The sequence below is a fragment of the Streptomyces specialis genome (assembly GCF_001493375.1).
GTDB lineage: Bacteria > Actinomycetota > Actinomycetes > Streptomycetales > Streptomycetaceae > Streptomyces > Streptomyces specialis.
Genome location: NZ_LN929763.1, coordinates 107164 through 163740 on the forward strand (window position 1 = coordinate 107164; position 56577 = coordinate 163740).

Consider the following 56577-nt stretch of genomic DNA (forward strand, 5'->3'; position numbering starts at 1 on the left):
CAGCCCGGGTCGGGGATCGGCACGGTCTCCTCGGGCGCCGAGGCCGTGGGCCCGGTCGCGTCGAAGCTGACCAGGCTACGGGTGAGCAGGTTCACCGCGTACAGGGTCGAGCCGTCCTCCGACAGGGCCAGGCCGCCGATGCTCTCCTTGCCCGGCGCGTCGGTGAACCCGGCGTCCTTGATCAGGTTGCCGGTGTCGTGCGGTGTCTCCGTGGCGTCCGGCACCGTCGCGAACAGCGTCGGGGTACCGCCGTCGGCCGGCTGGACGTAGATCGCGCCACCGCCCTCCGGCCCGTACTCGGTGTACCGCCGGGCGAACGCGGCCTGGAACAGTTGGTCGCGGTACCGGTCGTACGCCAGCCCGTAGGTCGTGCCCACCTGGTCCTGCGTGTTGAGGACCTCCGGGCACGCCTCCTGCTCGGGACAGATGCCCCGGGCGTCCGTTCCGAACGCCACCAGTGCCCGGGTGTCCGTCCCGCCCGCGCCGCTCTGGACCGGCACGAAGTAACGGGAGTCGGGCAGTGCGTAGTCGGCCGGGTTCCAGACCCCGGTGGTCACCGAGTCGTCCTTGCCGTCGGAGACGTCCACGAACGTGGTGAAGCTGTCGAAGTGATCCGGCGCGGTCGAGGCGGGCGCCGCCCGCAGATAGTCCCCGTACGGTTCCGGGATGGTGACGTCGACCCGGTACCGGCCGCCGGTCAGCTCGCTCGACGGCGGCACGACGACCCTTCCCGTGGCATCCGTGACACCGGTGACACGGTTGCCCGCGAGGTCGGTGACATCGACCTGGATTCCCCGCTGGGGCACATCCATGGTCGCGTTGATCACGCCGGTGCCGAAGAAGTCCCGCAGTACCTCGACGGTCAGGGTGCCGTCAGGCGCCGCGGCTCCGGCCTGCCCGGCGCCGGTCAGGATCATGCCGGCGCCGCTCCCCGCCAGGAGCACGCCGGTCACCCCCATCCGTAGCAGTAAACCTAATCGCACAGCTCTCCCTTCGCCCCTGAGCCAACGCAAACCCAGCAACTTCCGCGCGTAGCGTAGTGGTTGACGAGCCGTCATGTCCGGCCGACCGCAAAGTTCGGAAGTTCCCCGGTGAGAACTGTTATGCTCGCGCCGCGTGCGGCGCATATGGAGCAGTGGAGTCCGGGACGTCAGGGCACGGGCCGTCACGTCGCGGAGCGGCAGCGCGCGGGGCACCGACAGCGAGCGGCGTCGCCGGTGGCCACGATTACGTTGGGCAGCGGCAGCCGTCGTCTGCGTCGCGGTCGCCGCGACGAGCGCCGTGGTCCTCCTCGGCGGCGATGGCCCCGCCGCCCCGCGGGCGTTGACCTCGGACGAAGTGAACCGGCTGGCGGTCACGCGATTCCTCAACTACCAGGCCGGCGGCCGGGCGGTGACCATCAACGTGCCGAACGTCGACGGTGGGCTGGTCATCACCGCGTCAGTGGACTACCGCACCCACACCGGTTACGGGGTGGTGCGGGGGACCGGGCGCGACGCGTCCAGCGACGGGTTGATCTGGTGGACGGCCACCACCGTCCTCGTTCACCCCATGGCGGACCCCCCGGCCGTCGCCCCGGCGTCGCCGCCCGCGTCCGGCTGGCACAGCCGTCCGCTGCTGACGTCCGGCATGACCCTGGACACCGCGCTGGCCATCGTGCTCGACCTCGGCAGCGACCGGCCGGACAACGCCGCGCTGCTGCCGCAGAACGGCGCCACCTGGGCCGGGCGGGAGGAGGTGCGCGGCCATTCGACGGACATCATGAACGGGCCGCGTGCCGACACCGGTACGTCGCAGACCGTGCGGTACTGGATCGGCTCGGACGGCACCATGTACCGGGTCGAGGTCGCTGTCGCCTCGGCGCCCGAGCCGGTGGTGCTCGACTTCGACACCCAGACGTATGTCCCCGTCCAGCCGCTGCCCGGAGCCACCCCGACGCCGTAGCCGCCGCTCAGGAAACCTGTACCCGCGCGCCGTCGGCGAGCAGTGACGGCGACGGCAGCGCGATGTCCGCGATGACCGGCAGCTCGGGAACGTCCGGCACGACGGTGGCGCCGGTCGTGGCGGCCCCGGGGAACTCCGGCTGCGGGCCGGGCGCGGCCACGTCGGTGAAGGGGATGCCCGCGGGCGCCGCCGGGCCGCTCCAACTGCCGGAGGGCGTGGGGGAGGTGTCAGCGATGGGGCAGGACGCGGTGGACGCGAGATCCGCGGGCACGGTCGTCCGCAGCTCGTTCCCCTCCAGGCAGTTGCCCTGTCCCCGGGTGGCGGTGGGGAACGTCCAGCCGATGTCGACGCCGTTGTCGGTGAAGGTGTTGTCCGTGATCCGGTTGCGGTCCGCCGTCAGGTCGGCGGTCGCGGTGATCACGAGCCCGGCGTTGGTGTTGCCGGTGACCCGGTTGCGGAGGAACTGGTTGTCGCTGCCGCCGTCGACGCCGATGCCGATGCCCCAGCCGCCTTCGGCCTGTTCGGGGGTCTGCGGCTGCTGGTTGTCCGCGATCAGGTTGCCCGCGATGACGGCGTCGCGCTGCGGGAGCAGCTTCTCCTGGTGGTCGGAGTTGATGGTCAGTCCGACACGGTTGCCGACCAGACGGTTGCCGACCACATACATGTCACCACTGGCGTTGGTGGCCTCGAAACCGACCGCGTTGAGTTCCGAGACGTTGTCCCGCACCACGATCCGGCACGGCCCGCACTGGCCGACGTAGATCCCCGAGTCCGCCCCGCCCGAGGCGTAGGAGTGCTCGATGACACCGTTCTGCGCGGAGAACGCGTAGATGCCGTACAGGCCGTTACGGGTCGCGGTCACATGCGACACCAGGAACGAGTCCAGGAGGCTGACAGGTTCGTCGCCGGTGTCGTAGCCACCGCTCCCCGGCAGTCCGGCGACCGCCGCCGCCGAACCGGTGACCAGCACCCCGTTGTGCGTGTTGTTCCGCACGGTCAGGTTCTCCACGGCCACCCCCGGCGCCGTGACGACCACACCGTTCGGCTGCCGCACCTGCCCGTCGATGACCACCTCCGCCCGGGACTCTCCCCGCAGGGTGACGCGCTCCGTGTCGATCAGCACCGACTCGTGGTACACGCCCGGCGCCACCAGGACCAGGTCACCGGGCCGGGCCAGGGACACCGCGTCCGAGATCGTCGGCGCGTCGGCGGGCACCCGGATCGTCACCTCCGCGCCGTCCGGCCGCCGCCCCTCGACCGAGCCGTCGTCGCCACCGCCGCCACAGCCGGTCACCAGCGCCGATGCGCCCAGGGCAGCCGCCATCACGCGAAGAGCCAATCGAGACATGATCCCAGTCTCGCACGGCGTCATCCCGCCGGAACGTCGAACTCCCGTGCCCCGTAAACTGGTTGAGCGGCAGCCTCAAGGCCGGGTGTGGCATTGTACGCAGCATGCGCCGCGCCGACCGTCCCCCGTCACGCCGGGCGTTCCTCGATGTCACAGGTGCCACGGTGGCCACCGGTCTCCTCGCCGTGTGCTCAGGGGACTCCGTCCGGTCCGACGGGTCCGGCGATCCCGCCCCTTCCGCGCCGGCCGCGCCCACGCAGGTCGCGGTGACGGGCCGGCATCAGGCGGGCGTGACGCTTCCCCGGTCGGCCCAGCCGCACCTGCTGGCCCTGGTGGCCGACCTCGGCGCCACGGTGACGCCCGGCCCGTTACTGGCCGAACTCGGCGAGACCATCCAGACCCTCACCGCCGGGTCCGACCCACGCCTGCTGGGCCTGTCCCCGGGCGATCTGACCGTGACGGTCGGCGTGGGTCCACGCCTGGTACGGACGGCCGGTGCCACCCTGCCCGGCGCGGCCGACCTCCCGCGGTTCTCCCGCGAGCGTGTCGCCTCGCGGGAACGCGGCGGTGATCTGCTGATCCAGATCTGCGCCGGCGACGCCCTGCTCCTGCCGGTCGTCGCCGCCGCGCTCCTGGACCAGGCCGGCGACCGTATCCAGGAGCGCTGGCGCCAGTCCGGACGCCGCGGCACGGAGGTGCCCGTGACCGAGGACCGCTCCGCACCGCGCAACCTGCTCGGTTTCATCGACGGCATCGTGGGCCCGCACACCACCGCCGAGCAGGAACGTGACCTGTGGCTGGCCGGCCCCGCCGCGGTCGTCGGCGGCACCCTGGCCGTGCTGCGGCGGATGGAGATCGACCTGACACGCTTCGCCGCCCTATCCGTCGCCGAGCAGGAGGCGGTCTTCGGGCGGCGCCGGGCCAGCGGCGTACCCCTCTCCGGCGGCAGCGTCGACTCGGCCCCCGGACTCAGCGCCAAGACACCCGACGGGCGCTATCTCGTCCCCGTGGACGCCCACGTACGCAGGGCGAACCCCACCGTGGTCGGCGTCGGCCATATGCTCCGCCGCTCCTACAGCATCGACGCCCCCGCCCCCGGCCTGCTCTTCATCAGCTTCCAGAACGCCCTGCGGCCCTTCACGGCCACGCTCACCCGCATGGACACCTCCGACGCGCTGCTGCCCTTCACCACCACGACCGCCAGCGCGACCTTCCTGATCCTCCCCGGCTACGACCCGCGACGCCCGCTCGGTTCCACCCTGTTCGGCTGACCCACGATCACCGACCAGCGCCCCGCGCGGACACGAACCGACCGCGCCGCCTGACCGCCCGACCCCGGGACTCCGCCCGAGCGCCTGGCCCCCATGCTGGTCGCCGGCCCGGCCCTCCGACCACCTGATCGGCGCGAACGACCCCTGGGTGGACGCCCCGCCGTGGTTACGCCTGGTCCAGGCGGGGGATCCCGATCGCCGGGGAACTGAGGATATTGACCGCGGTTCCCGGGCGGGCGAAGTCGCTTCTCGTGCGGAGGACGCGGAACGACGGTGCCTGTGGCTGTCAACCCCGACGATCGTCGAGGTCCGGTGCTGCCGTTCGGCTCGGGCTCCCGGGTGTTCCCTGCTTCTACGTTCGGGCTTCATGGAACGAGAACCGCGAATGAAAGTCCGAGCCGGTCGGCCGCTCGGCGCGTTGGCCGTCCTGGGCGTGGGAGCAGGAGTTGTCACTTGGCTGTCCCCAGGTGGGCTGGGCGAGGCCGGTGCTGTCGAGGTCACGGGTGGAGCTTCGGCGTCCGCGTACCGGTCGGTGACTGGGGCGGTGGCGGATGCGCCATCGTGGCTGGGCCCTCTTCTGGAAGTGGCCACCGAGGGCGCTTTGGTGATCCTCGGAGCGTTGCTGATCTGGATGTGGTGGACGGCGATCCGCAGCAAAGACACACGGGAGGTCGCCGGATCCGTCCTGACCGGTCTGGGCACCGTCGCGGCCTATGCGGTGAGCGAAGCGCTGAAGCTCGTCGTGGACGAGGAGCGTCCTTGCCGTGCGTTACGCGCAGGCGCCGAAACCGTCGCGGAATGCCCCGGAGCGGGGGACTGGTCGTTCCCGAGCAACCACGCCACCCTGGCCGCCGGCCTGGCCGTCGGTCTCGCCGTGCTGCGGCCCCGCCTCGCCGCGATCACGCTGCCGTTGGCCGGAGCTGCCGCGCTGCTGCGTGTGCTGGTGGGCGTTCATTACCCGCACGATGTGCTCGCCGGCGCGACGCTCGGCGGCACTGTCGTGGCCGCGGTGCTGCTCGCGTTCATGCCCCTTGCCCAAAGGGCGGCATCACGGCTGGGAAGGCTGAGGCGGAATGATTCCGGCCTCGTGGGCCACCACCGCGGCAGCGGCCCGGTTGTCGACGCCGAGCCTCGCCAGAATGGAACTGACATGGGCTTTGACCGTTCCCTCCACCACATGGAGCCGCCGGGCGATCTGCCCGTTGGACAGGCCGCTCCCGAGAAAAGCCAGTACCTCTCTTTCCCGGGCGGTGAGGGCGGCGACCCGGTGGCGGGCGGTGGAGCGCCGACCGGCCAGGGTGCCCGCGCCCGTAGCGGCGAGGTGCGCGACGACCCGGGCAGCGACTTTCGGTGACAGGTAGGCGGCGCCTTCGGCCACCGCACGGATTCCGGTGATCAGTTCCTCGGGTTCCCCCGACTTGATCAGGAAGCCTGCCGCACCACCGCCGAGTGCCTTGAGGATGTAGTCGTCCTCGCCGAAGGTCGTCAGCATGATGATGTTCGTGGCCGGCACTGTGCTGCGGATTTCCGCGGCGGCGTCGATGCCGTTGATTCCCGGCATGCGGATATCGAGTACGGCCACCGAGGGACGATGCCGTTGGACCAGTTCCACGGCGTCGTGCCCGTCGACGGCCTCGGCGATGACGTCGATGTCCGGATCCGTGGCGAGAACGGCGCGTACCCCTGCGCGGATCATCGGCTCGTCGTCGGCGATCAGTACCCGGATCATCGAGCGCTCACGGGGTGATCGTGTCCAGGGATACCAGGATGTCGTTCCGGAAACAGAGCTGGTAGGCGTCGCCGGACCGGTCGTCGAACCGGTCGGCCGTCATCGCGTAGTACTCGCACGTTGTGCCGTCTCCCGTCGGCTCGGCAGTCAGCGGTCGATAGTGCGTCTGCCGGTCCGGCAGGAAACGCTCCACCTCGGAACGATCTTGCCCCACATGCAGGCGCGCATAGTCGCGTGGGTCCAGGACCGACCGTGACGCCGACATCATTTCCCAGCCCGTGAGAGCTGCGCTCAGCAAAGCTCCCGTCACGAGGGGCACCATGACCGCGGCGACCAGGGCCCGGCCGACCCGGCGCCGAGCGCGGCGATGTTCCCGCGGCAACTCATCCCCGCGAGAGGCTGAGGGCGGAAGCAGTGGTGGCGGCGGCGAGGGTGTGTGCGGGATACGCGCGACGACCGCGTAGCCTCCGTCGCGCGGGCCATGGCCGAACGAACCGCCGGTCAACCGCATATGTTCTTCGAGACCGACAAGGCCACGCCCTCCGCCAAGAGGCCGGGACTGCTGGTCGGCCGCGGACGACGGCGGGCCGTTCTCCACGACGACCTGTGTCTCCGTCGGCCCATGTCTCACATGGACAGTCGTGGCGGCGCCGAACGCGTGCTTGGCGACGTTGGTCAAAGCTTCCTGCACGACCCGGTGTGCCGCCCGTTCGACCACGGGCGGCACGTCGTCCGCCTCGCCGTCGATGCGCAACTCCACCGTGAGACCGGCCGCGGAAGCCTCGGAGGTCAGACTCGTGAGGCTGGAGATCTCGGCGGCCACTGGCGTTGTGTCGGTCTCCTCCCGCAGGACACCGATCACCTCGCCGAGACGCTCCACCGCGGCCGCGGCCCTGGCCCGGATGTCCCCCGCGGCCTTCCGATGGTGGTCTGCGAGGTCCGGCGCGAGTTTGAGCGCGCCCGCCGACAGCGCGATCAGGCTGAGGTCATGGCCGAGTACGTCGTGCATGTCCTGGGCGATACGTGCCCGCTCGCGCAGCCGGGCTTGATCAGCGATCAATCGCTGCTCGCGTTGCAGCTGCTCGGCGCGCTCCCACCCGGCCCGGACAAGCTGCTGGTACTGGCACCAGAACCGGCCCGCGAACCAGGGCAGCATCGTGGCGGCGACCACCACCGCCACGAACCGGCCGGCCAGAGGGAGCCAAGAGGGAACGACGGAAAAGGCCACCACACCGGCCGCGAGAATCGCGACCAGGGCGAGCGCGGTCTGCGCCGTCCGTCCAGGCCGTCGTCCCGCCAGGAACGCGGCGATGGCAGTAGGGACAGCCCACCACAGGTTCATCACGCTCAGACCGGCGGCCACCGTGGTCACCGCCGTGAGAATGGTTCCAGGAGCAAGCGCCCGCCGTGAGACAGCGGCTCCGGTCGCGGTCACACGGTTGATCATTGTGCTGTCCACGGAGGTGACGGTACGGACACCGGGCGCCGTCCGGCCACTGCCGAAAGTCCAATCCGCGCCGGTGACCAGCGAGCACCGGGCGCCGAAGCGTCCCGCTTCGTGCAAGGCCTGTCAGCTCAACGACCGCCCCAGGCACGCGGATTCAGCGGGTGCGTACGCGGGACGGCTCCCGGTCCGGTCGTACTCTCCGTCGTCCGCGTCCTCGGCCGCGTCCGGGTCACGCAGTGGGCGCAGGCCACTGCCTGCCCCGCTGGCCACGATGTCGAACGGACAGCGGCCCGGAAAGTTGACATGCCGCTCCTTGAGCGGAGAGAGCCGGGCCACGGCCTCATCCTTGAGATCGTGGCCCTCAGTCGTCGTCGAGCTGTCACCGCACACGCCGACATCGCCGAAGACAGGCTCCGCGCGGAGCTGAGCCGGGACGACTTCGTGCTGGCAGGGCCCGAGAAGTGCAGTTGTGGATGCGGGCGATCTGGTTGATGTTGTTGCCGACCCGCGAGGATGGAGCGTCTGGCCGCGCTCGCCGGGACCCCCTCGTGACTGCCGCCGAGCGGGCGGACAGGCTGCTGGTCGCGGAAATGGTGGGCCTGCTCAACGACGCCGAGCACTACACCGGCCCCGGCTCGGATGGCGACAGCCGTCTCACCTCCCTCGACCGTCGGCCGCCCTGCTGCACCGGCTCGTCGACGCCCGAGCTCCGGCACGACGTCTCGGTGTCGTGCCGCGGTCCGGAGCGTGGGGCCGTGCCTTCACGGCCGGCCGCGTGCCGTGACTCGCGCCGCCGTGGTGCGGAACGTGCTGGGGCTGAGGCCCTTGTGGCGTTTGAAGGCGGTGCTGAAGCCGAAGGCGTCGGCGTAGCCGACGGCCTTGGCGATCTGGGCGATGCTGAGGTCGGTGTCGGCCAGGAGTGCCTCGGCGTCGTCCATGCGGCACTCGGTGAGGTAGGTGAGGGGCGGACGGCCCATCAGCTCGGTAAAGCGCCGGGCGAACAGTGCCCGGGAGACGCCGGCGTGAGCGGCCAGCGACGCGACCGTCCAGTTCTCGGCGGGCCGCCCGTGGAAGGCGTGCAGGGCGGGGGCGAGGACCGGGTCGGCGAGGCCGCGGTACCAGCCGGGCGCGTCGGCGCCCGCCCGGTCGAACCAGGTGCGCAGCGTGCAGACCAGAGCCCAGTCGAGGAGCCGGTCCATCAGCGCCTGCGAACCGGCGGAGAGCCGGGCGGCGTCGGCGGCGGAGTTCTCCAGCCAGGCGCAGACCTCGGCGTCCTCGGCGATGACCAGGACGGGCGGCAGGGCGCGCAGGAGCCGTTCGTGGCGGTGCCCCGAAGCGCGGTAGGCGCCCACGATCAGCGCGGTCGCTCCCTCCGGGCCGGTGCCCCAGTGGATGCCGTCGAGTTCCTGGCCGGTGCACGCGGCGTCCGCGGTGAAGCAGTTGATCTCGTAAGCGGTGTGGGGGCGGTGGACAGTGGCAGGCTCGTCCACGAGGCGGAACCGTGCGGGGCCCCGGACGACAGCCGTGTCGCCCGCGCCGATCGCCCGCTCGGTGCCGTCGGACAGCAGCAGCATGCCGCCACCGCGCAGCACGCTGACCATGGTGAGCGGAGCGGCGTCGGCGAAGGTGATGCTCCAGGGCGCCGTCAGGACGGCGTGGCTGACGACCGAGCCCTCGGCCCGGATGCCACTCAGCAGTGAACTCAGAGGATCCACAGCGCAATCGTAGACGATCTCCTATGTCCTGGAGCGTTTCTCCCATGGATCATCTACGGTGCGGCGGTTGTACTGGACTCACTGCACAGATCGAGCCCTCGGGAGACACCGTGCCGAAGCACAGCAGTGACACCAGGACAGCCCTCGTGGTCGTCGCGCACCACCGCAGCGATTCCCTCACCGCCCACACCGCCCGCCGCGCGGCTGCCCAGCTCGAGGCCGCCGGTTACCGCATCGACCTGCTCGACCTGCACGCCGAGGGGTTCGACCCGCGGATGAACGTGGAGGACCAGCCGGACTGGGGCAACCGGGAAAAGCGGTACTCGGACGAGACGCACGCCCACATGCGGCGGATCCTCGACGCCGATGTCATCGTCGCCGTCTTCCCGGTGTACTGGCAGAGCGTGCCCGCCGTCCTCAAGGGATGGATCGACCGCGTATGGAACTACGGGTTCGCCTACGGCCGCAGCAAGCCCCGCCTGGCGGGCAAGCGCATGCTGTGGCTGGCCCTGGCCGGCGCCACCGCCGACGACCCCATCACGGAGTCGATGCAATCCGTCCTCGAGGCCAACCTGAGCGACGGCATCGCGTACTACTGCGGCTTCTCCCGCTCCACCGTAGGTCTGCTCCTGGACGCGGAGGAGCGACCGCAGCGCATCGACGCCGAGGGCAATCTGCTGGTCGGCGAAGCGGTCGCCGGCGCCGAGCGGGAGGCGCAGTACACCGATTTCGACCGTCGGGCACGGAAGTTCGTGGAGGAGTTCCTCGCGGACGAACTCATCGCGGCCTGACGGCCTCCGGATCCCGCGGGCCGACACCGCGGCAGTACGTGCGGGCCCCGGCAGCCCGGCGCGCACCGGCGGACGCCTGGGCACAATTCCGCCGCCTGCCGGTCGAGCGCCGCGCCGCCGGGATGCCGCCGTACACGGCCACCAGCGTCATGACCAGCTCGTCGCCCTGCACTCGCTGTTCAGCTGGGCTAAGCGGAACGGACTGATCCTCCGCAACCCTGCCAGCCGGATCAAGGTCGGGCAATACGAGTACGCCGTGCTGCAACCGCTGGTCTCCGAGCAGGTCGATCGCTCCGTCGCGGTGGCTACCACCCCGGCGACGCGGCTCATCCTCGCCTTCGCGGCGGTCCACGCCGCCCGGGCTGCCCAGATCGCCAACCTCATGCTCGACGACATCGACCTCGGAAACCGCCGGTGACCATCGCCGGACGCGTCCGCCCGCTCGACGACCTCACCCTGAGGCTGCTGCCGGACTGGCTGGAGCACCGGCGAAACCGGTGGCCGAACATTGCGAACCTCCACCTACTGATCAACAACCAGACCGCCACGAAGACCAGCCGCGCCAGCGACCATCGGATCAGCGCCGCGATGCGCGGCCAGGACGCGACGCGGAACGGCTCCGCGTCGACCGCCAACTCGAGGAGGCCCTGACCCACGGGCCCGACCCGCTTCACGTCGCTGAAGTGTTCGGGCTCGACGAGAAGACCGCGATGCGCTAAGCGGACTCCGCACGGGCTCTGCTGCACCAGGCCGCCGAACAGCCACTTGCTGAGGATGAACACGCGAGGCAGAGTCAGCATCCGGGGCCGATCGGCGGAGATGACGTCAGGGCGAGGGCGGCGTTCCGCAATTGGACCGCCCACGTCTGCTGGTCAAGGCCCAAGGTGTACTCGATGCAGCAATCGCACTGCGGGATCAGGGCCACGAACGATTGCTCCGCCGCGGTCTCGACCTCCGTCTCCCACCAATCGTCCGTCGCCACCTCAACGGGAGTCATCTCTCCATCGATGAGCCTCGCCGCCATCCGGCGCAGAGCGTGGCGCCGTGCCAGGCCCCGATCAGGCAACCCGATCCCGGACTCGGCAAGTGCTTGCTCGAACGCGTCGCGAATGTCGCGGGCATCCGCGTTGCGAGGCCAGCCGGCGAGCTCGCACAATGTCGGGGTGTCCAGTCCGGCTGCGAGCGCCTCAGCAGCGATCATCGGCAGATCCTCCGGGCGTATCTCATCCGCCTGATAACGGCATGCCATCTCACCCAGAGATGTGAGCCCACTCCTGTCTCTTATCTCCATCTCCGAGCCCACGAGACAGGCAGCATCTCGTATGCCGTCTTCTGCTTGAAAAAAAAACAAAAAGTACCGTCCATCCAACACCTACCTACAACACGTCCTATCGATCACAGTAATACTTATCCAGACCAGCGCCGCAATCATGGTGGCGAGGCTAACACAGCTCGCCTCTCCGTCGGCGGCGGCAGAGGTGTAAAGGAGCCAGGGCCTAACCCACCCGAACACGCCCCTCCATCCTCGGGTCCCGCGAGAAGTGAACTCGCGAGCCTCTTCGGCCTCGGGACTGGTAAGACCGCATGTTGAGGTATCGCATATTCCTCGATGCTGGCGGGCGTCTTGTGCCGTGTGTGGTCTCCAAGTGTGTATCTGCTCCAGGTTCCGCTGGCCTCGCTGACGAGCCGGGCGGCGGTCTTGTCGTCGCGCCGGACACAGCCCAGGTGCGGTAGCGGTCGAGCAAAGAGTGGGTGTGCTGCCGGTCCGGGCTCGACAGCGCATCGCGACTGGACGAGCGTCGGCACCACGCCCGTACAGCTGCCCCGAAAGCCTGTTAGGCGAATCGGGCTCTTGTGGCGCTTGCACAACCCGGGTGTCAGTTCTGATCGGTACGGTCGCCGTATGGAGATACGCATCCCGTTCGACGAGGTACGAGTTGCGGTGGCCCGGCTGCACCAGGAGGCCGCCACACTGTTGGCCGCTTTGGACTCGTCGAGCGTCAGGGACGTCGAGGTTGCTCGGTTGTGTCGGGCGATGAAGGCCGCCGAGTCCGTGCTGCGGACCGGCACGGTCTACGCGCTGAGAGAGCCCGTGAAGCCATGGGCGGTGCGGTACATCGGCGAGACCAGGACGCCGATGAGCACGCGCCTCGCGGGCCACCGGGCGCGGAAGGACCGGCCAGTCGGGAAGTGGATCGCCCAACTCGGCCGTGATCCTGTCGTCGAGCCGATGGAGTTGCCCTGGAACGTCACCGCCGCGCTACTCAAGAAAGTCGAGAAGAACTACGTCTTCCACTACACATGGCAGGGTGCCGACCTGCTGAACGTCTCCTACCCGGACGATGACGCGAATGCGTACGCTTGGTACCAGGAGTGCGTACGGCGCGCGGTGCCGCTGGATGAGGGTCCCTGGTGGAACGAGATGGACGAGGAGTGGGAGTGGGACGAGCGGGAAGACCCGAAGTGGCCGCCGCTCCACCACTGGCGGTACAAGGTACGCGGTGCCCACTGTCCTGAGTGCTCGGCCCGGCCAGGGAATCCTTGCGCGCTCTCGCCGGGGCGGGAGCCGCTGGTCAACGGGCACTCTAACCACCTGCGGCGGATCGCTGCGCGCGTGCGTTACGACATGAGCGTCTAGGCGGGGTTGCCATCCGGGCCGTCATCATTGCCGCTGTCGATTTCCTCGATGCTGGCGGGCGTCTTGTCACCGTGTGTGGTCTCCAAGTGCGTATCTTCTCCAGGCTCCGCCGACCTCGCTGATGAGCCGGGTGGCGGTCTTGTCGTGTAGCCGAGGGCCTTCGCGATGACGGGTGCTGGGGCTCGGAGGACGAGGTGCCCTTCTCGCACGAGCGCCGCATCGCTGAGGGGACGCCTCATCGATGAAGTCCGCACCGGCTGCACGGGGCCGACGGTGTCGGCGCTGCGGTCGTTTGGGCAGGTCGAGAAGGGGCGTACAGCTTCGGCCGCCCTTACCGGATCCACCGGTATGCGCACGCGCGAGCGCCACATGCGCCTGGCCCCTGCCGCGTGGAAGGCCCAGTGCCGGGCGCCGGTGTCCCGGTAGCCCTCCACGGCGCGCGGAACGCCGCCCAACAGCGGACGGTCGACCTCCCCGAGCGGCGCACACTTCGCCGCAGACCGAAGGCCACCTTCTGATGGGCGACCAGCTCCTCGAACATGTACCCGCCGCGCGAACTCAGGCCGCTGGGCAGCTCAGGCCGAGAACATCCGTGGCGTGCGGGAGGGCCGCCGCTGCCGTCCGTCGTGGTTCAGGGCGTGGCGTCGAAGGCGCCGGTTCGGATACCGGAGAGGAACGTGCGCATCTCGGCCGGTGTGTAGACCTGCGGCGGCAGTTCGGGGTTCTTGGAGTCGCTGATCAGGACGAAGCCGTTCGTCGCTCCGATCCGTACGCAATCGCCTCCGCCGCCGCTGTACGAGGACGTCCGCCACGTGATGCCCGACAGGTCGAGGGCGGACGGGTTCGGCTTGGCGGTGGTCACTGGGACGGCTCCTTGATCAGCTTCTTGAGGTGTGCCCGCGTATCGTCGGGCTCCAGGGCCCGGTTCCACAAGTCGCGGAACACCTGGGCGTAGCGGTCCACTTCGGCCGGTTCCTCGAAGTAGACCGATCTGTCCATGATCTCCACCCACACCACTTCGCGGGTGACCGTGGGGAAGCTCATCAGCACGAACGGGCCGGCGAGGCCCGGGTGGCAGCCGACGGTCTCCGGCAGGATCCGGATGGTGTTCCGAGGCTGTTCGGAGGCGGCGAGCAAGTGCTCGAGCTGAGCGCGCATCACGGCTTCACCGCCGATGACGCGTCGCAGGGAGCTCCCGTCGATCAGGGCCCGGAACTCGGTGAGGGCGCCGTCCTCGACCTTGCGTTGTCTGTCTATCCGCACGTCAACCAGACCGCGCACGTCGGCGGGTGACAGATCCGGCCGCATGCGCTCGATGACATGGCGGGCGTAGTCCGGGGTCTGGAGCAGCCCCTGGATGAGCGCCGGCTGGTAATTGCGCAGACGTGAGGCGCGTGGTTCGAGCGTGAGGTAGCCCTCGAACTGCATCGGGCTGAGGACCGCCGCGTGCCGGCGCCACAGGGACGGTCGGCGGCGTCGTGTTGCGTCGACCGTCAACAGGGCGAGGATCTCCTGCCGTTCTTCCGCTCTGGCCTCGTAGCTGTCCAGAAGGGCGTCGACGGTCTCGCGCGAGATGCTGCGCCTTCCGTTCTCGAGACGACTCAGGGCGGTGGCATCGAGCTTGACCCCTCGCTCGCGAAGAAGAGGGTGCCGTGCCACCTGGCTGAGAGTCAGGCCCGTCCGGGTACGCAACTCCTGGAGGCGGCCACCGACTTCCATGCGCTCCAGCGACCAGCGCGTCTCGTTCGACTCCGGCATAGGGACAGTGTGAACGGCTCCCATGGCTCGCACAACCAAATCAAACGCGCAAATTGCGCCTTCATCTTGCGCGGCTTGCGGGAGAGGGGCATGCTGTCGAGGGTCACGAAACGTGCGCGAGTGATTGCCGTTCGTGCTGAGCGCTGCTGGTTCGCGCTGGCTGACATCCGTGCCTAGCCTAGCCCAGGAGGGTGTTGCGATGGCTCGCCCCACCTTGTTTCGAGTCCTGCTGCAAGAGCGGTGCTGGGACGACTGGGCAATCTTCTGCGAGCACTTCGAGGTCAAGGCCCGGGAGCTGGCCGAACAGGCGAGGAATCCTCGCCTCGCCGATGTCACGGTGGCCCGCAAGACGTTCAACAGGTGGTTCTCGGGTGAGTGGACCGGCCGTCCCTGGAGGGACACGGGTCGGGTGCTCGAAGCACTGCTGGGATTCTCCGCCGACGAGCTTTTCAGTCCGGCTCCCCACGTCATGAGTGCCCGTCCGACCCCGCACGACCGCAGACATCTCCGGGCCGCACTCGTGATCGGTGAACGATGGCCGACCTCGAACCTCTTCCTGTCGGCGGCCGGTGACGTTGCCGATTCCTGGGAACTGCTGGGCGGAGACGTGTTGGACGGTACGACCGCAGCAGTGCAGTTCCATCCAGCCGTCCGAAATGGCTCCAGTGTCCGCGTGCTCCCGCCACAAGCCGAGTCCGTCGAGAGATTCGTCAGGCCGGCGCGGCGTGGGCTCCTCGTGGGGGTGGAAGAGCGTGAGGACGACCTCGACGTCTACGTGATCGACTCGTCCAACGTCAGCCGCATCCTGTCGAGGTCGCTACCGGCCGGGCAGGGACGCGAGTTGTCCCTGCCCGCCGCCAACCTTCTGGACGATCTCACCTACGGCATCCTGTGGGCCGTAGTACAACTCGATGACGGCCTGCTCGCCGCCGATCAGGCCCTGCACGACGAAGGGCAAGTCCTCGACACCTACCTGTCGTTGCCGCGTTCGGCCGTCAGCAGGACGGCCGAGTCCAGCCTCAGTTCCGTCGGGGCCACGTGGCTCGCTTCGGCGTTCTGCGCGCGCCACGTCCAGCGCCGGCTGGAGGGAGTCGGCAGGCCCCCGCAATTCTGGACGCGGGAACAGACGGGCGAGGAGGCCGCCGGATGGTTGTTCTTCCGGCACAAGGCCGACTACTTGAGGGCGCTGTCCGAACGGTTCGCCGGGCCGGCCAGTCCGCTGTCCCGAACCTTCTGCGTGCCGGAGGCGCTCGTGCTCGGCACCAGCGCCTACGAGCGAATCCTGCTGTTCCTGGCCGTCACGCTGATGGAACTCCTGGGTATCCGCGTTCGTGTGACGGCGCGGCCGGAGTACGCCGAGGTCGATGGAGTCGCCCTCGTGCCCGGCGAGCGCGCCGTGGTGGCCAACTGGGTGCGGACGGGAGCGGAGACCCTGTGGCAGGTCGACTCCACAACCAGCAAGTTCAGTCTGCGCGCCTACCAGGAGGCGTTCGGTGACGCGAACGCCCACAGCGTGATGACGGGTGCCGATCCCGGGAGCCGACTCCGGTCACTGGCCGATTATCTGGCTCTCGACTGGCCCTGGTTGGTCCGGCGGGCCCGCGACCTTGGACACTGTGGAGTCGTGGGCCTGATCCGGCCGCGCAGTCGGTTGCTCAGTGTCGAACCCGTGGACGACGCTCTGCACTTTCTCGGCTCCCTGGGCCCTGACCGATGAGCTCTCAAGCCCGCGTCCCCCGCCCAACCCCGAAAGGTGTCCTCCGTGCCTCCCACTGCCCAGGAACGCGGCAAGGTCCTTGTGCTGACTCTCGGCGGCACCATCGCGATGACCCGCTCCTCCGCCGGGATGAGCGGCGTACGGCCGCGACTGACCGGGGCCGACCTCGTCGCCGCAGTGCCGGCCCTGGAGCCCGTGGCGGAGATCCAGGTCGAGGACTTCCGGCAGTTGCCCGGAGCTTCGCTGACCTACGACGACATCGGGAGCCTTGCGCGGCGGCTCAACGAGGCCGCGGCGGAGGGCGTGGCAGGCATGGTGGTGACACAGGGCACCGACACCCTGGAGGAAACGGCCTTCGTTCTGGACCTCTACTACGAAGGCCGGGCGCCTGTCGTCCTGACCGGTGCCATGCGCCACCCGGAGTCCGCCGGCGCGGACGGCCCCGCGAACCTGCTCGCGGCGGTACGGACTGCCGTGTGCCCCGCCGCCCGGGACCTCGGGGCCCTCGTGGTCATGGCCGACGAGATTCACGCCGCGCGCCACATCCGCAAAGCGGACAGCATCAGCCCCAATGCCTTCGCCTCGCCGGGAGCAGGACCCATCGGTCGTGTGGTCGAGGGGACTCCCCGGTTCCATTTCTCGCTCCGGCGCTTCCCGGCAGTCCCCTCGGCGCGGACATGGTCGGCGCGCGTCGAGGTGATCGCGGCGGCCCTGGGGAGCGACGGCAGTCTGCTCGCGGGGCTGGAGCAGCGCCTCGACGGAGTGGTGGTCGCGGCCTTCGGGGCGGGCCATGTTCCGGCGAGCTGGGTCAAGCCGTTGGAGGAACTGGCAGGCCGTATCCCCGTCGTTCTGACCTCCCGGACCGGTGGGCCCGTGCTGTCCGCCACGTATGGTTTCGAGGGATCCGAGAGTGATCTCCTGTCCCGCGGGCTCGTCAGCGGCGGAATGCTGGATCCGTACAAGGCGCGCCTTCTGCTCCTCGCTCGTCTGAACTCCGGAGCCGACCGTGCGGCTGTCGTGGCCGGCTTCGAAGACCGCTGCTGACGGTAAGCCATCGAGAGAGAGCCGGAGGAGCGGAGTGCGCGCATCACAGGTGACCAGGGGCCGAGAGTTCGTTGTGGCCTTCGACCACGGGGAGGACTTCTTCCTTTCACTTCAGCAGTTCTGTACCGAGCACGGTGTCAGGTCGGGATACCTTCCCTTTTTCCTCGGCGGGTTCCGCTCCGCCCGGCTTGTCGGTACATGCGGGCCGCTGGAGAGCCCGGAGACGCCTTTGTGGGAATCGGTGGAGGTCCGATGCCTGGAGGTTCTCGGCACCGGGACGCTGGCCTGGGACCCGGAGAACGGCCGCGTGGCCCCGCACATTCACGTGAGCGCCGGTCTGAAGGGCGAGGCGGCCGACGGGCGCACCAGTCATCTGCTCGGAGCGGAGGTCCAGTTCATCAACGAGCTCGTCGTCGTGGAGATCGTCGGACCCGAGCTGACCCGCCGCGTGAGTCCGGACCTGTACGACGTGCCACTGCTGGGCTTCACAGACGACTGAGCAGGTGGTTGATCGACGGTGAGCCTGGGCTCGGCGTCGGATGGAGGCGGGGAATGCTGCCTCACGGCTGCCGAGGCCCGTCGGCCGCGTGGACATCCCGCCGGTGGCCCCCGCGAGCACCGGCGTAAAGCTTCTCGACGGTGGTGAGTTCAGCATGGGTGAGAGGCTCGCTGAGAGCGGTGAAGAGTCGTTCGACCTCGGCCGCTGTCGCGAAGCTGCACGTTACGACGCTGTGCTCCGTCCGCTGCACACACGCACGGAGGGCCAGTCGTGTCAGCGTACTGGGGTTGCCCCCGCTTCTGTGGTGCTGCGGTCTTCCCGGTTCGGAGGAGGAGACGGTATACGGGGATCGCAGCGCTCTCTTGCTCGGCGACGGGGGAGCCGCGACGGTCCTCGCCGCGAGGAGGTGCTTTGCCGGTGGGGCCGCCAGAACGAGCCCTGCCCCTTGGCGGCTCGTGAACGACACCACATCCTCCCCCGCGAGGGACAAGGCAGGCGTCAGCGCGCTAAATCGCATCCAGACCACGTCGGGCCTGATGAGAGGAAAAAGAAACAGGAAACGGCGGACCAGGGCGTCCCGTCGCTCAGGTGATGCGTTGCCGTCACTGTCCGGCCCGCGCATGCCGATCGCCCCGACGACGCCCAACTCACGCATGGTGCGCAACTGGTCGATCGCCCCGCCGAGGTACCGGTCGCCGGGCCCGAAGTCGAACGATTCGAGCGTATACAGGTCAAGACGCTCGACCTGGAGATTCTCAAGGCTCTGCTCCAGTTGATGACGGATCCGGCGGCCCGCGTAAGGGTGGGGAGCGGAACCCCTCAGATGTCCCACCTTGCTGCCGAGCTGGAACCGGCCGTCCGGATATTCCCTGAGCAGTCGGCCAAGAACGCGCTCGGCATGTCCGCCCCCATGGACGTCGGAAGTGTCGAGGAACGTCGCGCCGAGGTCCGCCGCGTGCCGCAGCGCGCGCCGCACGGACGGATTCTCGACCTGAGCCCGTGTGTGCGCCCGAGCCTCGCTCCCCGACGTTGTGCAGTTCACGCCCAAGGGATGAGCGATGATTCCCCGGCCCAGGCGCCGGGGAGTCAGTGCGGGAGCCTCGTTCACCACTTATCGCCGCAGTGGGCACCTGGAGTCGGCGCGAGATGACCGTCGTCGGTAGCGACGTGGTCGGTGCGTTGTCCTGCTGTCCCGACGCGTTCCATGGTGGGCACTGATGTCCTCCTCGCACCTGGGCCGACACGGATCGGTACGCCTATCGGCTCGCCTTTCACGGTGACGAACGAGAGTGGGCGCCAACAGCCCAAACACGGAGCACTTTGTGGGCACTTTCGCAGTCGCCGCTATCCACGTCAGGTGCAAAAAAGGGGCATAGGTGGAACTTCGGCTCTCTTGGCGGGGATGGGGGCCGGGGAAAGCCGGTCGCTTACGCACCGGGAAGGGCATGACCCGAAAGACCATCAGACTTTTGGTGATGGGAGAAGCCCGAGGGGGGCGAAGAAGTGCGCACCATATGACCCCGGTCTGGCCTATCCGTGCCCCTCATGAGCGAGAACGCTGGAAGCGACAAGACCGGGTCGCCGTGTGCGGCCCACGACCGCTCAGCGGAGGTGAGATGACTCGCGAATCGCCCAGTCGGGGGTACGAAGCGGAAATGCTCTGCCCGATCCCTATGGCACCTGGCGAGAGCCGCCGGATCGGCGGTCCGGCGCCGGGGGAGGTGTCAGGGGTCGTTCCACAGGCTGCCGGAGGGGTGGCACCGTCGCCGGCGGGCGTCTGCGAGTGGCAGGTGGCCCGTGATGACTTGGCGCCTCGGGCCGCTCGCGAGTGGGTTCGGCAAGCGCTCGTCTCCTGGGGGTTGAGCGGTGCGGCGGACGATCTGCTGCTGCTGTGCAGTGAGTTGGTCACCAACGCTGTCGTTCATGGTGCGGCTGAGCGGATCCGGGCGTGTCTGTCGTATGGCGGTGGTGTGCTGCTGCTCGCTGTCGAGGACGGGTCGCCGGGGCGGGCGCGGGGGGGGGGGGGGGGGCCGGGGGCGGGGGGGGGGCGGGGGCGGGGGGGCGCGGCGGGGGTGGGGGCGGGGGGGGGGGGGCGTGGGCGGGGGCGGGGGGGAGAACTTGCAATGAGTTGCCGATTTTTTTTTTTTTAAAGCAGAAGACGGCTAAGGGTTTTTCTGCCTGTCTCGGGGGCTCGGAGATGTAGATAAGAGCCAGCCCCCCCCCCCCCCCCCCCCCCCCCCGGACCCCCCCTCCCGCCGCTCCGTACACGACGGAATTCGAGGGCCGGAGCCCGTACAGAAGCGCCGCAGGGTGCGAGTTGCAGGGACACGGCCGCACCGGATGCCGCGGTCGGTCATTCTTCCTGCATGACACCTGTGACCCCCGGCTTACCCCACCAGCCGCCCTCTTGGGCGCACTGCGGCCGGGGGGCTTCCGAGCACGATCCGGTCGGCTGCCGCGGCATCCACGTCCCCGGACACACTCTCTGCCTGGCTCATCTCGACACGACTGCTCGGACCGCCTACCTGGCCACCCTGGCACCCGGCGCCGGCATCGACCACCGTGGCACCACCTTCACCCCCGACCTTCTCCAACAACTCCTCACCGCCCTCCAGGACCCCGCCACCAACCAGTGCCGCCTCGGCAGAGCCTGGTTCCAGAGGGCGATCTTCACCGGCGAGGCCAGGTTTCGTGGGGCGATCTTTACTGACGTCGCCGGGTTCGATCACGCGACCTTCTCCGACGTCGCTGTGTTCCAGAAGGCGAACTTCACCAGCGAGGCCAGGTTCGGGAAAGCGATCTTCACCGGCAACGCCGTGTTCCATGGGGCGATCTTCACCGGCGACGCCTGGTTCGATGGGGCGACCTTCACCCGCGACGCCGTGTTCCGGGAGGCGACCTTCACCGGCAGAGCCTGGTTCAGAAGGGCGATCTTTACCGAAGAGGCCGAGTTCCATAGGGCGACCTTCACCAAGGACGCCGGGTTCGATCGCTCGACCTTCGCTGATGTCGCCAGGTTCCATGAGGCGATCTTCTCCGCCAGAGCCTGGTTCTGGGGGGCGACCTTCTCCAAAGTCGCCAGGTTCGAGAGGACGACCTTCTCCCCCGCCGCCTGGCTCAGGGAGGCGACCTTCACCGGCGACGCATTGTTCGGGGAGGCGATCTTCACCGGCGACGCCTGGTTCTGGGGGGCGACCTTTTCCAGAGTCGCCAGGTTCGAGGGGGCGACCGTCACCGGCAACGCCGAATTCGCCGGGGTGCGGTTCGAGACATCGCCGCTGCTGGGGCCGATGATTTGCGGCGGCACGCTGAACCTGACCGCCGCAGTGTTCCGCGCCCCGGTGACCCTGGAAGCAGCTGCGCGGGAGGTGCGGCTTCGGCGGATTCGCTGGGAGTCCACCGCCACCTTGCGCCTGCGCTACGCAGAGGTGGACCTGTCCGGTGCGGTGGCGGAGTACCCGGTCACCCTCGCTGCAGCCGCCGCCCCTTTCACCATTCGTCCAGGCATCGCTGCGTCAGAAGACGTGCTGGCGGGCCAGAACAAGCGGGTGCGGATCCACAGCATCGACGGTGTGGATGCCGCGCACCTTGCCCTGACCGACGTGGACCTGTCCGGCTGCCACTTCGTCGGCGCGATCCACCTCGACCAGCTGCGGATCGCCGGCCGCACCACCTTCGCCCGCCCACCGGCGGGCTGGCACCGCCGTGGACTGCTGCCTTTGGCCTGGTCCTGGCGCCGCACCCTGGCCGAGGAACACCACTGGCGCGCCGCCGCCGCCGGCCGTCCCGCACCAGGCCAGTCACCCACCATGCGGGGCTGGCAGCCCGGCCTGCACCACCCGGACCTGGAACTGACCCCCGGCCCCGAGATGGTCGCGGCCTTGTACCGGCAGCTGCGCAAGGCCCTGGAGGACGGGAAGAACGAGCCGGGGGCAGCGGACTTCTACTACGGCGAGTGCGAGATGCGCCGCAACGACCACACCGGCACCACCCGCGCCGAACGCTGGCTCCTCACCGCCTACTGGGCCATATCCGGCTACGGCCTGCGCGCCTCCCGCGCCCTGGCCTGGCTCGGCCTCGCGATGACGGCCACCGTGCTGGCCATGATGCTCTGGGGCATCCCCACCGACAGCCCCCTGCCTCTTATATACATCTGACGCTTCCCATCATGAGGTCAGTTTTAACATTTCCCAACGCCGCCTCCTTTTACACACCATTCTTTATCTTCCACCTTACATACCCCGCCGCTCTCTCTTCTCCCCCCCCTTCTTCTCGCGGTCGGGGGATGGCGATCGTCGAGGCGTTGTCCGTGGCGTGGGGCACGGATGGTCCTCGTACGTGGTGTGCGGTTGCTGTGCCGGGTGGCGGTGGTGGGCTGTGACGCGGCCGGTCGGGTTGCCGCCCGGTGCCGCGTCGTTCGGACTGAGTGCGGGCTTGCCCGTCGAGGCGGACGGGCGGTGTGGCGGGTGGGTCGAGGGCTGTTGCCTTCTGCGGTGCGGCTGGCTCGGGCAGACGTCGGTGCGGTGGGTGGGGACCGTGCGGGCTCCGGGCGGTGTTGTGTCGCCGGTGTACGTGTGTGCGGTCTGTCTGGATCTGCTGGCGGCGATGGTGTGGGACTACGTCGAGGCCGTGGACGACGCGCCGTTGGGCGATGACGGGCGGCGGGTTCCGCCGTACGGGCCGCCGGGCCAGGGGCGTGGGAGGACGTCGGCTCGTCGGAGACGGCATCGGCGTCCGCGGACGGCGTTCGGGCGGGGGCTGCGGCGGGCTTACGACGGTGGGGCGGGTGCTCCCCGGGCCCGGTCGTCCTCCCGGATACGGTGCGCGGCGGGGGCCGCGGCGCGGCCGGTGGCGCTCGGGCCGCTCGGGCCGCGCGGCCGGCGGCTGTCGGCTGTCGGCTGGAGCATCGCTGCCTGGCTCGATGACGGCGAGCCGTCCTGTTCCCCGCCCCGGTATTGCCCTCCCACTTCCCTTCCCCCTGTCCAGCGCGACGAAGGGCTGCTTCCTGTGTTCACACCTCCCGTCTTCGTTCCTCCTCCGATGGTGATCGTCGGTGAGGCGCTTGTCGCCAACTACGCCGGTGCGTTGCTGCTGGTGCGGCCCGCGGGGCTGGACTCGTGCGAACTTCCGGGCCGGGTTGTTCCGCCCGGGGGGCGTGACGGGGAGGTGGCCGAGTCGGCCGTGCGGCAGGACGCGGGTCTTGTTGTCCGGCTTCAGCGGCTGGTCGCCAAGGACTTCGTTCCGGCTTCCGGTCCCGGGGTGTCCGCGCGGTTCCATCTCGTGCACAAGGCGGCGCAGGTGCAGGAGACGGCGCTGCGGTCGTCGTCCGGGTCTGGCCGACATGCGGCGGTGCGGTGGGTGGCGCGGGAGGATCTGGGTTCCTGGTGCGTGCCGGCGGTGGCCGCGCGTATCCGCGCCGCCGTGCACGCGGCGATGACGGGCACGTTCGCCGAGCTGGACAACGGCTGCCCGGTCCGGCAGGAGACCGGCGCGGACCGCTGCCCGGCCTGCCTGGCCCCGCTCGGACCCGGGGCGGCGGCGCATGGTGAATGACGCGTGGCCGTGTGCCCGCGCCGGTGACCATCACCCGCTGCGGTATTCGCCCGTGGCCTGCCGGTCGATCGCCACACGGCTCTCGGTGGACGGCGGTCCCTGTGCCGGTGTGTCTCCCAAACCGCTGTCTGTTTCCTGGAGTTGATCGTGTCCGCTGAAGAGTTTCCTTCCGTGTGGAAGGCGTTGCCGGTGGAGGCGGCCAGGACGTGTGGCGTTCTTGGTGTGCTGCCGGAGGGGGTGGTGGTCGATCGTTTCGATGTGGCGGCGGCGTGCGGGCTGTTGCCGGGGGAGGCCGGCCGGCATCTGGGGCTGCTCTCGGCAACGCCGCTGTTGGAGGGGACGGGCAGCGCGGGCCTGTATCGGGTGCCGGACGTGGCGTGTCGGTTCGTGCGCGAGCGGGCGGTCGGGGAGGGGCACGGCGGGCAGGCGCAGGTGCTGCGGCGGTGGCTGGACCGGCTGTTGTGGGTGGCGATCGGGCTGGACCGGGTCGTGGGCCCGGTTCATCCGCTGCATCGCGTGCCCGGCGACTCCGCCCACCGGCCGCGGGAGAAGGACCTGCCGGCGACCGGGGCGCGCTCGGCGATGGCCTGGCTGGCGCCGCGCAAGAACACCCTGGTCACGGCGGTCCGCGCCGCCCACGAGGCGGGGTTCGTCACCGTGGTATGGCAGCTCACCCTGGCGTTGCGGCCGGTGTGGCAGCGGCTGCGCCCGCACGAGCAGGCCGTGGCCACCCACACCCTGGCCCTGGCCGCGGTGCGCCGCCACCGGCCGCCTCGCGTGCGGGCGGAGCTGCTCGTCATGGCCGCCCTCGCCGGCACGCTGCGGGACGCCGGCCACCACACCAGAGCCCGGAACCTCTACCGGGAGATACACCAGCGGGCACAGGAGCTGGACGACCAGCGGATGGCCGCGACAGCCCTGGACGGCGAAGGCCACACGCTGCAGGCTCGCACTCCCCTCTCCGGCGGCCGCCTCGCACTCCCCTCTCCGGCGGCCGCCCCGTCGAGGAACCAACCGCCACGCCCGACGACCAGCCCGCCCCCGCCCCGGGAACCCTGGAGGTGCCGTTCCGCGACGCGCGGACGGCCGGACTGTGGCTCGCCGTACGCCGCCACACGCTGATCGCCGCGATCCACGCCGCGGCCGACGACGGCCTGCACCCCATCGTGTGGCGCATGAACGACGCGCTGTGGCCCCTGTGGGACCACCGCCGCGACACCCCCAAAACCTGGATCCGCAGCGGCGAACTCGCCCTCCACGCAGTCCGCCACAGCCCCGACCACGCGGCCGAACCACGGGTGCTCACCAGCCTGGGCGCCGCACTGCTGGCCGCCGGACGCCACGTCGCCGCCCACGCCACCTTCCACCACGCACACGACCTCGCCACCCGCCACGGCGACGACCTGATGCGCGCCCAGGCCCTGCACGACCAGGGCCGCCCCTGCCGCCACGCCGGCGAACCCGCCCTCGCCCACCGCATCCTCACCCACGCCCTGCCCGCCCGCACCCGCGCCGAAGACCCACGCGGCCCCGCCTTGACCCGCACCGAACTCGGCCTGACCCTCCTCGACCGCGACAACCCCACCAGCGCCGTCGAACAACTCACCCAAGCCCGCGCCGAACTCCTCCCACTGGACCCCATGGCCGCCGCCTGGACCCTCGCCCACCTCGGCACCGCCACCGCCCGCACCGGCCAACCCGACACCGGCGACCAACTCCTGCGCCAAGCCGAAACCGAATTCACCACCCTCCACCACATCCACGCACGCGGCACCTGCGCAGCCCAACGCGCCCTCATCGCCGCCCACCGCGGCCGAACCCGCACCGCCCTCAACCACATCGACCGCGCCCTCCGCCTCCACGGCCCCTTCTTCTTCCTCAAGTCTCCTCCCCCCCCCCTCCCGCCCCCCTCTCCTCTTCGTCGGTGGCGTCCGATGTGTATAAGAGACAGGCTCACCACCGACCGCTTCGAGAAATCCCTGCGCACCGTCGTCAACAGCACGGTGTTCCGCAGCAGCGGCCAAGACCTCACCACCACCGGCACCTACACCGAGATGGCCTCCCGCTTCACCGAACCCGTCCTCCTCACCCTCGCCATCCTCGCCATCCGCGCCCGCGTCAAACGATGACCACGAGGCCTTCGAAGATGTCCAGTTCCTTCCCGAAATCGTCGGATACCGGAATGTTCGCCGCCACCCGGGAAGTGAAGCAGGCGCTCACATCGCCCTTGACTTCGACGCGCATCGCGGAACAGACCTGCTGGCGGTAGCTCGGCGGCTTCAACCAGGCCAGGCAGGAGAAAACGAGCCGGGTGCCGTCGGTACGGACCACTTCAAATCCCAGGTACGGCCCTTGCAACGGTGGTGCGATCACGAAGGCCTCCACACCCACACCGATCTTGACGTCACCCTCTGCTTGCAGGTCGAGCGGGAGCAGCTTATCCGCCTCTTGGTCCAAGATGCTGCCCACGCTGTATCCCATACAGCACGTCGCGGACGGCTTCCTGCGCGGCTTTCTTGGGAACGCAACGTGGTCCTGGTGTGGGCCGATGCCGAGGTGACCAAATGGACTGAGGCCGCCCGGTGCGCGGGTGCCCCGATCCCGAAATCTTGGCGAATGGGTCCGGTGTCAGCTCCGGGGGGTCATCGCCGAGCAGCAACGCCGGGCAGGCCAGCGCCAGCAGCCGCCCGGGCCCGCGCGGAAGCAGGCGTGACGGTCCTGCCCGGCACGGTCGCCGACGATCCGACCAGTCTCCCGCCCCCGGCGTGTCCTGCGATTCCGTGACGGACGAACTGTCCGTGGCGCATCGCCTGGCCGGGCTTTTCAAGGGCAGCTATGAGGAGGCGGGCGGGGAGCTGGTGGTGTTGACCGGCTGGGACAGGGTGCGTATCCGCGTCGACAGTGCGGGTCAGGTGGTCTGCCGTATGACGACGGCGCCGTTGAGCGGTTCTTCGGAGGAGGCGATCGCCGGAGCCTCGGGCCACCCGGGTGACGTCGTGGGACCCGATCGGAAGGCGGTGGCCCGCAGTGGTCGGGGGCCGGGGCCGGTGACATCGGTGGGTTTCCGGCTGGCCGGCGATCCCGGTCTGGGGCTGTTCCTGCTGCGGTCGGGTGGCTGGGCTCTCGCGGATGCCGTTCCCGCCTTGCGCGAGGCGGTCGCCGCGGCGAGGGGTCCGGCGTGTGGTTCGTTGTGGCTGCGGCCGGGGGAGTTCACCACACCGGAGGGCTACCCCGGCCTGGCTCTTATACACACCTGACGCTGCCGACGAAGAGGAGGGGCGTGCACTGGGGGGGGGGAGGACATCCAGAACGAGAGCGAGACACGACACAACGAGGGGACAAGCGTAGTCACGGTGGGGCGCCCATCCGGGGGCGGGGCGTCGTTTGCCGTCGCCCTCACGGATGGACGCCCCACCGTGACTACGCTTGTCCCAAACGGGGGATTTCGATCGCCGGGGAGCGGCGGGATATTAACCGAGGTTCCCGGGCGGGCGAAGTCGCTGCTCGTGCGGAGGCTTGGGCTCATGGTTCGGGAAGACTCGGCTGCTCTGTCGGCGCTGGGGTTGGCCGCGGAGGATTTGGTGGCGCTGGGGCTGGATCGTCCGGCGTCGGGTGTGCCGGAGAAGCTGGTGGACGCGTATATCCGGCGGTCGAAGAAGCGGGAGGATCTCGCCACGCTGCGCGCTCACCTGCGGGACGTGGCGCGCTGGGCCCGTAACGAGGAACTGGAGATCCGCCATGTCTGGTTCGAGCAGCTCAGCGCGAGCAAGGCTCATGTGCGGCGGGACGAGTTCGAGAAGGCCAAGGAGGCGGTGCTGGCCGGCCGCTCGCGGACACTGGCGGTGTGGAAGACCGACCGCCTGGACCGGCGGGGGATGGGCGTGGTCGGCTCGCTCCTGGACGAACTGGACCGTCGCCGCTCGCGGCTGGTGTCGGTCTCGGAGGGGCTGGACAGTTCCCGGGGCGGGCGCATCGTGTTCGCGTTCCTGTCCGAACGGGCCCGCGACGAGGCGAAGGACATCGCTCTCCGCGTCAAGATCGGCCTGGACGCCCACCGGGTGCTTGGCCGGGCGCCGGGAGGCCGTCCGCCGTTCGGCGTGACGCACCTGGGCGACGGCCAGGTCGGCCCCGATCCGGGTGAGTACCCGACCGCCCGCCCGATCGCGGAAGCTCTGCTGCGCGGTCACGCGGGAACGACCATTGCCCACCGGATCACGGCGGAAGGGGCGCGCACGCGCAACGGCCGGCACTGGTCGGCGAACGCGATCAGCCGGATGGCCAACTCGCCGCTGTGGGCGGGGCTGGTTCCGTTCCGGGAGCGCAAGACGGACGAGTTCGGCAACCCGATCGACAAGTGGGGATGGAAGGCCGAGCCGTTGATCGGCCCGGATGGGCGTCCCGTCTCGTGCGGCACGGGCGTGGTCACGGTCACCGAGTGGTACGCGATCCGCGGACTTCTTGCCTCGCGTACCGTTCGCGGGCTGAAGGGCTGCCACGGAGCCAAGCAGGCAGGCAAGCTGCTGACCGGAATCCTGCGGTGCCCGCTGTGCCGGGTTGGGATGGTGTCCGGCGGCCTGACGTACCGGTGCCGCACCCGCATGGAAGGTGGCCCGGCCGCATGCCCCGGCATCCGTACCAAGGCCGACCGCGCCGATCAGGCCGTCAGCGGTGCCTGGATCCGCCGGGTCTCCGCGCTGGAGCCCGATGACCCGGTGCTCCACGAGATCGCCCGACGGTGGCTGCGCTACCAGGATCCGGAGACCGACGAACGACGCCGCCACGTCGTCGCCGCCCTGGACGAGACCGAACGCAGGGCCCGCGACCTGGACGACGCCTACTACGTCCACGGCCGCATGAATCCCAAGCGCTACGCCGCACTCTCCGCGGCGCTGGCGGAGCAGACGCAGGCACTCAACGCCGAACTGGCCGAACTCCAGCACCACTCCGACCTCACGCCCCTTTTGGACGGCGTGCTCCTCAGCGAAGCGTGGGACGAGGCCACCCTCCAAGACCGGCGCATGCTGCTGCGCTGCGCGCTGGACCACGTGACCCTGCTGCCGTCCACGGGCCAGGGAGACCGAACCCCCATCCTCCACCGCCTCGACTTCCACTGGATTGAGGCCGCCCCCGGCCGCACTCTGCTGATCCCACACTCACCTGGCATGGCCTTGGCATCATGAACCGAACGGATGCTCTTCCGGCGAGCCGGCGCGGATTGACGCGCTCACGCCGGACCCGGCAGTCGCCCGAGCAATGCCGAACGCTTCACCGACTGGCTCGACAGCGGACTTCGAGACCCATGCCGGGGCGCTGACGACTTCTCGGCAGGCAGTTGCCGCATCGGACTTGGCCGCTGCCTGCTGATCCAGGGTTCCCCCTCGCCCACCTCCGTAGGCACCGAACCGGAGACGTAGACAAGGGCGTCCCGTTGATGACGCCGCTGACGAGGACTGGTGGAGCCCGAGGCACTCCCGGCCCCAGTGGGATGTTGTGACCCCCGGTAGGGGCGATGAGGACCTCGAACTCGTGCCGACCGATGGCCTCCTCCCCTACGGGTTGTGACCCCCGGTAGGGGCGATGAGGACCAGCGCCTGGCCGCGTTCGCCGCCGCCCTGGCCGCAGCGTTGTCACCCCCGGTAGGGGCGATGAGGACGGAGTGGTCACTGTGGTGCTCCGGTCAGGTAGTGCAGTTGTGACCCCCGGTAGGGGCGATGAGGACCCGGAGGTCCGTTCGTGACCTCATCCCCTACCTAAAGTTGTGACCCCCGGTAGGGGCGATGAGGACCCGGAGGTCCGTTCGTGACCTCATCCCCTACCTAAAGTTGTGACCCCCGGTAGGGGCGATGAGGACTTCGTCGGCCGCCCCGGGGAGTACGCGGGCGACGGCAGGTTGTGACCCCCGGTAGGGGCGATGAGGACTCGTCCCGCCGTTCTAGCCAGAACGGCGCTTCAACGATGTTGTGACCCCCGGTAGGGGCGATGAGGACGATCGGCAACCACCCGCACTTCATCCGCGCCGCCCTGTTGTGACCCCCGGTAGGGGCGATGAGGACTGCTGGAACGCGTCGGCGTTCCGCTCGATCACCGGGTTGTGACCCCCGGTAGGGGCGATGAGGACCCCGATGCCTTGGATTGAGAACCTCCGGCCCCGCGCGTTGTGACCCCCGGTAGGGGCGATGAGGACCTCATCGCCTGCGGCGCCTGCCCCCAGTACTACACGTTGTGACCCCCGGTAGGGGCGATGAGGACGTGTCCGGGCAAACCCTCGCGTGCGAGGCGCTGTACACGTTGTGACCCCCGGTAGGGGCGATGAGGACGCGAGTGGGCCGAGAGCATCAGCGTCTACGGCCGCGAGTTGTGACCCCCGGTAGGGGCGATGAGGACCCCACAGTAAAGCCGCAGGTGGTAGCGGCATTGCGTTGGCGGTCATCGGCACATTCTGCAGCAGATGGCCGGTGGTGCCGATCAAGCCGGTGTGTCGCTGAAATCGGAGGACAGGCGGCTGAGGGGCCACCGACACGGCTAGTTTCTTCAAATGCTGACGCTGAGCAGCGGCAGGCGCTGACACAGTATCGCGAGAGTGCGCGCGACGGTCGCGGTCGTTGAGGTGCTGACGGCCGTCTACTCGGCGACACATCGGAGCACGGAGGTGATGCCTCCCTTACGTGGAACCTCGTGGAGCGGCTGCTCGGCTCACCGGTGGCGACTGAGGAATGCGCCCTGAGGATTCCGTCTCGTCGTCGGTTGTTCCCTGGGAGGCGTGCTAGCGACTCGGCGGACGGCTGATGTGATGCGCACCGCTGGACTCGCGAGGCGTGGCTCGGGCCGGGAGATCCTGAGCGCGCGCTGGGCTGGCCGTCGAGCGCCATGGCTTCGGGGCCGGGCCGGGCTTGAGATCGGCCAGACGGTGCAGGCGCCAGATCAGGACCTCGTTGATGTTGTCGGCGGTGTGTAGTTCGCGCATGGCGACGGCTCGGTGCAGGAGCGTCTCGGGGGCGTGGCCGGTCTGCTGGGCGTGGGCGAGGGTGGCGAGTAGGGCGGGGTGGGTTGGGTCGGCGCCGGCTTGTTGGAGTTCGTCGGAGAGCGCGGTGCGGAGCAGTGATTCGTAGGTGCGGCGTTGAGGTTGGGGAAGTGCTTGGCCCCGGTCGTGGAGTGCCCGCAGCGGAGTGGTTGCGGCCTGACGGTACGCAGTGCGGAGGTGGTCGGCTGCTTGGCGAGAGGCGGCGGCTTGTTGGGCGTGGCCGTGGGCGGTGTGCCAGCGGGCGGCGGCCAGGGTGACCAGGACGAGGGTGGACAACAGCATGGCGGCTGCGGCGTCGTCTTCTCCTCGGCCGAGCGCGGCGCCGGCCTGGGTGATGCTATGGGCGGCCATTCGCAGTGCTCGGTGATGCTGGTGAGCGGCGTGGATGTGGCTGCGGGTGGCGCGTGCGAAGGCGCGGGCGGCGGCGGTTAGTTCGGTGCGGCTGGTGGCGGGGGAGGTGCTCGCGGTGGCGTCGAGGAGTTCGCCGATGCCGATGAGGTGTGCGGCGGCCCGCTCGTCGTTGGCCCAGAGTCCTGGGGTCGGCTCAGCGATCGCGGCGGCGTGGCGGCGTGCCTCCGCGGGGGAGGACCGCTCCACGGACGTGTCGGTCGTTGGGGTCAGGCGGTTGCGGATCTTGGGGAGGGAGAGGTCGGGGGCGAGGGTGGAGCCGGCGAACCAGATGGGGGCGTTGTTCGCGTTGCGGTCGCCGGGGAGGGCGACGGCGTAGCCGAGGAGGTCGCCGGAGGGGGCGTGGCGGAGTTTGATGCGCAGGCCCGCTTCGCGGAGGCGCGCGAGGAACTCCTCCTCGGTCGTGGCCCCGGCGACGGCCTGGCGGACGGCTTCGCGCAGGGTCTGGCGCGGCGGGTCTGGGCGGCCGGTGCGGTCGGCCTTGAAGCGTTCGGCGCTGGGGGGGGTCTTCGCTGCGGTGCCGTCGCCGGGGTTCAGACGGCGAAGCCCCCGGTCTCGTTCGATGCGGCGGCATTCGGCTTGGGCCCTTTTGAAGTCGTAGTTCATGCGGGGGAGGCGGAGGTCGCCGCGGACGGTCGTGGCGAGGATGTGGATGTGGTCGTCGGCGTGGCGGACCGCGACCCAGCGGCAGCCGTCCGGGTCACCGTCGGGGGCGAGGCCGGCGGCTGTGACGAGGCGGCGGGCGACGTCGCCCCATTCTTCGTCGGTCAGGTGGCGGTCTTCGGGGGCGGTGCGCGCGGAGCAGTGCCAGACATGCTTCGCCGGGGCCTTGGTGCCGGCTTGCTTGACGCGTAGGTCCAGGACCGCAGCGAGCTGGGCGAGCGTGGCGTCGGGATCGCGGCCGGGGTCGGGGGCGAAGCCGTCCCAGCTCCCGACGAGGTGCGGGTCGGTGTGCTCGTCGCGTTTGCCCGGGCCGTAGAGGTAGGCCAGCAGGCCATGGGTACGTGAGCCGCGCCGGATCTTCGGGATCACCGGGCGCGCTGTGTCACCAGGGTGTCGGCTGCCGCGTCGACACGGGCCAGGGTCCGGATCAGTACGGCAAGGGCATGGTCGAGTGCGCGGGGGTGGACCTGGCCGCCGGAGTTGTGGATGCGGGCGATCTGGTTGATGTTGTTGCCGACCCGCGAGACCTGCGTACGTAGCGCCGCCAGTTCGTCGACGGCGGCGTCCAGGCGCTCGTCGGTGTCGATCGTGACTTGGCCCCGGGCGGTGGCGAGACCTGCGGCGGCGAGGAAGTGTGCCGCCGTGATGGCCCTCTTGTCGGCGGCTGCGAGGATTTCGGCGGCCTCCGTGTCCGAGAGACGTGTGGTCAGCCTGCGGACGCGCTGGGTCGTGTTGCGTCGGCGGCGACGCGGCTTGCGGTGGGGGAACGCCGGCATCGCGGGCGGCGGGGTTTCGTCGGTATCTGGGAGGGCGGCGTCGGCGGTCGGCGGCTGTCGGGGTTCCGCGTCTGCCAGGTCCTCGTGCGCCCTCGTACGGGGACCAGCCGCGGGGACCTGTGCGTACGACGGGCCGTAGGACCGCCGTACGCGACAACTTGCTCCGCCGGAGGCCCGATCGGGGAAGCTCTCCGCTTCGTTGGTTGCCGGTGCCGGGTCTGGAAAGGTCATTGGCTCGGGCCCGTGGTGCGCTGCTGGATGTCGTGGACAGCGTGCTCGATGCGCACGGCGGCGAGGCGGCGATGGTGCACGGGCCGGGTTCCGTCGGGACTTGGTTCGGCGTTGCCGACCTGACCGTATCGGCGTGCGACGGTCAGTCGACACCACACCTCGGGTGCGGTTACTGGGGGCGTGGGCATGAAGAATCCACTTCTGCCTTGGGCGATTCGATACGGAGGATGTGTTCCGGTGGGTCTCGACCCGTGCGCGGCGCGGCACGGACATCCCGCCGGAAACGACGGTTGCTCAGTCCCGGTGCGGGGTGACTGGGGTGCCGTCCTGCTGTCGGAGCTGGACCATCAACGAGGTCAGGGTGTCGTTGGACAGCGGAATCCGCTGTCCGCGGATGGCCTGGGCGACCACTCTGCGGGTCAGTTTGTTCTCAGCCCTGACCGCTGCCCGTGCGATGCGCAGCAGTTCCTCGGTGCTCGCGGTGCCTCGCCGGACAGCCGGGGACCGTCCGCGGTGGGTGACCGGTTCGGCGGCAGCCGGCGGCTGTCCGCCCGTCGCCGTTGCTTCCGGGCGGCCGCTCAGGCTTGACCAGACGACGGGTCGGCGGTGATGACCTGGCCGAGTCGTCGGACGGGCGTAGGCTCCGGACGGTGTTGCCCTGCTCCCGATCGCTGTCCGGGCAGCCGGGCCTTGTCGGCGCGGTGACGGTCGCGGCTCGCCGACCGGATCGATTGGGGAGTCGGACACCGGGTGACGGCGTCCTGTCCGGTCGGCTCGGCTGACCGAGATGTGTTCGGGCCGGAGGAAGGCGTTCGCGTCACGGGGACCTCGATTGACCGGTCGCCGCGCGATGAGGATGTAGAGGTGGACGGCTCCCGCGAGGGCCAGTGGGGCGAGGGCGGACAGGGCGCCGACGACCATGTCGTCCAGTCGCAGGCCGGTGGCCGCGGTGGTCTGTTGGTTGAGTCTGACCGCGTGCACCGCGTTGGCCCAGATACTCGCGCAGGTGGCGACACCGAAGAGTGACCAGACGTAGAGGCGGGCTCGCAGCGGTGAGTTGCGCAGGACGAGCAGGGCGCGGACTCCATAGGCGATGAAGCCGTCGATCACCACAGGGAAGAGGTAGCTCAGGATGCCCCGGACGTGGATGGTCACCGCCATCTGCTGGAGGGCGTCGTAGGAGAGGGCACATGCGGCGCCGCCCAGGGCGATCACGACGGCGCGGTCCCAGGGGGTGATGGGCGCGGTGTCGGGCGAAGCGGTGCTCATGCCGCCGTTCCGTAGTCGTCCCTGCCGAGGCGGTCGTCTGTCGGCTCGATGAGTGGGGAAGGACCCGGCATCCCGTGCAGCTCGCGGTGTCGGAGTGCGCGGCGCGTCTCGCGGTACAGCTTCTGGGCGTGTTCCTCCGTGATCTTCAGGAGCCAGGCGAGACGTTCCTCGCTGACGCCGCCGCGGTAGGCGGCGTGGACGACGGCTCGGCGCTCGACCTTGGTGAGGTGGATGTCGCGTCCTGCCAGTACGGCGTTGACCCTGCTGTGGTCGAGGCGATGAAGGCTCGCCTCGTGCAGCGGCTTGCGTTCCTCCTCGGTCATGCCGCCGCGGATGCCGTATGTGTCGTTGCTGTCCAGAGCGGCCTGTAGGCAGGTCTCGCGGACGGGGCACTGGCCGCACAAAGCCTTCGCGGTGCTGATCCTCTCGATCTCGTCCGGGGCGGGGAAGAACAGGTCGGGGTCCACGGCGTGGTGCTCCGTCGGTCGGCAGGCTGCCCGGTCCTGCCAGGTGTGGTCACCCAGTGCCCGGTGGCGGGCAGGGCTGATCGACTTCGTTGACATGGGGGTGGCTCCGATCACTCGCGGCGCGCCGGCGGTCGCGGGGGAGGGCGCGCCGAGTCGGCTGGTTCCTGGGATGCGGATAGTCGGCCCGGCGGACGTGACCGGGAGCCGGTCAGGCCGGGCGCAGGCGTCTGCGGTCGACCGGTTCGAACTCGACCCGGGTGGTCATCTGCGCGAGGCGGGAGGTGACGCGGTCGCCGAGGCAGGCGCGCAGGTCCTTGATGGCGAGGTTGGTCGTCACGAGGGTCGGAAGCATGAGGTTGTACCGGCGGTTGATGAGGCGGTAGGTGACTTCCTCGACCCATTCGCTCGGTTTTGCGGCGCCGAGATCGTCGAGGAGCAGCAGCGGGCAACGGCTGACGGCCGCCAGTTCCCGTTCGCTGTCGGCTCCCGGCCGCGGGCGCAGGTCGGCGTACAGGTCGGCGGCGGTGGTCGCGCGCCATCGGACGCCGATACCGGCTTGGCGCAGGGCACGGATCGCGCCGTATGCCTGGTGGGTCTTGCCGGCGCCGACGACCCCGGCCATCAGCAGACTCGGCCCGGTCGCGACCTGCCGCCGCGCACCGGTGTTCGGGGCGACGGCGTGCCGGACGACCTCCCGGACCCAGGCGATGACCTGCGGGTGATCCGCCGTCGCGTTCCGGTAGCGCGGGGGCAGGCCCGCTGAGGAGGAATCCGCCGCCGGGGCCGCCGCGGGCTCCTCGGCTGGTTCCGTGCTGACGGCCGGATCGATGTCGCGCTCCGCCAGGATGCGGACCATGCGGTTCAGGACTCCCTCGCCGAGGCGGTGCGGATCACGTGTGCGCATCACAGCTCCTCGGCGTAGGCGGCGGCGTCGACCGGCGTGGTCCACGGCTGATGAGCGGGCACGTTAGGGCGGATTCCCGGCGGCGCCAAACCTGGGCGCGGTGCGTTCATGGAGTCGTTCACCAGGCTCGGGAGGCGGCTCGGATGCCCCTGGATCTCGGCGAAGCGCCGCAGTCCGGCGCGAACATGCTCGACCGCGATGCCCTCGGTCAGCAGCCTCTTGGCCAGGCGGCCGAGGTGCCCGAGCACGTCAGCCGGCGGGCGTTCGGCGCAGGCCGTGACGTACTCGGCGATGAGGTCGCCCGCCGACGCGGTGGCGGCGGGCGCTGAGCGCCCCGAAGGAAGAACAGATCCAGGATCCAAGATCCTTGATCCAGGCGCCGAGTCCTCGCCGAGTCCTCGGGGAACCCTCGGTGAGGCTTCCGGGAGCGGCCCTTGACGTGCGTGTCCGGCCTGGCCCCGGCCCTGAGACGCGATGACGCCGACGAGGGCTCTCTCCTGTACGGCCGCCGGGTGTTGCTCTTCGTCGTGGGGATGGGCGGGTGCCGGGAGGGCGCGGCGCTCGCGGGTTCGGGGAGGGTTCGGCGACCCCTCGCCGAGCTGTCGCGAAGGCGGCTGAGGCCGGTTGGCCTCGGTGCACGCCCCTCTGCACGGACCGCAGCGGTCGGTCGGGTGGTGCTGGGGGCAGGCGGGGAGCCGGGACTGGCTCGGTTTGTCGATCTTCTGGTGCTCGAACCAGCCCACGATGTGCAGGTAGCGCTTGCCGTCGCAACCGGTGTACCGGCAGATCAGCCCGGCACCGGCGAGTTGGTGCAGGTCGTCCTCGACGTGCACCGGGGTGTGCTCGGCGCGAAGAGGCCACAGGACGCCGGCGATGATGGCCGCGTTGTCCCGGTGACGGCCCTGGTCGTCGGCCTGGGTGAGCAGACCGATGAAGGTCAGCACCGCCGTGACCGAGCACTCGGCGCATCGCTCGTTGATGAACAGGTCGGGCTTGACCGTGCGGATACGCGCCATGTCAGTGCCTCCTGCCCGTGGCCGGGTCCCTCGGAGGGGTGAACGTCTCCTCTGCGAGAGGGAAGCGCCGGGAGGACGGGAGAGCCCCGTTGTCGGGGAGGGAGGGGCCGAGGTGGACGGGGAGAGAACAGGGCATCGAGTCGGTGTTCGGGCATGCCGACGGTCCGCTTGGCGAGGCAAGCATGTGATACTCCATTGCTTGTAGCAGCGCGGTTCGGCGGTCTGCGTGCAAGGCGCCGCCGCCCGCGAGTTGTGAAACGGCTTTTTAGGGAGCCGGTCCGGCGTCCTGGAGGTGATGACTCCATGACGCCGGTTCAGATCGGTGGCGGATGTATTTCCGCCGAGCGGGTATCGCCTCCTCTCCCCGAGCCGGTTGCCGGCACGGTGATCATGTTCGGGGAGCAGCACCATAGGGTGATCAGCGGTGCACGTCCAGCCTGCTTGGAACCATTCCCACCTGCGGCGGAACACTCTGGTGGATGGCTGTGCGCATCACCGTACACTCCAGTTGTCTCTGTGCCGTTTAAATGCTGGGCGCGCCTCGCGTGCGCCGATCCCCCTTCACCGGAGTGGGTAGGGTATTTCTCGGGGGGCGAGAAAGGGCGGGCATGGCTGGGGAGTATGGGAGGGCATTCGCGGAGCGCCTGGACTACTTGTTCCGGGAAGTGCGTCCGAACGGTCGCGACTCCTACACGTACGCCGAAGTGGCGCAAGGCATCCGGGAGATGACGAGCAGCGAACTGGCCATCTCGGCCAGCGCCATCCAGCAGCTTCGGACCGGCGCCAAGTCGAACCCCAAGATGCAGACGATCAAGGCGTTGGCCGACTTCTTCGGGGTACCGGCGGGCTACTTCTTCGACGAGGAGGTGGCTGAGCGCACGCGAGCGGAGATCCGGCTCATCGCGGCCATGCGCGATCGGGAGGTGCGCAAGGTGGCCCTTCGCGCGAATGGCCTGAGCACATCGAGCCTGAACATGGTCGCCACGGTGATCGAGCAGGCGCGCCGCTTGGAAGGGCTGCCTGTGGATCCTGATGAGCAGGATCTGGATCTGGAGGATTAGCAGCAGGCGTCGCCTTCTGCCTTCCATCGGCTGGTCGCACTATCCGCTGATGTGGGCCGGGCGCCTGCCATCTGGCCGATGAATGCCGCGACTTGCGCGCCGCGCTGCTGGAGGATCATTTCCGTCGTTGGCATCCTGGCTGCTCCGGAACGCGCGCATCTGAAGCGCTGCGTCCTGGCCGAGGAGGTCGCCATGTCCTTGCCAACCCGGGAAGTGGAACGGCTCCGCCATTCATGCGAAGAACGGATTGACAGTCTGGGACTGCCGCACCGCTTCACGACACGCCAGTTGCGCGACGCGATCGCGCGTCTGCGTGACAGGCCCATCATTCTCAAACCACTACGGACCCTGGGAACCGTAGAAGCCCCCTGCGGGATTCGCCTGGAAACGCCGGGGGCCGATCTCCTCTTCTACGAGGAGGGCACCTCACTGCTGCACCAACGGCACATTCTCACTCACGAGTTGTGCCATGTCCTGTGCGATCACCCGGGCAGTCTGGAGGTGGACGTCGAAACCGCGCACGCTCTCGGCTTCAACCCGACTCTCATCCTCCGCATGTCCGGCCGGACCAGCTACGCGACGGACGACGAGCGCGAGGCGGAGATGATGGCGACCGTCATCCGGCAGCGCATCTACCGCGGCCGTGAACAGCCCGCCAGCCGACCGGCCGAGGGCGCCGAGCGCTGGGAGGCTTTGTTCGCCAAGCCCAGGAGGAAGGCGCGATACCGCCCGTGGTGAACGTCTTCTTCCTCGCTACCGCCGTCGCCCTTGCCGTCGCCGCCGGCTACTGGGTCTTCGGACGCGGCACGCCCCGCCCTGCCGGAACCTGGGCCATGGGCGCGGTGCTCATCTCCTTCGCCGGTGCCTTCGCCTCCTATACGCCGATGGTGGCCGGGGCCATCGAAGCGGTGGTGCCGCAGTCCGCCCGCCTGCTCAGCAATTCGTTCAGCCTCGCCGCGGCGACATCGGTCCTCATCTTCATGCTGCAGCTCGGCTTCGATCCCGAGGAGGCCGGCCGCCGTACTCGGCCGCGCCTGCTGCTTCTTGCCGTGGGCGTCAGCGCGATGACGTTGCTGTTCCTCGTCGAACTCGCGACCCAATCGCCGCAGGTGTACGGCCTGTACATCCTGGTCTACATCACCTTCCTGACACTCGCGGTGAAGGACTTCTTGCACGAGGTCTGGCGCCAGTCGATGTCCGCCAAACGCTTCAGCCTGCGCATCGGCCTGCGCCTGACCGCCGCCGGATGTGTGTTCGCCCTGATTTACGCGGCCTACAAGGTGATCGCGACGGTGGCCGTCGTCCTCGGCACGCACCTCGTGCCCGATCACCACGGCTGCACCTCACTGGTGTCCTCGCCGTGCGTCTTCAGCGCGACCGCACCGGGTCTGGCCGTTCTGCTGATCACCGTGGGGCTCACGCTCCCCGCCGTCACCTGGCCCATCGGACAAGCGCTGCGGCGCCGTTGGGAAGCTGCGTCGTTCCGGGCCCTCGGTCCGCTGTGGCAGGACCTGTCGAGTGCGACGCCGGAGATCGTTCTGTCTTCGTCGGCCGACGCCGATGGCGAGCATCCCGACGACTTGGACTTCCTCCTCCACCGCCGGGTCATCGAGATCAACGACGGCATCCTCGCTCTCCGGCCCTACAGATCCGAAGCCGTCCGGGAATCCGCATACCGGGCCGTCGTGGTGAGCGGGAAGGCGGGAACCGAAGCGGGGGAGGCCATGGTCGAGGCGACGGTCCTCCAGGCCGCTGTCCGGGCGAAGCGGGCAGGCCGCCCAGTCGGTGACGAAACCCCTCTCCCGGCTTCCGCTATCGTTTCGCGGGCCGGCGACCTCCGTGCCGAGACCCGGTGGCTCCTGCGGCTCGCCCATGCCTACGCGGATACCGCAACCCGCCTCGCGGCGAACGAGCCTCTCCGACAGCGGAAGTTCGAGAACTCATGACCGACCCGACGCACGATCCCCGCTTCTTCCAGAACCCGTACCCCTTCTACGCCCGGCTCCGGTCGACCGGGCCCGTGCAGCCGCTCCCGGGCGGTTCGGGTGGGCGACAGAGCTACGTCGTCACTGGTCATGCCGAGGCCCGGCAGGCGCTTGCTGATCCGAGGCTCTCCAAGGACACCGGCGCGTTCTTCGCCGGGCGGCCGTCCCGGCGTCGGCTTCACCCCGCCGTCTCGCGCAACATGCTGGCCTGCGACCCGCCGGAGCACACCCGCCTGCGCCGCCTCGTGACCAAGGCGTTCACCTCCGGGTCCGTCAACGCCATGCGCCCGTACATCGAGCAACTGACCGACAGCCTGCTGGACCAGTGGCCCGTCGGCGGGAAGGTGGACCTCGTCGCCGGCCTGGCCGTTCCCCTGCCCGTCACAGTGATCTGCGAACTGCTCGGAGTACCGGAAGCCGACCGGCCGGACGTGAAGCGATGGTCCGGCGAACTGTTCGCCGCCGGAGACCCCGAGACCATCGACGCGGCATCCCATGAGATGGCCACCTATATGACCGGCCTGATCGCGTCGAAGCGCCGGCAACCGGGGAACGCGCTCCTGGACGAACTCATCGCCGTCCGCGACGGAGGAGATCACCTCAGCGAGGCCGAACTTGTCTCCCTCGCCATCCTGCTGATCGTGGCCGGGCACGAGACGACCACCAACCTCATCGGCAACGCCACTCTCGCCCTGCTCCAGCACCCGGCCGAACTCGCCCGTGTCCGGCGCGATCCGAGCCTGATCGGTGACTGCCTGGACGAACTGCTGCGCTACGACTCGCCGCTCAGCACGGCGACCTTCCGCTACACCACCGAGGCGGTCACCCTCGGCGGCACCGACATCCCGGCCGGATCTCCGGTGCTGGTCGCCCCGGGCGCGGCCAATCGGGACCCTGAGCGGTTCCCGTCACCCGACGAGCTGGACCTTGCGCGAGATGCCACGGGCCACCTGTCGTTCGGCCACGGCATCCACCGCTGCCTCGGAGCACCACTCGCCCGAGCGGAATCCGAGATCGCCCTGCGAGCGGTGCTGACCCGCTTCCCCGCCCTCCGCCTGGCAGTACCGCCCGATCAACTCCAATGGCGCCGCACCCGCCTGATGCGCGGCCTGGCCTCCCTGCCGCTGATGACGTGATCCGGGAAGTCTGTGCACAGTTGCTCCGGGGCATCGCTAAGCCTGACTGTGGGACGTCCAGCCACAAGGGGAGACCGATGAAGCCGATGCCGACCACTGCTGACGTAGCGCTCGCCGAACCGACGAAGCCGAAGCCGCAGCCGCGACCGGAGCACTCGGCTGAACGTCCGGGCGGCCCGAACGCCGCTCGATGCGTCCGTCACCCGGAGGAACTGGCACTCCGGGGGATTCCCGTCCTGTGCCCGAGCTGTCTGGCCCACCGGGACTGGCTGCTGATCAACCAGGGCCGACACATCTGGATCCGCTGCCGATGCGGGGCACAGTGGCTGGAGCCGGAGATCACTCGCGCCGACTTCGACGCCATGCTCGACGCCCCGGAGTGGGCCGTCTATCCGAGTATTCAGTCAGCGATGACCGCGCTCGGGTTCGACAGCGTCTTCTGCGGCGCCTATCTGCCGCGGTAAGTGCCGCTAACGCAACCAGTGACCTCCGCTGGGCCACGAGGCAGCAGGGGCGTGCGAAGAAGTCCCCGTGGATGGGGTTGGTCGTTCCCAGGGGTTCGTCGCTGGTTGTATCCGAGTGATCTGTCGCTATCTTCGGGCAGTCTCGGGCCCCGCGCCGAGAGCCTGGTAGCTGCCTGGTGCACTTGTGAGCGAGGCATGCCGGGGTGTGTGCGGTCCGTAGAATGCGGGTCCTCGGGAGGGCGGTGGGGCGTGGCTCGGGTGGGGCCCTTCCCTTCTCCCCATCTGCCCCTCCTGTCGCGGATGGTCGACGTGCTTCGTGGGAGAGGGAGGGATGTGTTCCGGCCGGCGGGGCGGATGCTGGGGGTGGGGGACCCCCGGGTGACGGCTGCGGATGTGGAGCCGGGGTTCGAGGCGGAGTTGCTGGCGGCGTGGTGGGCGGAGGCGGCCCGGACCGATCCGGGTGTGGTGCCGCCGGGTACGGAGACGCTGGTCAGGGTTCCGGGGTCGGTGCAGGCGGCGTTACGTGCGCTGTCGGGGTCGCGGTTCTTTTCGGGGGTGGCGCTGCGGGCGATGGTGCTGGATCTGAAGCAGGTGCACCGCTATGTGACCGATCAGGAGGTGCGGTGCCGGGTGCGGCAGCGGGTGCTGGACGCTGTGGATGACGACACGCGGGTGGTGGTGGCGCACTCGCTGGGCTCGGTGGTGGCGTACGAGGCGTTGTGCGCCGAGCCGGGTCACGGGGTGCGGGCGCTGGTGACGCTGGGCTCGCCGCTGGGCATACCGAACCTCATTCTCGACCGGCTCCAGCCCCCGCCGGTGGTGCTGGGCGGGACGGCGCGCGGAATATGGCCCGGGGGCGAGAATCTGGTCTGGACGAATCTGGCGGATGAGGGGGACGGGGTGGCGCTGGTCAAGGATCTGCGGCCGGTGTTCGGGGAGCGGCTGCGGCAGGGGCTGGTGCACAACGGGTCGCACGCGCACGACGCCTCGGCGTATCTGACGGACCGGCTGTGCGGGGCGGCGATCGCGGCGAGCCTGTCATGACCGGCCCGGAGGACGAGCCCGGCGCGGGGCCGCGGCGGTTCCTGATCGCGGCGGCAGTCGCCCGGTACCCGAAGCACCCGGGGTGGGACCGGCCGGATCTGGTGGAGGCGCGCGAGCGGGTGATCGAGGTGTTCACCCGGAAGCTGGGCTACCGGCACCAGACCGCGCTGGGGATGGACCCGACTCGGGCCCAGCTCACCGACCAGTTACGGGCGTTCTGCCGGTCCGGCGATCGGCGCGAGGACGACCTGCTGGCGGTCTACCTCTCCGGACACGGTGAGGTGCTGGACGAAGGCCGCGACCACGTCCTGCTCCTGTCGGACACCGACCCGGCCGACTTGTCCTACACCTCGCTGCGGACGGCGGACCTGGCCGGGGTGATCCTGCGGGACACCGGGGTGCGGCGGCTGCTGCTGATGCTGGACACCTGCTACTCGGGACAGGGCGGCAACGAGCTGGCCGCGGCGGCGCTGGAGCGGATCAGTGCCCAGTGGAAGACCGGGGACGGCTCCGGGCTTGTGGTCGTCTCCTCGGCCCAGCCGCACCAGCAGGCCGACACCGGATTGTTCCCGCGGCTGCTCACCGAGGCGGTGGACAGCCTGGCCACCGCCGGGCACGGACCGGACACGCTGTCGGTGTCGGCGGTGGCCCAGCACATGAACGCGCCAGCCGCCGACCGGCCTGCGTACCAGCAGATCACACTGACCCAGATCGGGCTGACGGGCGAGCCGCCACCATTCTTCCGCAATCCCCGCCACAGCCCCAGGCTGACCGGGGTCGATCTGGCCATCCAGCAGGCGGCGGAGTTCGACGAGCAGGCCCAGCGACGGGAGACCGAGCTGACCACCCGCCTGCTGGTCCGGGCCATGGGCTACCACGGCGACGCGACGCAGGGCTGGTGGTTCACCGGCCGCCGCCAGGCCCTGGCGGATCTGGCACGCTGGCTCAACACGCCCGCCACCAATGGTTCTTCGCCGTGCCGGGTGGTCACCGCAGGGCCAGGGTCGGGCAAGACCGCCGTGCTGGGCCTGATCGCCGCCCTGACCCACCCCGAACGCCGCCGCACCGTCCTGGCTCTTATACAAATCTGACGCTGCCGACGAAGAGGAGGGTCGAGCGAGTGGAGGTGGAGGACGATAGGATAAACAGAAGAATCGAAACACAGCCCCCCCTCCCCTCTCCGCCGGCAGCGCCGGATGTCAATAACACACACCCCCCCCACCGTCCCCCTGGACACCCTCGCCCTCACCCCGGACCTCCTCCCGCGACAGGACACCGTCGACGTCGCCGTCTACGCCCAGAACCTCACCGACGACGACGTCCTGCGCGCCCTGTCCGCCGCCGCCGGCGTGCGCGCGGTCACGGTCGGGGAACTCCTCGACGCCCTCCCGGAGCGAGAACGGCCGTTCACCGCGCTGATCGACGCGCTGGACGAGGCCGCCACCCCCGACACCCTGTGCTCCCGCGTCCTGCGCCCGCTGATCGACCACGCCGGCGGCCGGATCCGGCTGCTGCTGGGCACCCGCCCCTACCTCCTGGACCGCCTGGGTATCCCTGCCGGGCAGCGCCACTTCGGCGGCCCGGTCATCGACCTGGACCATTTCCTCTACGCTGACCCCGCCGCGCTGACGACATACGCCGCCCGCAACCTCCTTGAAGCCCACCGCACCTCCCCTACCGCCGCGATCCCCAGGCGCTGCGCCCGGTCGCCCCCGCCATCGCCGAGACCGCCGGCACCTCCTTCCTGGTCGCCCGCATCACCGCCGGCACCCTCGCCGCCGCCGACCACACCGTCCCTGACCCCCACGACCCCGCCTGGCGCGCGAGCCTGCCACGCCTGCCCGGCGACGCGATGCGCAACGACCTCGCCCGCCTGGGCCACCACACGCAAAGGGCCGTTGACCTGCTGCGGCCCCTGGCCTTCGCCGAAGGCCAGGGCCTGCCTTGGGAAGACATCTGGGCCCCCCTGGCCTCAGCCATCCCCGGCCGCACCTACACCGACGACGACCTGATGTGGCTGCGGGCTGCCGCCGGCTCCTACGTCGTCGAAGCCACCGAACACGGCCGCCCCGCCTACCGCCTCTACCACCAAGCCCTTGCCGAACACCTCCGCCACCACACCAGCCCCCAGGCCATCCACCAGGCCTTCACCGACACCCTCATCGACCGTGTCCCCTACCACCCCGACGCCACCCGCGACTGGTCCCGCGCCCACCCCTACACACTAACTCTTCCACACATTTGACGCCGCCGAGTCGCAGCATACCATAACACATGGCTGTCACAGTATAGTTCGTACAACGTGTATTGTAAACTGAGACTCAGAGCATAAGCCGCCGAGTGGGTGCGGTGGCGTGTGCGGTGCTCGACGGCCGTCCGGTCGCTGTCACCGGCGGCGACTATGACGGGGCGGTGCGGGTGTGGGATCTGGCGGCGGGTGAGCCGGTCGGGCAGCCGATGACCGGCCACGGCGGTCCGGTGGGTGCGGTGGCGTGTGCGGTGCTCGACGGCCGCGCGGTGGCTGTGACCGGCGACTATGACGGGGTGGTGCGGGTGTGGGATCTGGCGGCGGGTGAGCCGGTCGGGCAGCCGATGACCGGCCACAGCGGTCCGGTGGGTGCGGTGGCGTGTGCGGTGCTCGACGGCCGCGCGGTGGCTGTGACCGGCGGCGACTATGACGGGGTGGTGCGGGTGTGGGATCTGGCGGCGGGTGAGCCGGTCGGGCAGCCGATGACCGGCCACAGCGGTCCGGTTTTCGCGGTGGCGTGTGCGGTGCTCGACGGCCGTCCGGTCGCTGTCACCGGCGGCGACTATGACGGGGCGGTGCGGGTGTGGGATCTGGCGGCGGGTGAGCCGGTCGGGCAGCCGATGACCGGCCACACCATCCCGGTGCGTGCGGTGGCGTGTGCGGTGCTCGACGGCCGTCCGGTCGCTGTCACCGGCGGACACGACGGGGTGGTGCGGGTGTGGGATCTGGCGGCGGGTGAGCCGGTCGGGCAGCCGATGACCGGCCACAGCCGCCGAGTGGGTGCGGTGGCGTGTGCGGTGCTCGACGGCCGTCCGGTCGCTGTCACCGGCGGCGACTATGACGGGGTGGTGCGGGTGTGGGATCTGGCGGCGGGTGAGCCGGTCGGGCAGCCGATGACCGGCCACAGCCGCCCGGTGCGTGCGGTGGCGTGCACGGCGCTCGACGGGCAGCCCGTTGCCGTCAGCATCAGCGCAGACGACACGGTGCGGATGTGGAATCTGCGGACGGGTGAGGCCGAAGGAATCATCATCACGGCCGCGGCCCAGGCCATGGCCGTAACCCCGGACGGCGACCTCATCCTGGCAATGAACCGCGACATAGCCGTCTTCGCCCGCCGTCCGCCCGACACGGCACGCTGACCGGAGCCTGCGTTCGGCCTGTGACCACCGCTTCCCGAGCCCGACACTGCCGGGCTCAAGGCGAGGCGGCTCACGCTGGGTCGGGCCCCGGCCCCGGCCCCGGTGCGCGGTCCGGGTGTCCTGGTGCCGGGAGGTGGGCGCGGAAGAGGGCCACGAATTCCCATACGTGCGGGGTGTCCGCGGGCTCGTGGTACTCCTAAGTGTCCTTGCCGGTGAAACCGTGGGACGCGCCCTCGTAGATCGCGGCGTCGCGGGGGACTCCCGCAGTCAGTGGCATGTTCAGGCGGTCGATCTGCTGGGGCCCTCCGTGGCCAGGGGCGACGAGGCGAGCAGCGCAGATAGTGCTCGGAGTCCTCGCCCACGACGTCCGGGGCCAGGGACCGGAACGGGGGCCGTACCTGGGTGAAGAGTTCCGCGCCCCGGACGGAGTCGACGAACGGCGGCGGCGAGAACACCGGTGCGCGTCCGGCGCGGTGGTAGACAGTGGGCACCAGGACCGTGTAGCCGTGCGACGCCAGCCGGTCGGCCATGGTCCGCGTCCAGGGGCGCCAACTCAGGGCGTCGGTGTACATCAGGACGCCGGGGTACGGTCGGCCGTCGGCGGTGGGCGACATAGGCGTCGGCCTCTCTCGCCCGTAGGCACGCCGACCGGTGCGCCGGTCACGGTGTCCGCTGTCAAACTCGTTCTCCTCTTGTTTGGAGGCTCTGCACCCCGAACGCCCGGCGGGACATTCCACGGACGGTCGCGATGACGTACCCGAGTCCCCCAGCGCCTCGTCGAGGGGCTTGGTCCAGCGCAGACGAAAATACTTACTGATCGCATCAGCGAGTTCACACAGCACACCAGCATTGCCCCGACTGCGTGAGTGAATAGCCGTTCTACTCACCGGAACAACCTCGAAGCGATCACGTACGGAAGGCGATGGTGCCTGTAGCGAGTAGTCGCTGTGCCGAGAACAGCAGCGGGCGGTCAATGACCGCGCCTCGGGCCCGGGGACTTCGGGGGTGGGGATGAGCGCTGGGTCGGGAGCTGTCCCTTATACACCTCTGACGCTGCCGACGAAGAGGATAGTGGAGGTGTCGGGGAGCGCTAGCACATTAGGGCGAGGTTCGGCGCGGCGGGGGGGGGGGGGGGGGGGGGGGGCGGGGGGGGGGGCGGCGGGGGGGGGGGGGGGGCGGGGGCGGGGGGGGGGTGGGGGGTTGACGAGGGCGGCGTGCATCGCCGCGACCAGGTGGTTCGGGGTGAGGGACGACGCGGTTGCCTGCCACTGTTTGCCGGGTGGGCCGGCCGTCACCAGCCAGCGGGCCTCGCGGCCGGTGATCTCGTCCTGGTGGAGGAGATGCTGCTGGCGTAGGTGGACTTCGGCCAGGCCGTCCGGTGAGCGGAAGGAGACGCCGGTGTCGGCGTAACGATGGCTCCAGTCCGCTGCCGCGAGTGGGGTGGCGGCGTCGAGGCGTGCGGACAGTGTGTTGGAGCCGGCGAGGTAGGAACGGGGGCCGTCGCGGTGCGCGGCTGCGAGCCGTTCCGTGAAGCCCGCGACGATCTCGGTCGGAGTGTCGAGGTCGAACGTGACGAGCCAGTGCGGCGCGATGAACGGATCGGCATACGCGGTGAACTTCCAGAGCACTTCCTCGCCTTCCGGCAGGTAGCCCACCCGTACCGTCTGGTCGGGAGCGGTGATGTAGACGTTGGCGAGCTCATCACGGGTCAGCTCCCAGCCCGCGTCCCGCAGGGGCCGGATGGCGGGATCACCGGTGTAGGTCGGTCCGGCCAGGTAGCGAGGGGTGACGTGGTACTCGCGCCAACGCTCGGCGTCCGGGATGTGTGGCACAGATGCTCCGGTGCAGGTCAACGACCGCGCGGTGGGGAGGCCGACGGCGGGGTGGTGGGGCCCGGCGGCGTGGGTGGTCGCGTGCCGAGTTGCTGACGGTGAGGGGTACGTGCGAGGGCGGCTGCCGAACGCGGGGCGGGGGTCGTGTCGGCGGGCTTGGCCGTGACGTAGGGAAGGTTGCGCTCCGGGATGGCGTGCAGGGGGCGTTCCACCGGAGTCGGGCTGCTGAGGGCGAGCGTGGCCTCGCGGATCAGGTGCAGTGGTGTGGCGGCGGTGAAGTGGGCCTGCCAGCGTTCGCCGTTGACCTGCTCGACTCCGGCGTACATCGTCCACTGGGCCGGACACCGGCCCTCCAGCTCCGCGTACTCGTCGAAATCGCGTGTGCTCAGGCGCAGGTATGCGTGGCTGTCGGGGGAGTGCCGGTAGAGATGCCCGGCGGCCTCACTCGATTCCCAGCCGCGCTCCGCCAGGATGCCGATCGGGCTGATGGGGCGATGGTCGTGGTCTGCGGTGTTCAGCCACTGGTCGAGCGCCGCGGTGAAGGCGGTGGTGATCTCGGCGGGAGTGCTCCCGGAGAAGGTCGCGGTCCAGAGGGGCATGCCCAGGGGCTCGCGGTACTGAGTGATCCTCCATCCGCCGTCCTGATCGGTGAACTGGGCGACCAGTACGTCGTGGCAGGGGCCGGCGAGCAGCGGGCCCGCCCGGGTGACCACCCTGCCCCAACGTCCCGTGCCGCGCAGAGAAGTCTCGATGGCGGTGGTGTCCCCGGGGCCGGCGAGATAGAGCGGGTGGACCAGCATCCGCGTGTGGGGAGCGAGCCGGTCCGGCGAGGACGTCATCGGTGGCGGGGGGGGAAGGACTGGGCGGTGACCGCCGCCGGCACCGGCCGCTGAGGCTGGGGCGCATGGCTGAACAGCCCGTCGGTCGCGACCGTCGTACGGCGCAGCGCGGCCGTCGAACGGGGATCGGGTGGCGTCGGTCGCGATGCCGCGTGATCCTGGGTGACCGTCGCCGTGGGGGAGGCGCTGGGCGGGCGCCCGGCGAGAATGTCACCCCAGTGCGAGACGGCGCCGTAGACGGGACCCAGCCCGCGGGCCGCATCCGTCAGCAGGTAGGGGGCACCGTGGTGCGGGCCGTCGCGGGTGACGAGGCCGTCGAGTTGGAGGCGGATGAGGCGCTGCCTCGCCATGCCGTTGTCCAGCCCGGCCCCCTCGGCGATGTCGACGAAACGGGAGGGGCCTTCGGCGTCGAGGAACTGGATCACGGCCGTGGAGTGACGCAGATGCAGTCGGCCGAGTGCGTCTTCGATGCGCTCGGCGTCGGCCACCGGGTCGGGGCGCACCTGTGCGCGCGACCATTCCGACAAGGCGCGGTGCACGGGTTCGAGAGCCGAGCCATGGGTGCTCAGCCGGTAGGGGGCGCCACGTCGGTCGTCCGGACGCGTCACCAGGCCGTCGGCGTGCATGTGCGACAGACGCTTGTGCAGGAGCTGGGTGGCGACGAACGGCAGTTGTTCGGCGATGTCGCGCAGGCGCATGGGACGGTCGTGCTGGGCCAGGGTTTGCGCGCACCATGTGGTCCACTTCGGGGCGATCAGGGAAAGCGTCTTCTCGACGTGCTCGGTGTCGACGGCGGTGATAAGGGTGTTTCCGGCGGAGGCGGCATTGGACATCGCGGGGGCTCCAGAGGATGCGGTGCGAGGTGGGGAACCGGTTACCGGTGGTCGCGTTCGGCGCGAAGGCGCTGGAGTACGGCGCCGAGGCGCTCGTTGCTGATGGACATTCCGTGGGTCCGCAACGCTTGTCGGAGGGTCTCGCGATTGAGCCGTGGCAACTCGTCGGCGACGCGCCGGGCGAGACGCATCACGCTCTCGAAGTCGGCGGGGTGGTCGGCCGGTGCGGCGTCTTCCGGCCGGAAGGTTCGCTGGTCCATGAGGAGGCGGAGGTCCAGAAGGTCCCAGAGGAGTTCGGCCTCCAACCGCTCCTGTCGCTCCAGATTCACGACTTCCGTGGTGAACAGCAGGGGCGGTTCGGCGAGGTCGAGGTCGTGTCCGCCCGAACGCCACCGTTGCCAGGCCAGGTCCAGGCCGCGGCGGGCGTCGCGGGCCTGTTCCCCGGTCTGGGCGAGGGTCGCGTAGCGGCGCAGGATGATGGGGAGTACGGGGTCGTGTGTCGTGGGACTTTCGGCTTCGTCGTGCAATTCCTCCAGCGGGCGGCCGTAACGGTGCTCGATCAGGCGGCGGGTATACGTGACGGTGGTCATGGGTTCACCTCCGGCGCGGGCGGCGGAAGGGGGGGGGGGCGGTGGAGTCGGTGGTGGGGACGGCCGGGGCTGGTGGTGCAGGCGGCGAAGGGGCCGTCGGGGGCGCGGAGATGGACGAGGGCCTGGTCGAGGTGGTCGCGATGCCACACCGACGGGCCGGTGGGGCCGGCGTCGATGTCCGTGAGCTGCTGCCACGCGAGCCAGAGCGCGTGCAGGCGGGCCACGGCCTCCGGGTGTTCGTGCCACCGGTGGCACCAGGGACGAGTGGTGCTGATCTCCCGTCCGTAGACGGGGAGAAAGAGGTAGTTGACCCAGTCGGTGAGCGCCGCGAGTTCGGCGGCGTAGGCGTCACCGTCGAGGGCGAGGATGAAGGCCGAGGCGGGACCCTCGTCCCGCTTCCGGGCGGAGTCGCCCGCACGGGGCTCGGCGTCGCTGATGCGGTCGAGGAGAAGGCCGTGCTGCCGCACCTGGGCGACGGTCTTCGCCAGCGTGCTGGCGAGGTCCTCGAGGTCGTCGTCGGAGACGCGGAAGGGGGCGGGAGTGTTCTGGGGCGTGTCGGGCATGGCTGGGGGACGTCCATCCGTACGAGGCGTTGGCGCAGTCGATGGTCCGGACGTTCAGTGATTTGCAGCGGCCGGAGAATGCGGGTAGAGGGGCGCTACGCGGCGAGGCAGCAGCCGTGGCGCGGGAGGGGTGGTGCCAGCAACCGCACTGCTTCGGCGGCTTGTTGGAGGACGACGCCGTTGCCAAGGGCGGTCAGCATGGCGGCGCGGGTGATCCCCGGGGTTGTCGTCACCCAGCCGGCGTCCAGGCCCTGCATCCACTCGACGAATTCCGGGCGCAGCCGTCCGGCCGAGTCGGTGGGCATCGGCGCGGGGCGCGTGAGCGTCTCCCATCGGGCGATGGCTGCGGCGTAGGGTCCCCACCGGTTGATGGGGGCTCCCCGTCCGGGGTGGGCTCGTTCCACAGGGGCAGAGTTGGCGTGGGCGGCGAGGTCCGGCGCGTGACCGGACGCGCATCGCGCGGGAGCGCGGCCGCGGCTGAGGACAAGGTCGGGCCGCCCCGGCCGTACCGTCGGCCCGGACTGCCCCTGAGCCCCTCGGACGCGGTCGGGGTCGGCAACAGCCATTCGATCTCGTCCGCCAGCGTCGGGCCGTGGCCACCCTGCTTTCGCTTCGCCGGATCCTGCGAGCAGCCGTTTGTCCCGAGGCTGCTCGTCGGGGTCTTCAACAGCACGTTCGGCGGGCCAGGCGGTGACGAAGATGCGTTCCCTCCGGTGTGGGGCGCCGACGTCGCTGGCACGTAGCAGGAGCCATCGCGCGTCGTACCGGAGGTCGGCCAGGGATCCGAGTACGGCGCCAAGTGCCCGCAGAGGAGGCCGAATTGTGGTGTCTCCCAGACACCACGGGCAGCGTTCCAGTTCGCCAGGGGAACCGGCGGGAGAGGTGAGCAGTCCTCGGACATTCTCGATCACCAGGAGGCATGGGCGGAGAGTTTCTACCGCGCGGGCGATGTGAAACCACAGTCCGGAGCGGGTGTGCGGGTGGAGTCCGGCGCGGCGTCCGGCAACGGATACGTCCTGGCACGGGAAGCCGGCGGTCATTACGCAAACGGGGGAGACGGAGCCCCAGTCGACGGTGGTGATGTCTCCGAGGTTCGGTACCTCTGGCCAGTGCCTCGCCAGAATCCTGCTCGCGTCGGGGTCGGTCTCCGCGTGCCAGGCCAGTGAGCCGCCGAGGACGGCCCGGACTCCGAGGTCCAGACCGCCGTAACCGGAGCACAGCGACCCGATGAGCGGCCGTTGTGCCTCGGCGGCCGGGGTGCCGTCCGCCGCGTGGGGATCAGACGGCGAGGTCGACATCGTCTTGCCTGACGGTGTCCGAGCGGCAGGACCAGGGCGAGCAGCCGCCCGCCCCTTGGGGCTCCGACTCGTCCTCGGTGAGGCACTCCGCCAGCTCCCCTTGGCGGTCGGCCCACTCCCGAGCGGTGACGCGGTCGATCGGCGCCTCGTCCAACGGACGCCGACTTCGGTGCAGGTACGCCTGGCCGAGCAGCGGAGCGCCGTCCGCGGTGGCCCGGGCGTTGCCCGAACGGATCGCGGCGTCGCACGCGACGACGTCCCGCCCCTCCCCCGGAGCGCCGTCGCGCCGGGCCCGCCACTGGGCGTTGCTGTGGTAGGGGCAGCCCAGGCAGGCGCTCCTGGGCGTCGCCCCGAAACCGCGTGAGCGCAGCAGCCGCAGGCAGTCCGCCCGGGAGAGGCCGTCCTCGATCAGCGGGAAGCGGTTCTTCATGTAGGCGACGTCCGCGTCCTTCGCCCGGTGGAACTCGTCCACGCTGATGCCGATGCACTGCTCGACGAAGACCCCGCCGGGCACCCGTCGCGGGTGTGGGTGGCCGAGCAGCTCCCGGACTTTCTTCTTGATCGGCCGAATCTTGTACTCGCTGGTGCACTGCCGCCGTGCCATGCCCTCGCTGCCGGAGGGGTTGCGGATGAACAGCGGCATCGACGCGAACCGCTTGGCCGGATCGAGGGCGTCGGAACGGATGTTGCCCGCGGAGACCCGCAGGATCGGGATGCCGGCGGGCTTCGCGATCTCCCGCTCGATCCGGTCGAGGTGGTCGTAGACAGCGCGGGGTTCCCAGCCGGTGTCGGCGAAGATCGCCGCGTCGAGTCGTGGCAGTCGCCCTTCGGCCGCCATGAGCAGCAAGGTCGTCGACTGCACACCGGCACCGAGGGAGAGGACGCGCAGGGCCGGGGCGCTCACGCCGAGAATCCGGTGAGGTCACGGTCGGTCCCCTTGGCCCGGGCGCGTTCGGTGATCGCCCGGGTCGCGTGAGCCGAGGCCGGGCCGATCACCTTGGCGGAGCGGCCCTTGAACCAGGGCTTCAGGTCGAGCATCGCGACTCGGATACCGGTCGCCAGCAGGAGCGCCTTCCCCTTCGGCAGGGCCCGGATGGCGTCCGGGGGCAGGACGCGCTCGCTCCGCGTCGACACGGAGGTGGACTTGCCGCTCTCGCCGGTGGACACCGACGTCGTCCGGACCTCATGGTCGCCGATCAGCCGGGAGAGGCGGTCGGCGAAGTCGCTGTCGTCGATGCCCGAGCCGATGACCTTGATGGTCGCCGCGCTCCACAGCGCGTCCATCCCCGCTTCGCCCCAACACTTCTGGCCCTGCCGGTAGGACTGCAGAATCGTCATGGGAATGACGCCTCGGCTGCCCAAGTGCGAGTACAGGTCCGGCAGATCGGAGATCCGGCACACGTTCGCCGCCTCGTCGAGGACGCACAGGCACGGTGGGTCGAGCCGCCCGCCGGAGCGTTCGGCGACGATGACGGCCGCGCGCATCACCGCGTCGGCGGCAGCCGCGATGATGGCCGCCGCCGAGCCACCGCCGTCTTTGCTGAGCAGATACAAGGTGTCGCGGGAGGCGGCGAAGTCGGCCGGGCGGAACTCGGGCAAGGACGCGGAGGGCGTCACCCAGGCGGCAACCTCCAGGTCCAGCAGGCAACTCGCGTACTGCCGGGCGGTCTCGTAGATGCCGTCCCGGGTCTCGGTGGCGCCGCTGACTGTGCCCCGGAGCTGGGCGGCGACCGCGTGGTGTCCGGCGTCGGTGAGGAGGTCGATCGGCGTGCGGTCGGCCGGGGTGGCCAGCCACGCGAGCGCATCCGTGATGGGACGGCGGGAGGAGGCCGCCGCCAGGAAGAGCGCGGCGAGAGTGTTGGCGGCGGCCGTCGACCAGAAGTCGCTGCCGTGGGACTCGTCCACCGAGGCGGCGACGAAGTGCCCGGCCAGCCGCTTGGCGCCGGCCAGGTCCCGGGCGTCCGCGAGGATGTCCCACCACATCTCGCGGGGATGGTGGGCGATCTGCTGGGGATCGAGCGTCCAGACGGTGCCGACCCGCGCGCGGGCGTCGAGCGTGGCCGTGAAGGCGTCGTTGGCCGCCTTGTTGGACGTGAGCACCACGGCGCCGGGTGCGGCGAGGATGGCGGGAATCGCCAGGGCGGAGGTTTTGCCGCTCCGGGGTGCCATGATCGCGAGGATCACGTCCTCCCACGAGGCGCGGACTTCCGCGCGGCCGGGGGACAGAGTCCCGAGCAGGATGCCGCGGTCGGCGGGGGAGATCGTTCCGGCGTCGAGGTGTGAAAGGCCCGGCCGCAGACTCTTCGCGGTGGCGGTGATCTCGGGCGCCAGGAGCGGCGCGAGGTCGGCCCGGCGGGCGAGGCCGTTCCGGGAGCCGCCGCGCACGCGCAGCCACCGGGCCACTCCCGCGGCCGTGACGGCGAGGGCAAGGAGGCCGGGGGTCAGGCGCACGCCGATCAGCAGAGCGGCGGGGCTCAGCGCCGGCCATAGCGCGTCCGGACGGACGAGCGCGTCGCTGGGCGCGAACGGCGTCCAACCGCCTGCTCCGGCCATGGCGTTGGTGACGTTGCCGGACAGCCAGGCGAGCGAGCCGAAGGCGAGGGCGGCGGTGACGGTGCCGATGAGCAGGCCGAGCAGCGCGTCGATGGCGGGGGTGGGTGAGGGGGTGCCGGTGTGCGGTGAGGGCATGGCGGATCCAGAGAGTGGTGGCGGGTCGGCTGGGGCGGGGCGCGCTGCGCTCTTCTCGAATCCACGGGCTCAACTCCCTCGGAGCAGTGGTCGGTTCGCTGGGCGATCGGGTGTGCGGAATGCCTGTCGGCGGGAGCTACGGGGTACCGGTCAGGGGGACATCCGGGCGTCGGTGTCGAACAGTGCCTTCTCCTCCGGGTGGAGGAGGTGCTGAGTGACGAAGCTCCGGCCCGCCACCTTCCACAGGCCGCGCCCCTTGGTGAGAGCGGAGACGGCCCGGGTCTCGACCCCGCTCAGGCCGAGAAGCGAGGCGGCGGCGCCGAGTTGGTCGGGCTCCTGCCGGTAGATGATCCGGGTGCTGCAATCGGCGAGGAGACCTTCGGCGAGCACGCGTCCCCGGGAGCCGGCGTCGCCCGCCGACAGCAGGTCGGACAGCCGGTGGAACACCATGAGATTGGCGATGCCCAGACCGCGTGACAGTTTCCACTGGCTCTGCATGCGTTCGAGGAGCGCGATATGGCGCATGACGCGCCACGCCTCGTCGTAGATGACCCACCGCTTGCCGCTCGCGGGGTCGGCGAGGGCGGATTCCATCCAGGCGCTCGCGCACGTCATGGCCAGCACGAGGGCCGTGTCGTCACCGGTGCCGCCGAGCCGGGAGAGGTCGATCGACAGCATCGGCGCGGTCGGGTCGAACGCCACGGTGCTCGGTGCGTCGAACATTCCCGACAGGTCACCGTGGACGAGTCGCCGCAGGGCGTGAGCCAGGTCCTCCGCCGCTGATCCCATGCGGCCGGCGTGGTCGCCGAGGGCCTGGTCGAGGCGACGGGACGAGCCGAGGACGTCCGCCACCTCGCCGAGGAGCGGCACCGCGCCGTGGGCTTCCGCGTCGGCGACCACGAGATCGAGGGCGAGGTCCAGAGCGGTGTGCTCCACAGGCAGCAAATCGCGCTTGAGCACGGTGCGGGTGAGGCCCGCCAACAGCAGGAGGCGTCGTTTCCGGATCTCGGTCAGCCAGGCCCGTTCGGGTACGGAGGTGGGTCGGGCCGGGGCGTCCAGCGGGTTCATCCGTCCCGGGAGCCCCGGTCCGAGGGCGATGCTGTGGCCGCCCAGGGCCTGCGCGACGACGGTCCATTCCCCCTTGGGGTCGCAGGGCACGTACACCCGGTAGCCGTGAGCGATGGCCCTGGTGGCGAGGGATTTGGCCAGTGCCGACTTGCCCATGCCGATGATTCCGGCCAGCACGGCGTTGGGATTGGTGAAGCCGTCGACGCGTCCGCTGTTGTAGAGGGAGAAGGGGTCGTAGCAGAACGCCGCCTCGGCGTGCACGTCCCGGCCGATGAAGATCCCCTCGGCGCCCAGGCCCCCTTCCGCGAGGAACGGATAAGCACCGCTGACCGTGGCCGTGGTCATCCGGTGGGCGGGGAGTCGGAGTTTCCCGCCACGCGCCGATGCGGGGCCGGGGCGTCCGGACGGTGGATAAGTCGCCCGCAGCGCCGGGTCGGTTCCTTCCCGGTCCGCGCTTCGCGGTGTGGTCCGGGCAAGACGGGCCCGGCGACGGGCCTCGGCGCGTGCGGCGCGTTGCTCGGCGCGCGATGCCGTCCGCGGAACGAACAGCGGTGTGGCGCTGGCACGGGGGGTGGACATGGCAGTGCCTCCGGTCAGTGGCGGACGAGTCCGGTGAACGACGCCCGCAGGTCGGCAGGTGTCGTACGGCGTCGCATCAGGTGCGCGGCTCGCTGATGCCGCTGGCAGATCGTCAGCTCCGGCGGGCCTTCGGGGAGTCCGGACCGTGCCGATGCCTTGCTGGACGCGGGCCGGGGAGCCACGTGATACGCGGCGTGCGTGTGGTCGGCCGCCTGCCAGACGCGGGCACGGGCGGCACGCAGATGGTCGCCCTCGACCGGTGCGAGGCGTGCGGCGCGGGTGGCATGTGCGTCGAGCAGGCGGAGCAGGGACACCAGATGGGCGTGCACGGCGTCGAGTTCGGCTCGTGGGACGACCAGCGCGCCGCCCGGGATGGTGACTACCCGGTGGAAGTCGAGGGCCGCGGTCGCGAAGGGCATGAGGCCCAGCTCGGTCGGGCTGGGGGTGCTGGGCATCTGCGTGTTCCTTCAGGCCGGACGGGCGAGGGGCAGGGCGGCGGCGGTGAACGCCTCGGCCTGCTGCCAGGTGAGCAGCCGGAGGTCGAGCTGGGCGGCGACGGCCGCGGCTTCGACCGTCGCGCATGCGGAGCGCAGTTCCTCCTCGGAATCGGCGCTCACGGTCAGCAGGCCGGTCAGGGCGACGTCGGCGTGCCCCGCGATCAACTGGCGCTCGCGGCGCCTGATGTCCTGGTACTCGATCGAGTCGGCCTCGCTGTCGACCTGGCCCCGGCGGCCACGTTCGCTGGCGTCGGCGACCACCGAAGCCTTCCTGCGCTGGATGTCCCGCATCGCCGCCTCCAGGTTCTTCGGCTCGTAGGACAGCGAAAGCGTGCGGCGTACCCCGGAGGTGAAGAGGATCCGGTGCAGGAACCCCGGATTGGTGTCGGTCCTGGGCCAGTTCTCGACCCAGTACGTCGCGTGGACGGCGGAGTCGGTCGCGAGGTGGTCGGGCTTCTCGATCACCACGACGGGACCGGCGGCTGTGGGATCGGCTTCGGGGCG

52 protein-coding genes, 3 pseudogenes and 1 CRISPR repeat array (2 of these 56 cut by a window edge) are annotated in these 56577 nt (G+C 70.1%); of the genes and pseudogenes, 25 read left to right on the forward strand and 30 right to left on the reverse strand.

Annotation, left to right across the window (positions count from 1 at the left end):
- A protein-coding gene (locus BN2279_RS04170) for an SdrD B-like domain-containing protein (RefSeq protein ID WP_059006528.1) crosses the window boundary here: on the reverse strand, positions 1–959 show its 5' end (the start). Its footprint begins 1546 nt before the window's first position; the window shows 959 of its 2505 coding nt (coding positions 1–959); the start codon lies at positions 957–959; the stop codon falls past the left edge of the window.
- A 322-nt stretch (positions 960–1281) separates the two neighbouring features.
- On the opposite strand from BN2279_RS04170, the gene BN2279_RS04175 reads away from it, so the two are divergent.
- Entirely contained in the window at positions 1282–1944 is a 663-nt protein-coding gene (locus BN2279_RS04175; protein ID WP_059006531.1) for a hypothetical protein, read from the forward strand.
- Positions 1945–1951: 7 nt separating this feature from the next.
- On the opposite strand, the gene BN2279_RS04180 is transcribed toward BN2279_RS04175, so the two are convergent.
- A complete protein-coding gene (locus BN2279_RS04180) occupies positions 1952–3292 on the reverse strand; it encodes a right-handed parallel beta-helix repeat-containing protein (RefSeq protein WP_059006533.1) in 1341 nt (446 codons plus the stop codon).
- A 104-nt stretch (positions 3293–3396) separates the two neighbouring features.
- On the opposite strand from BN2279_RS04180, the gene BN2279_RS04185 reads away from it, so the two are divergent.
- Complete coding sequence (locus BN2279_RS04185) at positions 3397–4563, forward strand: Dyp-type peroxidase (RefSeq protein WP_059006535.1); 1167 nt, start codon at positions 3397–3399, stop codon at positions 4561–4563.
- A 367-nt stretch (positions 4564–4930) separates the two neighbouring features.
- Positions 4931–5644, forward strand: a pseudogene (locus tag BN2279_RS31665) (phosphatase PAP2 family protein); the annotation flags it as partial.
- On the opposite strand, the gene BN2279_RS04195 reads toward BN2279_RS31665, so the two are convergent.
- The 4 genes from BN2279_RS04195 to BN2279_RS04210 form a co-directional block, all read right to left on the reverse strand.
- Positions 5612–6292 carry a response regulator gene (locus BN2279_RS04195; protein WP_059006538.1) on the reverse strand — a complete coding sequence of 227 codons (681 nt, stop codon included), beginning with the start codon at positions 6290–6292 and terminating at the stop codon, positions 5612–5614. The pseudogene BN2279_RS31665 and the gene BN2279_RS04195 overlap by 33 nt on opposite strands.
- A gap of 7 nt (positions 6293–6299) precedes the next feature.
- Positions 6300–7739 (reverse strand): sensor histidine kinase, encoded by a 1440-nt coding sequence (locus BN2279_RS04200; RefSeq protein ID WP_079031818.1) that lies wholly within the window; start codon positions 7737–7739, stop codon positions 6300–6302.
- Positions 7740–8118: 379 nt separating this feature from the next.
- On the reverse strand, positions 8119–8346 hold the full coding sequence (gene mobC / locus BN2279_RS31360; protein ID WP_199827625.1) for a plasmid mobilization relaxosome protein MobC: 228 nt from the start codon (positions 8344–8346) through the stop codon (positions 8119–8121).
- A 154-nt stretch (positions 8347–8500) separates the two neighbouring features.
- On the reverse strand, positions 8501–9454 hold the full coding sequence (locus BN2279_RS04210; protein WP_059006543.1) for an AraC family transcriptional regulator: 954 nt from the start codon (positions 9452–9454) through the stop codon (positions 8501–8503).
- A gap of 110 nt (positions 9455–9564) precedes the next feature.
- On the opposite strand from BN2279_RS04210, the gene BN2279_RS04215 reads away from it, so the two are divergent.
- From BN2279_RS04215 to BN2279_RS30200, 3 genes are all read left to right on the forward strand, one after another.
- Positions 9565–10245, forward strand: a complete 681-nt coding sequence (locus tag BN2279_RS04215; protein ID WP_059006545.1) for an NAD(P)H oxidoreductase — start codon at positions 9565–9567, stop codon at positions 10243–10245.
- 256 nt (positions 10246–10501) lie between these two features.
- Positions 10502–10663, forward strand: coding sequence for a hypothetical protein (locus BN2279_RS30195; protein WP_234347417.1), 162 nt, complete (start codon positions 10502–10504; stop codon positions 10661–10663).
- Entirely contained in the window at positions 10660–10896 is a 237-nt protein-coding gene (locus BN2279_RS30200) for a hypothetical protein (RefSeq protein ID WP_234347419.1), read from the forward strand. Before BN2279_RS30195 ends, BN2279_RS30200 begins: the two co-directional genes overlap by 4 nt.
- A 142-nt stretch (positions 10897–11038) precedes the next feature.
- Here BN2279_RS30200 and BN2279_RS04230 read toward each other — a convergent pair whose 3' ends face one another.
- On the reverse strand, positions 11039–11446 hold the full coding sequence (locus BN2279_RS04230) for a hypothetical protein (protein WP_159037046.1): 408 nt from the start codon (positions 11444–11446) through the stop codon (positions 11039–11041).
- Between the two features lie 702 nt (positions 11447–12148).
- On the opposite strand from BN2279_RS04230, the gene BN2279_RS04235 reads away from it, so the two are divergent.
- Positions 12149–12883, forward strand: coding sequence for a hypothetical protein (locus BN2279_RS04235; protein WP_059006552.1), 735 nt, complete (start codon positions 12149–12151; stop codon positions 12881–12883).
- A gap of 631 nt (positions 12884–13514) precedes the next feature.
- On the opposite strand, the gene BN2279_RS04240 is transcribed toward BN2279_RS04235, so the two are convergent.
- Both BN2279_RS04240 and BN2279_RS04245 read right to left on the reverse strand, forming a co-directional pair.
- A complete protein-coding gene (locus tag BN2279_RS04240; protein ID WP_059006554.1) occupies positions 13515–13745 on the reverse strand; it encodes a DUF397 domain-containing protein in 231 nt (76 codons plus the stop codon).
- A complete protein-coding gene (locus BN2279_RS04245; protein ID WP_059006556.1) occupies positions 13742–14641 on the reverse strand; it encodes a helix-turn-helix domain-containing protein in 900 nt (299 codons plus the stop codon). Before BN2279_RS04245 ends, BN2279_RS04240 begins: the two co-directional genes overlap by 4 nt.
- Before the next feature lie 199 nt (positions 14642–14840).
- On the opposite strand from BN2279_RS04245, the gene BN2279_RS04250 reads away from it, so the two are divergent.
- From BN2279_RS04250 to BN2279_RS04260, 3 genes are read left to right on the forward strand one after another with little or no spacing between them, the layout of a single operon-like run.
- Positions 14841–16358: a hypothetical protein gene (locus BN2279_RS04250; RefSeq protein ID WP_059006558.1), complete on the forward strand. Its 1518-nt coding sequence runs from the start codon at positions 14841–14843 to the stop codon at positions 16356–16358.
- A 45-nt stretch (positions 16359–16403) separates the two neighbouring features.
- Positions 16404–17402, forward strand: a complete 999-nt coding sequence (locus BN2279_RS04255; RefSeq protein WP_059006561.1) for an asparaginase — start codon at positions 16404–16406, stop codon at positions 17400–17402.
- Positions 17403–17436: 34 nt separating this feature from the next.
- Positions 17437–17901, forward strand: a complete 465-nt coding sequence (locus BN2279_RS04260) for a PPC domain-containing DNA-binding protein (protein ID WP_059006563.1) — start codon at positions 17437–17439, stop codon at positions 17899–17901.
- A gap of 61 nt (positions 17902–17962) precedes the next feature.
- Here the strand turns inward: BN2279_RS04260 and BN2279_RS04265 are convergent, their stop codons facing one another.
- Complete coding sequence (locus BN2279_RS04265) at positions 17963–19012, reverse strand: aldo/keto reductase (protein ID WP_324612811.1); 1050 nt, start codon at positions 19010–19012, stop codon at positions 17963–17965.
- 1255 nt (positions 19013–20267) lie between these two features.
- Between BN2279_RS04265 and BN2279_RS04270 the strand changes: the two genes are divergently transcribed.
- The 4 genes from BN2279_RS04270 (at position 20268) to BN2279_RS30205 (ending at position 25583) form a co-directional block, all read left to right on the forward strand.
- Positions 20268–22058 (forward strand): pentapeptide repeat-containing protein, encoded by a 1791-nt coding sequence (locus BN2279_RS04270; RefSeq protein WP_079031822.1) that lies wholly within the window; start codon positions 20268–20270, stop codon positions 22056–22058.
- Between the two features lie 883 nt (positions 22059–22941).
- Positions 22942–23454 (forward strand): NUDIX hydrolase, encoded by a 513-nt coding sequence (locus BN2279_RS04275; protein ID WP_059006567.1) that lies wholly within the window; start codon positions 22942–22944, stop codon positions 23452–23454.
- Between the two features lie 147 nt (positions 23455–23601).
- Positions 23602–24576 carry a hypothetical protein gene (locus BN2279_RS04280; RefSeq protein ID WP_159037048.1) on the forward strand — a complete coding sequence of 325 codons (975 nt, stop codon included), beginning with the start codon at positions 23602–23604 and terminating at the stop codon, positions 24574–24576.
- Positions 24516–25583: a tetratricopeptide repeat protein gene (locus tag BN2279_RS30205; protein WP_234347421.1), complete on the forward strand. Its 1068-nt coding sequence runs from the start codon at positions 24516–24518 to the stop codon at positions 25581–25583. Before BN2279_RS04280 ends, BN2279_RS30205 begins: the two co-directional genes overlap by 61 nt.
- Here the strand turns inward: BN2279_RS30205 and BN2279_RS04290 are convergent.
- Entirely contained in the window at positions 25573–25923 is a 351-nt protein-coding gene (locus BN2279_RS04290; protein ID WP_159037049.1) for a DCL family protein, read from the reverse strand. The two genes, BN2279_RS30205 and BN2279_RS04290, sit on opposite strands and share 11 nt — an antisense overlap.
- 311 nt (positions 25924–26234) lie before the next feature.
- On the opposite strand from BN2279_RS04290, the gene BN2279_RS28330 reads away from it, so the two are divergent.
- Positions 26235–26711, forward strand: coding sequence for a hypothetical protein (locus BN2279_RS28330; RefSeq protein WP_159037050.1), 477 nt, complete (start codon positions 26235–26237; stop codon positions 26709–26711).
- 267 nt (positions 26712–26978) lie between these two features.
- Entirely contained in the window at positions 26979–28634 is a 1656-nt protein-coding gene (locus BN2279_RS04300) for a recombinase family protein (protein ID WP_079031825.1), read from the forward strand.
- A gap of 307 nt (positions 28635–28941) precedes the next feature.
- Positions 28942–29838: direct repeats of the CRISPR family, unit length 30 nt; unit sequence GTTGTGACCCCCGGTAGGGGCGATGAGGAC.
- Positions 29839–30217: 379 nt separating this feature from the next.
- Here the strand turns inward: BN2279_RS04300 and BN2279_RS04305 are convergent.
- From BN2279_RS04305 to BN2279_RS04330, 6 genes are all read right to left on the reverse strand, one after another.
- The gene (locus tag BN2279_RS04305; RefSeq protein ID WP_059006577.1) at positions 30218–31915 is read right to left on the reverse strand and encodes a relaxase/mobilization nuclease domain-containing protein; all 1698 of its coding nucleotides are present in this window, start codon (positions 31913–31915) and stop codon (positions 30218–30220) included.
- On the reverse strand, positions 31912–32322 hold the full coding sequence (gene mobC, locus BN2279_RS30210) for a plasmid mobilization relaxosome protein MobC (RefSeq protein ID WP_234347422.1): 411 nt from the start codon (positions 32320–32322) through the stop codon (positions 31912–31914). The genes BN2279_RS04305 and mobC (BN2279_RS30210) overlap by 4 nt, the downstream gene beginning before the upstream one ends.
- A 525-nt stretch (positions 32323–32847) precedes the next feature.
- Positions 32848–33822: a DUF2637 domain-containing protein gene (locus tag BN2279_RS04315; RefSeq protein WP_059006582.1), complete on the reverse strand. Its 975-nt coding sequence runs from the start codon at positions 33820–33822 to the stop codon at positions 32848–32850.
- Positions 33819–34385, reverse strand: a complete 567-nt coding sequence (locus BN2279_RS04320) for a WhiB family transcriptional regulator (protein WP_059006583.1) — start codon at positions 34383–34385, stop codon at positions 33819–33821. Before BN2279_RS04320 ends, BN2279_RS04315 begins: the two co-directional genes overlap by 4 nt.
- Positions 34386–34497: 112 nt before the next feature.
- The gene (locus BN2279_RS04325) at positions 34498–35193 is read right to left on the reverse strand and encodes an ATP-binding protein (protein WP_059006585.1); all 696 of its coding nucleotides are present in this window, start codon (positions 35191–35193) and stop codon (positions 34498–34500) included.
- The gene (locus BN2279_RS04330) at positions 35193–36209 is read right to left on the reverse strand and encodes a hypothetical protein (protein WP_059006587.1); all 1017 of its coding nucleotides are present in this window, start codon (positions 36207–36209) and stop codon (positions 35193–35195) included. Before BN2279_RS04330 ends, BN2279_RS04325 begins: the two co-directional genes overlap by 1 nt.
- Positions 36210–36817: 608 nt before the next feature.
- On the opposite strand from BN2279_RS04330, the gene BN2279_RS04335 reads away from it, so the two are divergent.
- From BN2279_RS04335 to BN2279_RS04365, 7 genes are all read left to right on the forward strand, one after another.
- Entirely contained in the window at positions 36818–37270 is a 453-nt protein-coding gene (locus BN2279_RS04335) for a helix-turn-helix domain-containing protein (RefSeq protein WP_059006589.1), read from the forward strand.
- A 78-nt stretch (positions 37271–37348) separates the two neighbouring features.
- Positions 37349–38008, forward strand: coding sequence for a regulator component (locus BN2279_RS04340; protein ID WP_234347424.1), 660 nt, complete (start codon positions 37349–37351; stop codon positions 38006–38008).
- On the forward strand, positions 38002–39216 hold the full coding sequence (locus tag BN2279_RS04345; RefSeq protein ID WP_234347429.1) for an MAB_1171c family putative transporter: 1215 nt from the start codon (positions 38002–38004) through the stop codon (positions 39214–39216). The genes BN2279_RS04340 and BN2279_RS04345 overlap by 7 nt, the downstream gene beginning before the upstream one ends.
- Positions 39213–40391, forward strand: coding sequence for a cytochrome P450 family protein (locus BN2279_RS04350; RefSeq protein WP_059006591.1), 1179 nt, complete (start codon positions 39213–39215; stop codon positions 40389–40391). Before BN2279_RS04345 ends, BN2279_RS04350 begins: the two co-directional genes overlap by 4 nt.
- Before the next feature lie 77 nt (positions 40392–40468).
- Positions 40469–40855, forward strand: coding sequence for a hypothetical protein (locus BN2279_RS04355; RefSeq protein ID WP_199827626.1), 387 nt, complete (start codon positions 40469–40471; stop codon positions 40853–40855).
- 378 nt (positions 40856–41233) lie between these two features.
- The gene (locus tag BN2279_RS04360) at positions 41234–41899 is read left to right on the forward strand and encodes a hypothetical protein (protein WP_199827627.1); all 666 of its coding nucleotides are present in this window, start codon (positions 41234–41236) and stop codon (positions 41897–41899) included.
- Complete coding sequence (locus BN2279_RS04365) at positions 41896–42990, forward strand: caspase family protein (RefSeq protein WP_079031841.1); 1095 nt, start codon at positions 41896–41898, stop codon at positions 42988–42990. The genes BN2279_RS04360 and BN2279_RS04365 overlap by 4 nt, the downstream gene beginning before the upstream one ends.
- Before the next feature lie 108 nt (positions 42991–43098).
- On the opposite strand, the gene BN2279_RS29735 is transcribed toward BN2279_RS04365, so the two are convergent.
- Positions 43099–43563: a hypothetical protein gene (locus BN2279_RS29735; protein ID WP_199827628.1), complete on the reverse strand. Its 465-nt coding sequence runs from the start codon at positions 43561–43563 to the stop codon at positions 43099–43101.
- 188 nt (positions 43564–43751) lie between these two features.
- On the opposite strand from BN2279_RS29735, the gene BN2279_RS29740 reads away from it, so the two are divergent.
- Positions 43752–44144, forward strand: coding sequence for a hypothetical protein (locus tag BN2279_RS29740; protein WP_059006596.1), 393 nt, complete (start codon positions 43752–43754; stop codon positions 44142–44144).
- A 212-nt stretch (positions 44145–44356) separates the two neighbouring features.
- Entirely contained in the window at positions 44357–45286 is a 930-nt protein-coding gene (locus BN2279_RS04380) for a WD40 repeat domain-containing protein (RefSeq protein ID WP_234347432.1), read from the forward strand.
- 476 nt (positions 45287–45762) lie between these two features.
- Here the strand turns inward: BN2279_RS04380 and BN2279_RS31140 are convergent.
- The 12 genes and pseudogenes from BN2279_RS31140 to BN2279_RS04435 form a co-directional block, all read right to left on the reverse strand.
- Positions 45763–45900, reverse strand: a pseudogene (locus BN2279_RS31140) (dienelactone hydrolase family protein); the annotation flags it as partial.
- Positions 45901–47135: 1235 nt separating this feature from the next.
- On the reverse strand, positions 47136–47957 hold the full coding sequence (locus BN2279_RS04390; RefSeq protein WP_079031827.1) for an SPDY domain-containing protein: 822 nt from the start codon (positions 47955–47957) through the stop codon (positions 47136–47138).
- A complete protein-coding gene (locus BN2279_RS04395; RefSeq protein ID WP_059006604.1) occupies positions 47954–48790 on the reverse strand; it encodes a winged helix-turn-helix transcriptional regulator in 837 nt (278 codons plus the stop codon). The genes BN2279_RS04390 and BN2279_RS04395 overlap by 4 nt, the downstream gene beginning before the upstream one ends.
- Before the next feature lie 41 nt (positions 48791–48831).
- Entirely contained in the window at positions 48832–49380 is a 549-nt protein-coding gene (locus BN2279_RS04400; RefSeq protein WP_059006606.1) for a hypothetical protein, read from the reverse strand.
- The gene (locus BN2279_RS04405) at positions 49377–49943 is read right to left on the reverse strand and encodes a DUF4913 domain-containing protein (protein ID WP_059006608.1); all 567 of its coding nucleotides are present in this window, start codon (positions 49941–49943) and stop codon (positions 49377–49379) included. Before BN2279_RS04405 ends, BN2279_RS04400 begins: the two co-directional genes overlap by 4 nt.
- 95 nt (positions 49944–50038) lie before the next feature.
- Positions 50039–50248 carry a hypothetical protein gene (locus BN2279_RS30225; protein ID WP_234347450.1) on the reverse strand — a complete coding sequence of 70 codons (210 nt, stop codon included), beginning with the start codon at positions 50246–50248 and terminating at the stop codon, positions 50039–50041.
- A gap of 426 nt (positions 50249–50674) precedes the next feature.
- Positions 50675–51241: pseudogene (locus tag BN2279_RS30230) on the reverse strand (DNA cytosine methyltransferase); the annotation flags it as partial.
- A complete protein-coding gene (locus BN2279_RS04415; RefSeq protein ID WP_059006757.1) occupies positions 51222–52088 on the reverse strand; it encodes an adenine nucleotide alpha hydrolase family protein in 867 nt (288 codons plus the stop codon). The pseudogene BN2279_RS30230 and the gene BN2279_RS04415, both read right to left, overlap by 20 nt.
- Before the next feature lie 53 nt (positions 52089–52141).
- Entirely contained in the window at positions 52142–53929 is a 1788-nt protein-coding gene (locus tag BN2279_RS04420; RefSeq protein ID WP_059006612.1) for a type IV secretory system conjugative DNA transfer family protein, read from the reverse strand.
- A 150-nt stretch (positions 53930–54079) separates the two neighbouring features.
- Positions 54080–55576, reverse strand: a complete 1497-nt coding sequence (locus tag BN2279_RS04425; RefSeq protein ID WP_059006613.1) for an ATP-binding protein — start codon at positions 55574–55576, stop codon at positions 54080–54082.
- A 14-nt stretch (positions 55577–55590) separates the two neighbouring features.
- The gene (locus tag BN2279_RS04430; protein ID WP_059006615.1) at positions 55591–56031 is read right to left on the reverse strand and encodes a DUF6238 family protein; all 441 of its coding nucleotides are present in this window, start codon (positions 56029–56031) and stop codon (positions 55591–55593) included.
- Between the two features lie 12 nt (positions 56032–56043).
- Positions 56044–56577, reverse strand: the 3' portion of a protein-coding gene (locus tag BN2279_RS04435; protein ID WP_059006617.1) for an SCO6880 family protein. 936 nt of this gene lie beyond the right edge of the window; 534 of the gene's 1470 nt are visible here — the last part of the coding sequence; its start codon lies beyond the right edge, outside the window; the stop codon is at positions 56044–56046.

What these genes read in the sequence shown, in the direction of transcription:
- BN2279_RS04230 (WP_159037046.1), bottom strand. Translation starts at nt 11,446, where the DNA reads ATGATCGCTGCTGAGGCGCTCGCAGCCGGACTGGACACCCCGACATTG.
- BN2279_RS04390 (WP_079031827.1), bottom strand. Translation starts at nt 47,957, where the DNA reads ATGACGTCCTCGCCGGACCGGCTCGCTCCCCACACGCGGATGCTGGTC.
- BN2279_RS04420 (WP_059006612.1), bottom strand. Translation starts at nt 53,929, where the DNA reads ATGCCCTCACCGCACACCGGCACCCCCTCACCCACCCCCGCCATCGAC.
- BN2279_RS04320 (WP_059006583.1), bottom strand. Translation starts at nt 34,385, where the DNA reads ATGTCAACGAAGTCGATCAGCCCTGCCCGCCACCGGGCACTGGGTGAC.
- BN2279_RS04250 (WP_059006558.1), top strand. Translation starts at nt 14,841, where the DNA reads ATGGCTCGCCCCACCTTGTTTCGAGTCCTGCTGCAAGAGCGGTGCTGG.
- BN2279_RS04235 (WP_059006552.1), top strand. Translation starts at nt 12,149, where the DNA reads ATGGAGATACGCATCCCGTTCGACGAGGTACGAGTTGCGGTGGCCCGG.
- BN2279_RS04245 (WP_059006556.1), bottom strand. Translation starts at nt 14,641, where the DNA reads ATGCCGGAGTCGAACGAGACGCGCTGGTCGCTGGAGCGCATGGAAGTC.
- BN2279_RS04270 (WP_079031822.1), top strand. Translation starts at nt 20,268, where the DNA reads ATGACACCTGTGACCCCCGGCTTACCCCACCAGCCGCCCTCTTGGGCG.
- BN2279_RS04395 (WP_059006604.1), bottom strand. Translation starts at nt 48,790, where the DNA reads ATGTCCAATGCCGCCTCCGCCGGAAACACCCTTATCACCGCCGTCGAC.
- mobC (WP_234347422.1), bottom strand. Translation starts at nt 32,322, where the DNA reads ATGCCGGCGTTCCCCCACCGCAAGCCGCGTCGCCGCCGACGCAACACG.
- BN2279_RS04315 (WP_059006582.1), bottom strand. Translation starts at nt 33,822, where the DNA reads ATGAGCACCGCTTCGCCCGACACCGCGCCCATCACCCCCTGGGACCGC.
- BN2279_RS04335 (WP_059006589.1), top strand. Translation starts at nt 36,818, where the DNA reads ATGGCTGGGGAGTATGGGAGGGCATTCGCGGAGCGCCTGGACTACTTG.
- BN2279_RS04180 (WP_059006533.1), bottom strand. Translation starts at nt 3,292, where the DNA reads ATGTCTCGATTGGCTCTTCGCGTGATGGCGGCTGCCCTGGGCGCATCG.
- BN2279_RS04330 (WP_059006587.1), bottom strand. Translation starts at nt 36,209, where the DNA reads ATGGCGCGTATCCGCACGGTCAAGCCCGACCTGTTCATCAACGAGCGA.
- BN2279_RS04200 (WP_079031818.1), bottom strand. Translation starts at nt 7,739, where the DNA reads ATGATCAACCGTGTGACCGCGACCGGAGCCGCTGTCTCACGGCGGGCG.
- BN2279_RS04195 (WP_059006538.1), bottom strand. Translation starts at nt 6,292, where the DNA reads ATGATCCGGGTACTGATCGCCGACGACGAGCCGATGATCCGCGCAGGG.
- BN2279_RS04185 (WP_059006535.1), top strand. Translation starts at nt 3,397, where the DNA reads ATGCGCCGCGCCGACCGTCCCCCGTCACGCCGGGCGTTCCTCGATGTC.
- BN2279_RS04430 (WP_059006615.1), bottom strand. Translation starts at nt 56,031, where the DNA reads ATGCCCAGCACCCCCAGCCCGACCGAGCTGGGCCTCATGCCCTTCGCG.
- BN2279_RS29740 (WP_059006596.1), top strand. Translation starts at nt 43,752, where the DNA reads ATGCGCAACGACCTCGCCCGCCTGGGCCACCACACGCAAAGGGCCGTT.
- BN2279_RS04325 (WP_059006585.1), bottom strand. Translation starts at nt 35,193, where the DNA reads ATGCGCACACGTGATCCGCACCGCCTCGGCGAGGGAGTCCTGAACCGC.
- BN2279_RS04380 (WP_234347432.1), top strand. Translation starts at nt 44,357, where the DNA reads ATGACCGGCCACGGCGGTCCGGTGGGTGCGGTGGCGTGTGCGGTGCTC.
- BN2279_RS04350 (WP_059006591.1), top strand. Translation starts at nt 39,213, where the DNA reads ATGACCGACCCGACGCACGATCCCCGCTTCTTCCAGAACCCGTACCCC.
- BN2279_RS04340 (WP_234347424.1), top strand. Translation starts at nt 37,349, where the DNA reads ATGAATGCCGCGACTTGCGCGCCGCGCTGCTGGAGGATCATTTCCGTC.
- BN2279_RS04425 (WP_059006613.1), bottom strand. Translation starts at nt 55,576, where the DNA reads ATGTCCACCCCCCGTGCCAGCGCCACACCGCTGTTCGTTCCGCGGACG.
- BN2279_RS04405 (WP_059006608.1), bottom strand. Translation starts at nt 49,943, where the DNA reads ATGCCCGACACGCCCCAGAACACTCCCGCCCCCTTCCGCGTCTCCGAC.
- BN2279_RS04365 (WP_079031841.1), top strand. Translation starts at nt 41,896, where the DNA reads ATGACCGGCCCGGAGGACGAGCCCGGCGCGGGGCCGCGGCGGTTCCTG.
- BN2279_RS04355 (WP_199827626.1), top strand. Translation starts at nt 40,469, where the DNA reads ATGAAGCCGATGCCGACCACTGCTGACGTAGCGCTCGCCGAACCGACG.
- BN2279_RS04300 (WP_079031825.1), top strand. Translation starts at nt 26,979, where the DNA reads ATGGTTCGGGAAGACTCGGCTGCTCTGTCGGCGCTGGGGTTGGCCGCG.
- BN2279_RS04400 (WP_059006606.1), bottom strand. Translation starts at nt 49,380, where the DNA reads ATGACCACCGTCACGTATACCCGCCGCCTGATCGAGCACCGTTACGGC.
- BN2279_RS30225 (WP_234347450.1), bottom strand. Translation starts at nt 50,248, where the DNA reads ATGCCCACCGACTCGGCCGGACGGCTGCGCCCGGAATTCGTCGAGTGG.
- BN2279_RS04275 (WP_059006567.1), top strand. Translation starts at nt 22,942, where the DNA reads ATGGTGATCGTCGGTGAGGCGCTTGTCGCCAACTACGCCGGTGCGTTG.